Genomic DNA, 52,804 nt, shown 5'->3' on the forward strand with positions numbered 1-52,804 from the left:
AACGGGAAATCAACCACCACCATGCTGACTTGGCACATCTTAAAGCAAGGCGGGCTCAATGTCGGGTTAGCTGGTAATATCGGGCGGAGCTTCGCGTGGCAGGTAGCACGCGAGCAGTTTGATTATTATGTGTTGGAACTGAGTAGCTTTATGCTGGATGATATGTACCATTTCCGTTCCGATGTGGCAGTGCTGCTCAATATTACTCCGGACCACCTGGATCGGTATGAACATCAGTTGGAAAATTATGTGGAGTCGAAATTCCGTATCGTTAGAAACCAACAACCCGACGACATTTTTATTTACTGTGCCGATGACCCCATTACGATGGCCGCCTTGGCAAAGCATCCCACTGCAGCACTAGCGCTGCCATTCAGCCTCAGTATAAAGACAGAGCCGGGAGCTTACCGGAACAGCAACAATGAACTTGTAATTAACGTACCAAATCAAGATAGATTTACGATGGATATTAATGAACTTTCCCTTCAGGGTAAACACAATGTGTACAATAATATGGCTTCAGGATTAGTAGCCAAGGCCCAGGAACTACGCAACGCTTCAATGAAGGAAAGCATGGGCTCGTTCAAAAACATTCCGCATCGCCTTGAATTTGTGGCGTGTATCGCCGGTGTCAATTATATCAATGATTCCAAGGCAACCAATGTAAATGCCGTTTGGTATGCCCTCGAGAGCTTTGCCCCACAAGTGGTGTTGATTATGGGCGGCGTGGACAAAGGCAATGATTATGAGATGCTGCGCGATTTGGTGAAGGCTAAAGTGCGGGCAATTGTCTGTATCGGCAAAGATAATTCTCGGATATACGATTCGTTGGAGGATGATGCGAAGATGATCGTCAACAGCTCCAGCATGCGGGATGCCGTTGAGATGGCGTCACATTTGGCCCAAAAAGGCGATACCGTATTGCTTTCGCCGGCTTGTGCGAGTTTTGACTGGTTCCGGAATTTCGAAGACCGGGGCAACCAATTTAAAGAGGCTGTGATGGATTTATGATTTGGTTTGAAGATAGAGCGATTTGAAGTCGAATTGCTGCATTTTTAAATTTTCAAATGGAAGAAAAAATGGAACAAGCATTTTCAAAATTGAAAGGAGACCGATGGTTGTGGATCATCATCATCGTCCTATCGGTATGGTCGCTGCTTGCGGTCTATAGTTCCGTCGGTACGTTAGCTTACAAAGAAGGGAAAGGCACCGAAGTATACCTTATCAAGCACACCCTGCTCATATTCGGCGGTTTTGCCTTGATGTATTTTTCGCATTTGCTCGACTATCGTTGGTATGCCGGTATCTCCAAAATCTTGATGATCATCACCATTCCACTGTTGCTTTACACATTGTTGTTCGGAAACACCGTAAACGAGGCAAGTCGATGGGTAACGATCCCCGTGATTAACCAGACATTCCAGACTTCTGATTTAGCAAAGCTGGCATTGATTACGTTCCTTGCACGGACACTGACCCGAAAGCAGGAGAATATCAAGGACGTCAAAAAGGCATTCCTGCCAATCATGGGTTCGGTTTGTGTGATATTCGTCCTGATTGCACCGGCCAACCTTTCCACGGCGCTCATGTTGTTTGGGGTGAGTGTGTTGCTACTGATTATTGGGCGTATCAGTATCAAGCAAATTGCCTATGTGTGCCTGGGGGTATTCGTGCTATTGGTATTGGTTGTGGCGCTGGGGCCGAGGCGGGCAACCTACATGTCGCGTGTAGAAACCTATCTCAGCGGCGAAAAAGCGGATAATGATAGATCATATCAAGCGGACCATGCCAAGATTGCCATCGCATCCGGCGGGTTATTTGGCAAAGGTCCCGGAAATAGTACGCAACGGAATGTGTTGCCCCATCCGTATTCCGACTTCATCTTTGCAATCATCGTCGAAGAATACGGCACCATCGGAGGTGTAATATTGGTGTCGTTGTATGTAGCGTTGATGTTCCGGTGTATACGGATTGTAACCTTAAGCCCCAAAGCCTTCGGGGCATTGTTAGCCGCCGGCCTGGGGTTCAGCCTTACCTTGCAGGCGTTGGGTAATATGGCGGTGGCTGTCGGCTTGGGGCCCGTGACCGGTGTTCCGCTACCCCTCGTGAGTATGGGGGGAACATCCATATTATTTACCAGCCTGGCCTTTGGTATTATCTTAAGTGTAAGCCGTAATATCGACGAGATGAAGACGGTTGGCAAGACAGGCGACCAAAACAAGAAGGTGATTGTGGGAGAAATTCCGGCAATGAGTTGATAACGTATCGATAACGTAGGTGGAGTTAAGGACAATGGCAAAACGGATCATTATAAGTGGTGGGGGTACAGGAGGTCATATCTTCCCGGCCATCGCCATTGCCAATGCCTTGAAACGCTTGGCACCCGACACCGTCTTGTTGTTTGTCGGGGCGAATGGGAAAATGGAAATGGAAAAAGTGCCGGCAGCGGGATATGAAATTGTGGGCCTCGATATCCAAGGAATCAACAGGGCGTCGCTTTGGAAGAACTTGGCCCTACCGTTTAAATTATACATGAGTATCCGCAAGGCACGACGTATTATCCGTGATTTCAAGCCCGATGTAGCTGTAGGGGTAGGTGGATATGCGTCAGGGCCATTACTCCACGCTGCGGAGCGGATGGACGTGCCGTGTTTGATTCAGGAACAGAACTCGTATGCCGGTATCACCAATAAGCGGCTGGCACATAAAGCAGACAAGGTGTGTGTTGCATTTGAAGGTATGGACAGGTTTTTCCCGAAGGAGAAGGTTTTGTTTACCGGCAATCCCATCCGCCGTGATGCCGTGGCAATAGAACATAAACGCGCCGAAGCGATGGCTTCAATGGAATTGTCGCCCGATAAGAAGACCATCCTTCTCACCGGCGGGAGCCTTGGCGCACGCACATTGAATGAGAGCATGAGGGATGGGTTGGAACGCCTACTTGCCGCCGATGTGCAAGTAATTTGGCAATGTGGCGCCTATTATTATGATGCACTACGGAAAGCCATGGGTACGAAATACGACGGTGCAGTGAAACTGACAGCTTTCCTCCAGCGCATGGACTTTGCCTACGCCGCTGCGGATATCATCATCGCCAGGGCCGGTGCAGGCACCATTGCTGAACTTTGCGTTGTTGGCAAGCCAACAATATTGGTCCCATCGCCGAATGTGGCCGAAGATCACCAAACAAAAAATGCACAGGCATTGGTGGAGAAGACCGCTGCGCTGATGGTGAAAGATTCGGAAGCACCGCAACAATTGATTGACACCGCCTTGGATTTACTGATCAATCAGCAAGCGGCTGAAACGTTGCGCTCAAATCTAAAGAAATTGGCGGTATTGGATGCCGACGAAGTAATTGCACAGGAAGTGTTAAAGCTGGCGGGGAAAAATGGGGATGTAAGGCAACAAGCAAATAGCAAAAAGGAACGACAATGAATATAAATAACATCAGGCAAGTGTATCTCATCGGAATCGGCGGCATCGGTATGAGTGCCCTCGCTCGCTATTTCCGCCATTTGGGCTGTCTGGTGGGGGGATATGACAAAACAGAAACCGATTTGACCCGCCGGCTGGTGTCCGAAGGCATAACCATAAATTACATCGACGATTTCGATCTGGTCAACGATGCGTTTAAATCGGCCGATGAACACACCCTGATTATTTATACACCTGCCGTGCCAAGCGAACTGGGGATCCTCAACCAATTTCAGGAATTGGGCCATACCCTGTTTAAACGGTCGCAGGTGCTGGGGCTGATTAGCCAAAATAAGTTTACCATTGCTGTTGCCGGTACCCATGGAAAAACCACCACCACGGCATTGATCGCACATATCCTAACGGACAGCGGTTTTGGCTGTTCCGCCTTTTTAGGCGGGTTAAGTACGAATTACGGTACGAATGTGCTCTTTGCGGATAACAACATCATGGTGGTGGAGGCGGACGAATTTGATCGATCGTTCCTCACCTTGTATCCTGATATCGCGGTGGTGACGTCGGCCGATGCCGACCATTTGGATATTTATGGCGACAAAAATCAACTCCATGAATCATTTAGGCTGTTCCTGGGGCAATTACATTCGCAAGGGAAGCGCATCATAAAAGCAGGCCTACCATTCGAAGCAGACATCAATTATTCGGCAACAACGGCGGCCGACGCCTATGCGGATAATGTCCGAGTGAAGCGCGGGGAGTTTTATTTTGATTACGTCTATAACGGCGGTAAGGTAGCGGATGTAAAGCTTGGCGTGCCCGGACAGCACAATGTCGAGAACGCCGTAGCGGCAACCGCTGTTGCGCAGCTGCTGAAGATCCCAATGGCCAAAATAACCGATGCCCTATCGTCGTTTGCTGGAGTGAAGCGCAGGTTTGAGTATATTGTAAAAACAGCGGATACGATCTATATCGATGATTATGCCCATCATCCCGAAGAGCTAAAGGCCTTTTTTGCGGCAGTGAGGAAGCTGTATCCCAAAAAGAAGCTTACAGCTATCTTCCAGCCCCATTTGTATAGCCGGACGCGTGATTTTGCCGCTGGTTTTGCCGAAGCATTGAGCACCGTGGATACGCTGCTCTTGATGGAAATCTATCCGGCCCGGGAGATGCCGATAAAAGGCGTCGATTCGCGGATGCTGCTCGAGAAAGTAGCTATCGATGACAAGCATGTTTTAAGCCCCGAAAACATAAAAATGTATGTGCGCAACATGCACCCCGAATTGCTCGTTACGGTCGGTGCAGGAGATATTGATTTATTGGTAAAACCATTGAAGGCCATATTGGAACATGGGTAGCATCCTAACATACCGCTTGAATTGGCGCAACGTAATGTACGGGGTAACAGGAGCCGTGTTGCTTGCCGGTACCGTCATGCTTATGGGTTTTATTGGTGTCAAAAGCAGGGAACAAGCCTGTACCGCGGTGCGGGTGATCCTGTTGGGTAACGAATCGTTCATCGAACAGAAGGACATCGCCGCGCTTTTAGTAGAGAAATTCGGCGAGTTGGAAGGCCGCACCTTGGAAAGTATTCCTGTTCATCAAATCGAAAACGACCTGCGGCAGATCCCTTATGTGTTTTCGGCGATTGTAACAACCGATATGGATGGGTTATTGACCGTTCGGGTGAAGCAAAGGGAAGCAGTGGTCAGGGTTATCAATCGCGGCGGTCCCGATTTTTATATCGACCGGCAAGGCCACAAGATGCCCGTTTCGCCCAAATATGTGCCCCGTGTGCCTATCGTGAATGGTTTTATTTCGGAATCCTACGACGGCAAACTCGACAGCACGAAGAGCCAGCTGGTGGGAGATGTTTTCGAAATAGCGCAATACATCAGCGCAGACAGTCTATGGAGCAGCCAAGTGGTACAACTTTATGTCAATGAACACCACGATATTGAACTGGTGCCCCGGGTTGGTGGGCAACAGATTATCCTGGGCAATGCCGATTCGCTGGATCGAAAATTCGAAAAGCTGCTGTTGTTTTACCGCAGGATTGTTCCCAAAACGGGCATCAATGCTTATAAGTCGGTGAACCTCAAATACGCGGGACAGATTATCTGCGAGCGGAGTGCCCACTTCGACCCCGATGACATCATTATTTTACCGGATTCAACTCATCAAATTCAATAAATAGCAACAATACACAATAATTATGAAAGCAAAAGTAACAACGGAAAAGGACTCGCCAATCATCGTGGGGCTTGACATTGGTACGACGAAAATATGCGTCACCGTGGGCCGGCGTAGTGGCACGAACAAAATTGAGATTCTTGGGGTAGGAAAAGCGGAATCATCCGGTGTAAGCCGCGGGGTGGTCGCCAATATCCAAAAGACCGTAAACAGTATCAAGTTAGCCGTCGAAGAAGCAGCAGGCCAGTCTAATGTAGACATCAAAGTCGTCAATGTCGGTATTGCGGGCCAGCACATCAAAAGTATCCAGCACCGTGGAATACTTACGCGCAAAGATGACAGTGAGATTAACCGATTGGACATTGAACGGCTCATCGAAGACATGTATAAACTGGTGCTCCCTCCGGGGGAGGAGATCATCCATGTATTGCCGCAAGAGTTTACCATCGATAATGAGCCAGGGATAAAAGATCCCATTGGTATGGCAGGGCGTCGAATGGAAGCCAATTTCCACATCATTTCCGGGCTTGTAAGTGCCGTTAAAAATATCAAGAAATGCATCGACAACGCGTCGTTGGAGGTGCAAGATTTGATTCTCGAGCCCTTGGCTTCTTCGGAAGCTGTGCTCGACGAAGCAGATAAAGATGCGGGCGTAGTGCTGGTCGATATCGGCGGTGGCACCACCGATGTCGCTATATTCCACGAAGGCATCATTCGCCATACCGCCGTGATTCCGTTAGGCGGAAACATCGTTACCGAAGATATCAAGCAAGGGTGCTCCGTATTGCGCAACCAAGCTGAACTGCTGAAAATCCGTTTCGGATCGGCACTTGCCGACGAAAACAAGGAAAACGAAGTAATCAGTGTGCCCGGATTGCGCGGCAGGGAAGCGAAAGAGATTTCTGTAAAGAACCTCGCTTATATCATCCAAGCGCGAATGGAAGAAATCATCGAGCACGTTTATTATGAAATTAAATCGTCGGGCTATGAGAACAAGCTGATCGGAGGTATCGTCATTACCGGTGGCGGAGCCCAGTTGAAGCATCTTGTCCAACTGGTTGAATACATTACCGGTATTGATTGCCGTGTCGGGTTCCCGAATGAACACCTAGCGAAAAATGAAGTGCTTCCCAAAACCAGCTATGATGAACTGAAAAGCCCGTTGTATGCTACAGGTATCGGTTTACTGATCAAAGGAATACAAGCGGAAGAAGAGCAGGAGGAGTTGGATGAGGATAAAGCCGACCGCATGTCTATCAAGGACATAGCCCAACGCGAGAGCAAAAAAACAGGATTGCTCGGATGGTTTAAGGATATCATCAAAGACGGCAACGAAATTGATGACGCATCGTACCTGGGCAAGCGATAGTTTTCAACAACCGCTATTTTTTCCACATTGTTAACAATTGTGGAAAACCATTGTGTAAAAAGTGCTATTATTACACTACGAATATTGAATCGAAATGAGTTTTGTATCACGCTCTGTTGGAGCAAAATACGATTGAAATATGTCTTTTAAGTTTGAAATGTTAAAGGAGCAATCGGCAATTATCAAGGTAATTGGCGTAGGTGGAGGTGGCGGAAACGCGGTGAACCACATGTATAAACAGGGAATCAGCGGTGTGGATTTCATCGTTTGCAACACGGATGCACAGGCATTGGAGTTGAGTTCCATACCGAACAAGGTGCAGCTGGGCGCCAGCCTTACGGAAGGGATGGGCGCGGGGGCGGATCCCAGTGTCGGTGAAAATTCGGCCATTGAGAGCATCGAAGATATCAAGCGCATGTTGGGGTCCAATACCAAAATGCTATTTATTACTGCGGGCATGGGAGGCGGTACGGGCACAGGTGCCAGCCCTGTACTCGCAAAAGCGGCCAAAGAGCTTGGTATCCTTACCGTGGCCATCGTTACTACCCCCTTTGCTTTTGAAGGCAAGAGACGCCGTATGCAGGCGGAAGACGGTTTGGGTGAGCTCACGAAATACGTCGATTCGTACCTGGTTATTTCAAACGACCGGTTACGCGATATTTTCGGTAACCTTACCATGACCGCCGCGTTCGCGAAAGCCGATGACATCTTGACCACAGCGGCGAAGGGCATTGCTGAGATTATCACCATCCCAGGATATGTAAATGTAGACTTCAAGGATGTACGGACCGTCATGAATGATAGTGGCGTGGCCATAATGGGTAATGCGGTCGCCGAAGGCGAAGACCGGGCATTGCGTGCAGTCGAAGGAGCATTGGCGTCGCCATTGCTTAAAGATAACGAGATTGAAGGCGCGCGTTACATTTTGCTCAATATTACTTCTGGAAAACAGGAAGTAACCATGGATGAGGTGACAATCATTACCGATTATATCCAAGACAAGGCCGGTTTATCGGCCGATTTGATTTGGGGCAACTGTATAAACGAAGGATTCGAAAATGAATTGTCGGTAACCATCATCGCAACCGGATTCCAAACCTCAGAGGAACGGATAAAAGAAAAAGAAAACGAACGCGTTGAAATCCCCCTGACTCCGGAAGAACCCAAGACGCCATATATTAAACCCATTAATCAGTTTGTATTAAGGGATAATGATCCTGCCGAAGCAGCCACACCTGTCGTCAGGCCCGTTATTGAGCGGAGTGATGTCCATTCTACCGCACAACAGGCTGACCTGTTCAGTACATCATCGTCAAAACCGCAATTGCGCAATAATACGCCAGATCGAGATGGCATTATCCGTCACACACTAGCCCCTGAAACCGAAGAGCCTAAAGAAACGGAGAGTGATCATACACCCAACGATGGCTATGAGGTGAAAACAACATCGTCTGCTTTCCATTTTGAATTGCCTACCACCTTTGGCGAGGAGATAACCCACGACGATGTGGAAGCCGCTACTCCGGAGGATAAAGGAGAGGCTGGTCGAGGGATCGATGAACATAAAACGCCTGAACATGTGGAGAAGGAATTGCTGAAAACCAAGGAACGTATCCTGCGGTTGAAAGAATTGAGTATGAAACTGAAATCCGCCAATGGTTTGCAGGAACTGGAAACGGAACCCGCGTACCGGCGCAAGCAAATGGCACTGGATGACGTGCCGCACTCGTCCGAATCGCAAGTGTCGAGGTTTACGCTGTCTACCGAAGAGGGCATTACGGAAATCAGGCCCAATAATTCGTTTTTGCACGATAACGTGGATTAGCACCTCTCGAGTGTTCGGTTTTCATATCACAACGAACGAACTGCTTGGTGGGGATGCCTAATCAAGCAGTTTTTGTGTGTTTAGGGGAGCTATAATGTAAATTTTGTGTCAATTAGGGCCGCGTTTCCGGATCGCCCCTACCTATACATATTGGTAGCTTTTGATTTAAAGTTTATCTTTGCAACGATTTTTGTCTTACTTAATAACGCAACATCGATATTGGACTTATTTGATAAAATAGCGAAAAATCTAGGGCCAATAGGCCAACATTACGAGTGGTCACATGGTTATTTTTCGTTTCCGAAACTGGAAGGTGAAATCGCACCCCGGATGTTATTCAACGGAAAGGAACATTTGGTGTGGAGCCTGAACAATTATTTAGGACTGGCCAATCATCCCGAAATTAGGGCTGTGGACGCCCAAGCGGCTGCCGACTTCGGTATGGCATATCCCATGGGTGCCCGGATGATGTCGGGCAATAGTATTCACCATGAGGAACTAGAGCAAGAGCTGGCTGGTTATGTTGGCAAGGAAGATGCGTTCCTACTCAATTATGGTTACCAAGGGATGGTATCCATTATAGACGCGCTCGTGGATCGCAACGATATTATCGTGTACGATGCTGAATCGCACGCGTGCATCGTAGACGGGGTGCGCCTGCACATGGGAAAACGTTTTGTGTACCAACATAATGATCTCGAAAGCTGTGAGCGGCAGCTGATACGAGCGTCTAAGTTGGCCCGTGTGAGCGGTGGTTCGATATTGTTGATTACCGAAGGGGTATTCGGCATGTCGGGTGCCCAAGGTAAACTGAAAGAGATTGCGGCCCTGAAAGAAAAGTATGCATTCCGCATGCTGGTTGACGACGCACATGGTTTCGGGACGATGGGACCTACGGGTGCCGGCACACATGAAGCCCAAGATTGCATAGCGGATATCGACATCTATTTCGGTACATTCGCCAAATCAATGGCCGGTATCGGGGCATTCGTGGCGTCTACCAAAGATGTGATCACTTACTTGCGATACAATATGCGATCGCAGACATTTGCGAAATCACTTCCCATGCCGATGGTGATCGGATTGAAAAAGCGATTTGAGTTATTGAAGAACAGCCCCGACCTCAGGGAGCGGCTCTGGATTATTGCCCGGACTTTGCAATATGGACTGAAAGAGCGGGGATTCGATATCGGCGCTACCGATACAATGGTAACCCCGGTGTTTTTAAAAGGTGATTTGCACGAGGCCACTGCCCTTACCCGCGATCTGCGCGAAACGCACGGCATATTTTGTTCAATAGTGGTTTATCCGGTTATCCCCAAAGGCCTGATAGAATTGCGGCTTATCCCCACAGCGGTTCATACCCCAGAGGACGTCGAATATACATTGGATGCATTTACGGCGGTTAGTGGAAAATTGCAGGCTGGCGATTATAAACAGGTTGTTTCTTTACAACCCGAGTGATTTCTGTACAAAAATGAACAAAAATAATAGGCTGGATTCACTTGGAAAATAGTAAGATCCTACGGCTATGTTTTTCGGTTATTTGTCTGTGTGTCAGTTATATGTGTTATTTGTTCGCGGCCTAGTCGTTGTTGTAGAACAGACGATGTGGAAAAAAAAGTGCATTTAAAGCCTGTTTTGGGTGTTTTAAAGTTTTTTTTTCCGAAAAAAGATTCTACTTTTAACGCACTGTAGATTATTAACTTATTTAATTTAAAAACTAAAAGGAGTATTTATTATGGCAAGTATCCAAAAATTCAATGAGCTTAAGAGTTTGATCGAAGGATTAGATGGGGACGCAGACAAATTCTTCAACAAAGGCAACAACGCGGCCGGTACCCGGGTAAGAAAGGGCCTGCAAGACGTTAAGAACCTGGCTCAAGCAATCCGCTTGGAGATTCAAGATGCAAAGAATGCAAAATAAGCATACTGTTTGACCCCGTCAAATAGCTAAAAAGCCCTGAATTTCAGGGCTTTTTTTTTGGTTAATTTCTTATATTCGTACCTCCAATTAATAAAGGCGGTGGTAAATTATGGAAAAATGCTCTTGTTGTTTTTGGCCTGCCTGCCCATCGCAGGGGCAGCCCAGCAACAGCCGCATTATACCATGTATATGGCGAATAACTTCGTGCTTAATCCCGCTGTGGCTGGGCTTGAGGAATATGCTGACCTGAAGCTGTCAGCCCGGTCACAGTGGACGGGTATTGCGGATGCGCCCAGAACCTTATATGCTACTTTGCATGCGCCCATCCCCAAGCGGGACGGGCGGAAAAGCAATATGGGGATGGGAGCCAAGATCCTTGTCGACCAGACCGGCCCCCTTTCTTTGTCGACTGCTGAGTTGAACGGCGCCTACCACCTACGACTTAACGAAACTTACCGACTGTCATTCGGAATGGGGGCCGGCATGAAATACCAGCGTGTCGATTTTTCAAAGGTACAACTCGTGGATTCCGGCGATCCCCGTTATGGGAATGATGATTTCCGGCGATTGACCCCCGCGCTTAGCGCCGGCCTATGGTTCTATTCAACAGATGTGTATATAGGTATGTCGGTCCAGAACCTATTGGGAAACAACCTGGGCTCCTCCGCTGGCGATCGGCTGGCCCTGGCAATGGAGCGACATTATTTTGCGACGGCAGGTTATCGTTTCCAGTTCGGCCAATTTTACCTTACCCCATCCACGATGTTGAAGTTTGTTCGGCCTGCGCCGATAGCGTACGACATCAATCTGAAAGGGCAGGTGGCTGATGCTTTTTGGGCCGGACTTAGCTGGCGGCACCAAGACGGTGTCGCAGCCATGGCTGGTTTTTTCATTAGCGCTACCCTAAATGTCGCCTATGCGTATGATTTCATCGACTCCGACCTGAGGCAGCATTCCTTAGGTTCACATGAAATCGTACTGGGCATCAATCTCAATAACCAAAAGGGGCCGAAGTGTCCGACGATCGCATGGTAAATAGGCAAATATACTACCTCAAGGGAATGACGGTACTGTTCCTTACCGTATTTTTTGCTACCAGGGGGCATGCGCAATGCGGCTCGTCGGGCGATCCGATTGTCAATATTACCTTTGGTACCGTTGATGACCCCGATATCGGAAGAGGGACGACCACATATGATGCCATCCCACCGGGCCAATCTCCGCAAGGAGAGGGATGGTACAAATTGGTGTCTAATGTAAATGAAGGGCTTGCCTCTTGGCACAACCTTCGTGACCACACGGGTGACGCAGGTGGACTGATGATGATTTTTAACGCCGATGACTATCCAGGCGAATTCTATCGCATCCGGGTCTCGGGCTTATGTGAAAACACCCGCTTCCGTTTCAGCGCTTGGATTGCGAACGCCAACCGTGTAGAAGAGTGCGGCGGGAACCCGATACCACCCAACGTGCGTTTTGTCATTGAGGATATAGATGGAAACCAAGTGAATTCACTAGGAGATATTACCAGCAATATACATGCTACATCCTCGCCGCGATGGCAGGAATATGGATTTGAGTTTGACACAGGTAGTCAAACCGAGTTTGACTTGGTTCTCATCAACGACAACCCAGGTGGCTGCGGCAATGATCTGGCTATCGATGATGTCCAATTCACGCCCTGTGGCCCGCCGATTTCGCTCGCGATGGACGAAACGTTGAAACAGGTGGATACCCTGTTTTTTTGCGATAGGGATACCGAGCACATCGTAGTTACGGGAAGCATCGCCGCTGACGATAGCTACTCCGGGGAACCGGTATTCCAGTGGCAAACCCGCCAAGGGGAGGATACCGCTTGGCGGGACATGGACGGTGAACGCGATAACGCGTTGCGCATCATGCCCACGCATAACCAATGGTACCGCCTTACGGCAGCGGCCAGTACCGCTAATCTTGATAAACCCTTATGCCGGATTTCCTCCGAGCCTATCCGTATCGCGAGGCTTGCCCAGCAGGCCGGCGCCACGGACGTGGATGAACGGGGGGCGATATGTAGCGATGAGTCAATGTTATTGAACCCCGCCGAATACATCAGTACGGGTGCAGGTCCCCTTACCTACCAGTGGCAGCTCGGTACCGCCACCGACGAACCCGTTGATATACCGGGAGCAACATCGCTTACCTATCAATTCAACCCCCCGCGGACCGGTGTTTTCCGTTTGCGCCGACAGGCGATCAATGGTTGCGGCGACCGTTTTATTACCCATATTTTCGAAATCGAGGTGCCGGAGACGATACGGACGACATTGTCTTTGGTCCAACCCGAGGTATGTGCGGACGACGGGCCTTTACAATTGTCAGGCGGCGAGATAATCAATGACGGTAGGGTGGGGGTCTATAGCGGGACCGGAGTGGTCGACGGTATCTTCTACCCAGCTGTCGCTGGTGTTGGGCAACATACCATCACCTTTTCACCACCGTCGGATGTATTGTGCCAACTACCATCACAGGCTACCATCACCGTCCATGACACGGTACATCTCCAACCCATGCTGAATGTCGTCATGCTTCGTGGCCAAACTATCTTACTCCGTCCACAAACGGATGCAACGCAATTCCGTTGGAGCAATGAACCCGGTTTGGATAACTACGATGCGCAATATCCCGTCGCATCGCCCGTTGAAACAACGACATACACGCTCACAGCCCGTAATGCTTTCGGTTGTGAAAAAATTGAGAGCGTTACCGTAACCGTGCTAAATGATCTCATGGTACCCAACAGTTTTACCCCCAATGGCGACGGCTTCAATGATGACTGGGAAATCAAAGGGCTCGCCAACTATCCGAATGCCGTCTTACAGGTGTTCAACCGCTGGGGCACGCTAGTCTTTTCGTCAAGGGGGTATACAGTGCCTTGGAGTGGCCGGCACAACGGTACGCCATTGCCGAGTGGCACTTACTACTATACATTATCTTCGGATATATTGGTACAGTCGCTAACCGGATCGGTGGCGATTTTAAGATAGGAAGCACTTTACCATATCTATTATTTTTTGTATAATCGCTCCAGACAAACGTACGAGATGACCAACAAACGAAATAGCGCCATATGGGTGATGAGTTCCGCATTCGACAAATTAACATTGCCCGACCTCGTGGACACTACCTTGCAGATCGGTGCACAAGGTATCGATTTATGCGTTTTTAGGCGCGATGGAAGCAGGCAGGACCATACCGCTACCCATTTGGACTACGATAATTTTACGCCAGATACCGCAAAAATACTTATTGATCGCTTCAATATGGCCAATTTACGTTTGTCATTGGGGGCTTTTGAAAATATGATAGGCGGTGACCCGGGAGAACGCGTAAGAAACCAAAACCACTTGCTTAAGTTAATCAGGATAGCTTATCTGCTCGGCGGTGATGGCAATGACGTTAAGGTAGGAACCTTTGTGGGTTACAACCATGAACTCGGTAACCAAGCGGATGGCTTTCAAAAGAACCTCGATGAATATCGTCGGGTGTTCGCTCCAATCATCCGGTATGCGGAAGACTTGGGCGTAACCATACTATATGAGAATTGCCCGATGGAAGGCTGGCGATCCGCTTCCTATACCACCACATATAATAACCTGCCCGGAGTACTTGCGGCACGCAAACTGATGTATGAGGTGATACCAAGTCGGGCACATGGGGAGATATACGATCCATCCCACGATGTGTGGCAACATAATGACCCGGTAGACGTGGTCACGCAGACTGACATCTCGCGCGTTCACCGTGTCCATGTAAAAGCGACGCGGAACCTTAAGACCGAAGCGCGTGTTGACTGGGGTGGTATGTATCCCATGCAGCTTGTTGACGCTGGGTTGGCGAAACGGGCGGGGGTCGCTATCCCGACCAATGATTGGGACAGACACCATTACGAGGCCATGTTACCCGGCTTCGGTGGTTCGGATAGCATGGATTGGCGGGCATTCGTTGATAAGCTATTCGAAAAGGGATTTCATGGGCCGTTTGAGATAGAGAATGAAGCCAGAAACTCAAAAGATACGGGTAACCTTGCAGCAACGGTACAAGGTTATGAGGCTGCCGTAAAGTTCCTAGCGCCCATGGTTTGGGGTCTTCAAGAAGATCTGGGTTATAGCTACCTGCATGGTTCTCCGCTGAGAACGCCAGCGGCGGCAAATATTGCCGTGACTACGATTGACCGGTTATAAATCTCAGGCGCCCGAATGTAACCGGAATTTTTCAATCAGTTCGGCGATATTCTCAACCTGCAACTTCTCAAAAATCCTTGTCTTATAGGTGCTTACCGTAGACGTGCTAAGGTTGAGTGCCTTGGATACATCCATGATACCCAATCCTTGTACGAGGTACTTGGCCACATCGACTTCCCGATTGGAAAGATGGTTTAGCGGGTTGTCTGCCTTCAGTACGGATTTTCCCATGGTGAGGGTGTTGTAATATAATTCACGTACCTCCGGACTCATGTATTTACCCCGTTGGAGGACGGAAAGGATGGCTTCTTTCAAGTCTGCTTTCGATGTGTTCTTGTTGAGGTAACCCGCTGCGCCAGCCTGGAGGTAACGGAGCGCATAAAGCGTCTCATCATATGAAGAAAATACCAATATTTTGATGGTTGGCTGAATGAGTAATACTTTTTCAACCATTTTGATATTATTTCCCCCCGGCATATTGATGTCGAGGAGAACGAGGTCGTAGGGTTTTTCCGACAACAACTTGATCATTTCATCAAAATCCTCAGCTTGCGTAACGCGTGCAAGCGGCAGTGCCTCTTTCACTACGATTGACGTACCCAGCCTAACGATTCCATGATCATCTGCTATCAATATTTCTGCCATCTGTTAAATGTTTATCATAGATGCCCCCTATCCAGGCAGTTGGTTATTTCATAAGTAAGTCACGCAATTAATGCAAATATAAGTTAAAATATAATTGCAATGGTGTTTTAGATTAAATTTAATAAGAAATGGTAGAAAGGTGTGTGGGCCGTTCAGGGACAGATAAAGAAAAATGATTAGATGAAAAAAAAATTTGTTTAGCCGGCGAAAATGTCCAATTTAGACGTTGGAAAATATTTTATTAACAAATTAACCTTATTGTTTTATGGGAGTTATGAAAGAGTTCAAGGAATTCGCCATGCGTGGCAGCGTGGTAGACCTTGCTGTTGGTGTGGTCATTGGCGGGGCTTTTGGCAAAATCGTTACCTCTTTGGTCAATGATATCATTATGCCCCCCATCGGTTATCTTACGGGAGGCATCGATTTCGCTGAAATGAAATACGTCATCGAACCCGCCGACGAAGCCAACGGGATAGCCGAAGTGGCTATAATGTACGGCAATTTCATCAATGTGATCATTCAATTCCTTATCATTGCTTTCTGTATTTTTCTCGTCATCAAAGGGATTAACTCCCTGAAACGAAAGGAAGAAGAAGTTCCTGCGGCTCCGCCTGAACCGTCAAAGGAAGAGGTACTGCTCACCGAGATCAGGGATTTGCTGAAGTCAAAATGATAAAATAACGAATATAGGGAAAAGGGACGCGTAAGCGTCCCTAAAAAGTTTTGGGCGCTGCTGGATTCGTAAGGATGATAAAATCCCCAAGATGCGCGAATGTATCCCAGTCAGGCCGACTGAAACTTGCATCGGGGAAACAGGAGATATTGGCTACAGCCGTCCGTCGCGGTATATAATTGTCCAGTTGGGCAATCGTGCCCAGGTGTTCGTCGCTGTGGAAGCGGCCATTGAGGTGAAGAATCTTGCGAACGTTTTTCCCCTTGAAGAATTTACTGATGCGGTACGCCATCGTCGCATCCCACAGGTTTTGGCTTTGGTAAATTTTCATATTGCCCATACCTCCATGACCACCCATTAGTCCGGTGAATTTTTCGTAGTAACGGCCGGTGAGTGTGTCTATCGGAAGCGGCGCAAGTAAGTGTTTCGCCGATTTATCCAGTACACGAAGACTTTCCAATCCCGACCGGCTTACCCGATTCGTGTATCGGCCGGGGGCGTTAGCCGCCAATAGGGGAAGTCCTTTATCTTTCGCATATTCCACCATGGGACGGTAATCCTCGTAATTGCCCCACAACACCGCATCTTTGTCGAGATTCCGTTCTGTGATCATACCGGCAAGGTATTCGTTGAGGACCAATTGGTCATCACTCACAAACATTTCCATCGAAAGCGCTACGCGGTCATAACGCTCATCCATTGCCTTCAGTAGTTCAAATTGTAAAACATGGGCTATCGAGTCGTTATGTTCCTCCCCGAAAAATACGATGTCTATGGGCGCAAGCGATGTCACCAACTCCTGCAAGGTGATTTCCTTTTTTTTATGGGTATCGTAAATGGTATATAATGAGTGGGCTATCTGGGCATGCGACGCGGCAATGTGGGTAACCCATAAAGAACAAATTAGTGCGGCTCTTATGATGTTCATACGACAAACTTAGATAAATTTATCGTCTCTCCGCTGCCGATGGGTGCTTTTCCTTACGGAAATATAAATCCGTCGTAAGGTCTGGGTTCGCAAATTGCTTTAATACTTCTGCAAAAAGATTAAGTTTGCGGTATGCTGATGATTGGGACTCAGCCGGGAAGAGGTTTTGTCCGATTGTGTGATTATGGCCGGTTATGAATCATTGTCAACGGTAGAAGATTTTGAGCGATGCTACAAAGCATACTATGGTATGCTATGCATGATTGCTTATGAATACACGCGCGATGAGATGCAGGCAGAGGAAATGGTGGGCAATACCTTCCTCGCGCTATGGGAAAAACGCGAGTCGCTCCATGTCACCACGTCCGTAAAAAGCTATTTGATCAAATCCACCCAAAATACGTGCCTGCAGCACCTGCGCAAGCGGAAATTGGAGACGCAGCGCTTGGGCGATGATTTTGTGCTCACGCACATTCCTTGGAGCAATGATTATCCTTTGGGGCGACTTTTCGAAAAGGAATTATCTGACATCATCGAAAAAGCCGTTGAATCTCTACCGCCACAATGCCGAAGAGCATTTCTGCTGAGCCGGGTTGAACAGCTGAGTTATGTCCAAATTGCTGAAACGATGCAAATTTCTGAAAACACTGTTAAAACCCAATTGAAGAAAGCGTTGTCCCGACTGCGCTACGCATTGAAAGAATATCTTCCAGTTATGGTCGTTTTCACAACGTTTCCATATTTTTTTTAATTGAGCATCACCCGTTAGCCTATTTTTCGCATCTATTTATTAGGTAAGATATATTATGGATATACCCCATCACATCGAATTGCTTGCTGTCAAATACCTGAACGGCACGATTTCCCGTGTCGAATATCAGGAGCTAACGGACTGGGTTAATTTGTCTGCGGCCAATCGGCTTGAATTTGACCGATTGCGTGAAATATGGCTCGCAGCAAATGTTGATAAGGGTGCCCGGTTTGACAGTGGCCTGGCATTTGAGCGTTTCGAAAGAGAGATCGTGAAGCCTAAATCAATTACCTCATCCTACCAATGGGCAGCGGCAGTCGCCGTTTTTATATTATTGTCGGGTATGCTTCTATATTATTTCTGGCCAGAGCACGATCATACGGAAGCAGCGATGTCCTACCAGGAAATTATCGTGCCCAACGGGTCCCGTTCAAAAATCCGACTGCCGGACAGTTCGTATATAACCGTAAACGCTGGCACGACCGTACGCTATAATACGGACTTTGGAAAAATCAGTCGCGATATATGGCTCGATGGTGAAGCCTACTTTGTCGTTAGGAAATCCGCGACGCCCTTTATCGTTCACTCTGGTTCGGTGCAGATAAAAGCGGTGGGTACAGAGTTCAACGTGCGGGCCTATTCCTCGGAAGACCAGATCGAAACCACGCTGATTTCGGGCAAGGTGCTTGTAAAAGACACCAGTGGCTTGTCAGATCTGCCAGAAGAGGTAGCACTCTTACCTAACCAAAAATTGATTGTTGCCAAACGCAATGTTTCACCGGATGATGAGGAGGCTTTTGCAGCGTCGACCGTTGGCGGGATAAGCCAGGTATCCAAGCCAGCACGGAACATTATTAAGCAAGAACATATCGACCCTGCGCCTAATGTCTCGTGGAAAGATGAAGAATGGGTGATTTACCGGGAAAGCCTAGGTGATTTGTCTGTTAGGCTTGAGCGCAGATATAATGTACGTATCATTTTTGTAGACGATCATTTGAAGTCGTTCCGATACAACGGTACATTGCCCGATGAGCCATTGGAACAGGTGTTGAAAATGATGAGTATGGTATCTCCGATACGCTATACCGTAACGGGAAAAACGGTGGTTTTTTCGGAGAAATAACAATGTGAATTTAATGTGTATGCTGCTAACCAAAAAAAGGAGTGCCTATGGAAAAAAGATGAAACAATTATAACAAAAAAAAGCATCGGGATGCGCCACATCCCGGATGCTCCATGTCCTGTTTAGACATTTATTAATTCGTGAAAATTAACATGTTAAACTTATGCATAATAATTATGATATCAAACTCTCCATATTATGGAGAACCAAACTTTTCCTTATTATGAGATTAGCGTTATTTCTAGTTTTAGTTGGACTATTGTCGGCAAACGCCAGCGTCTATTCCCAAAACGCGAAATTGAGCATTGACGTTAAGGGTCTGCCCATGCGCGACGCATTGAGACAGGTGGAAAAGGCAAGCGGAAAGCGGTTTTTTATGAGCGACGACCTCGCCGTCATGGACAGTCGGATTTCGGTAAAGGTGCGCAATAAAAGCTTCGAACAGGTTATGCGCGAAGTATTGAAAGGCCACGATCTGTCGTATAAACTCGCCGACAACGGTATGGTCATCATTACGGAAGACGTTACCGTGGCACAAGAAATCCGTATTACCGGTATGGTCACTGACGAACGGGGTGAGCCCTTGCCGGGGGTGAGTGTGCAGGTAAAAGGTATGGCTGGTGGTGTGGTCACTGACTTGTCGGGCGAATATACCCTTACCGTACCTAACAACGACGCTACCCTGATTTTTTCCTATATGGGTTACCTAACGGCTGAACGGGCCGTCGGCAACGATACGAAGATCAATATGCCCCTCCATGTCGATAATCAAAGCCTCGAAGAAGTGGTTGTGGTGGGGTACGGAACGCAGCGCAAAGTAAACTTAACCGGTGCGGTCGAATCCGTGGGTAGTGAAGTATTCGAAAACCGGTCAACATCCAATACGACACAAGCACTGCAGGGTGCCGTACCCAACCTGAATATTTCATTGGAGGACGGCAAGCCCACACGATCGGCATCGTTCAATGTACGCGGGCGGACATCCATCGGTCAGGGGGGAAGTGCCCTTATCCTTATCGATGGGGTAGAAGGCGACCCCTCGTTCCTGAATCCGAACGACATTGAAAGCGTCAGTGTATTGAAAGACGCTGCATCGGCGGCAATTTATGGCGCACGGGGGTCTTTCGGCGTGGTGCTGATTACCACCAAGCGCCCGCAGAAAGGCCGCACCACAATCAATTATACCGGCAACACCTCCGTTCAATCGCAGGCCCGCAAGCCTGAGTTCGTCACTGACGCCGTTACCTGGGTGGAACATTTCAGGGAATCCTATTACAACCGGCAAGGAACGGTGCCAACCTCCATCAATAACAACACACAGTATTACAGTGATGAGTGGCTGGAACGGTTGAGGGAATGGAAAGCATCGGGCGAAGGCCCGAAAACCGAAGTCCTTTCCAATGGCAACTACGAATATTATTCGAATACCGACTGGCTGGGCCTCCTGTTTAAGGACCGTACGTTTACGCAAGACCACAACCTGACCCTCTCCGGTGGAAACGACAAGGCCGATTTCTACGTGTCGGGGCGCTTCTACGATTTCGATGGTATCTACAATTTCGATCCCGATACCTATCGTTCCTATAACCTTCGGGCCAAGGGATCGCTGCAAGCCTACCAGTGGTTGAAAATCACCAACAACATGGAGTTTTCTACCAACAGTTACCATATGCCGTTTTCTGCACAGGGCCGGAGCGCCAATATCCAGCGATATATCGAGGTCAATGCCTTTCCCAGCCTGCCCATGTATAATCCCGACGGCACATATACGCGCGGCGGTGCGGCCACACTCGGTGCTTTTGTCGATGGCAATAACTACCAAAACAACCAGCGGAACCTGTTCAGGAATACCGTGGGTTTCACCACCAATTTTTTCGACAACACCTTCCGGATCAACGGCGATTACACCTTTCGTTACGACGACCGCGAATTTCTTTGGAAGCGGGTGAAAGTACCGTACTACCAGAAAGCGGACGCAGCAGCGCCCTCTTACATGGGCGATCGTAATGGTGTCATCTACGAATGGCTTGGGCACACCATGTATACGGCCTCTAACCTGTATGCCGAGTATGAAAACACCTTCGCCGAAAAGCATTACTTGAAAGCGATGGCCGGGTGGAATTACGAAACCTCCGCTTATAAGGCCAATAGCATCCAGCGTAATGGTTTGCTGCTGGAGGATGCCGAGAGCGTTGATCTGGCGACAGGAGAGTCGATCACCCCAGGTGCCAGCGCGAGCAGATGGAAAACCGCGGGCATGTTCTTCCGGTTGAATTACGGCTTCCAGGACCGTTACCTGGTCGAAATAAACGGTCGTTACGATGGTTCATCGCGGTTCCCGGTCGACCAGCAGTGGGGTTTTTTCCCGTCCATCTCGGCGGGATGGCGGTTGTCGGAAGAGCCGTTCTGGAACGTCAGCGAGGACATCTTTTCCGATATTAAGCTTCGGGGATCCTACGGTTCATTGGGCAATGGCAATATATCGCCCTATCAATTCCTCGAACTGTTGAGCATCAGTACCTCCGGGCGCTTGCTCGACGGGGTGCGAAATATGAGGACCGGTGCACCCGAACCCATTCCCGACGGGCTTACCTGGGAACGCGCCACGACCACCGATGTGGGGCTCGATTTCGGGATGGTGCAGGGGAAGCTGCGCTTCAGCGGCGACTATTACATCCGGAAAACAACCGATATGTATGTGTTCGGCCCTACATTGCCCAATATTTTCGGTGCTCCTTCGCCGAAGGGCAACTACGCAGACATGACCACCAAAGGGTTTGAGGCCACGCTGACTTGGCAAGATCAGTTTGCACTGGCCGGTAAGCCGTTCAACTATCAAATCCGGGGGTCGCTATTTGACTATGTGTCAACGATCGACAAATTCAATAATCCGACCAAAAGGTTTACTGAACACTATGATGGACAGGTTATCGGCGAGCTGTGGGGTTTCGAAACCGACGGGCTGTTCCAAGAAGACCCCGACCCTAGCGAATACATCAATACCATTTTCAATGCCTCGGCCGATGCGGTATGGCGTGCAGGTGATCTTAAAATACGCAACCGCGACGGAAGCGCGGATAACATGATCACCAAAGGCGAACAAACAGTCGCCAATCCCGGCGATATGACCATCATCGGCAATACGGAGCCACGCTACCAATACAGCTTTACGCTGGGTGCCGATTGGAACGGTATTTTCTTCTCCGCGTTCTTCCAAGGCGTCGGTCAACAAGACTGGTACCCCGGTAGGGAAACCGCCTTCTGGGGGCAGTATAACCGCGGATATAACCAAATGCCCGCATGGCACCTGGGCAATTACTGGACGCCCGAAAATCCCGATGCCTACCTGCCGCGGTATGCGCAGTATAACGGTACGCTGGGTTACTCCAACCACGTGCCGAATGATCGTTACTTGCAGCGGGTGTCGTATCTCCGGATGAAAAACCTGCAGGTTGGTTATAACCTGCCCAATAAATGGGTTTCGAAGATTGGTATGCGTAATGCCCGTGTTTATTTCAGTGGTGAGAACCTCGCTAGTTGGTCGCCTCTTTACAAACGGGCCAAGAATTTTATGGATGTGTCATCGGCCATCGGCGATTCCGATTCGGATTTGAACAGTAGCTATAACCAAGGAGCGGGGAATAGTTACCCCCTATTGAAAACCGTGTCATTTGGTCTTTCGTTCACCTACTAACGTTTAAAAAGAAAAGAGATGAAACAATACATCATATATTTGTCAGCGGTGGTTTTCCTATTGTCCGGCTGTGAGATGGACGAACCACCGATAACCGATGCAGATAAAAATGCCGTCTTCAGCTCCGAAGAAGGGCTCGCGGCTTATTCAATCTCCTTTTACGACCTGCTTCCCAGCGCGAATGACCAAGCCATTGTTGAACAGTCACTGGTCGACTACGGGGCCACCAATACGCTCAGTGGCTTTACGCTTCGCAACTCGTACAGCGAGAATAACGCTTCGGGCTGGCGCTGGCAAGATTGGGAGAAACTACGCAACGTCAACTATTTTATAGCCAACTGCACCGATCCGGCCATTCCTGAAACCGTGAGGAACAACTACATCGGCCTCGCCCGTTTTTTCCGGGCCTGGTTCTATTACGAAAAGGTGCGTCGGTTTGGTGACGTGCCGTGGGTAGACCATCCGTTGGATCCCAGCGAAGAGGAGATCCTTTACGGTACGCGCGATTCGCGCGAACTGGTTATGGAAAAGGTCTACGAAGACCTGATGTTTGCCGCAGCGCACATTACGCGTACCGCTGATGCTAAACAAGCAACGATGGTTACCAATTGGGTGGCCTATGCGTTTGCTTCTCGGGTCGCCTTGTTTGAAGGAACATTCCGTAAATACCATAACCTGGATTTGGCCACCTCCGCCGATACCTGGTTAAAGCGGGCGGAAGATGCCGCCTATGTAGTGATGCAACAGTCGGGGAAATCCCTGCACAGCAGCTACCGCGCCCTGTTTACCAGCGATGACCCACCATTGTCTGAAACGATGCTGGCCATCGCTTCAAGTGCAGAATTGGGCATCAAGCACAATGCCAACTGGCGGTGGACATCCGAAACCTATGGTACCGGCCTAAACTTTATCCGGCCATTTGTCTGCACCTACCTGCAAAAAGACGGGACGCCTTACACCGACCGCCCGGGGTGGCAATATGAAGACTTCTACGAAGAATTCCAGAACCGCGACGAACGATTGAATGCGACGCTGCGTCACCCCGGCTACGAGCGGGAGGGCACATTGGCGCTGCCCGTGTTCAGTGGTTATGCCCGTTTGGGGTACCAGCCGATGAAACTGACCGTCGATGCGACCGTTGGTGACAGCCAGTCCGAAAGTACCCACGCCATCCAGTTGGTACGCTTCGGTGAGGTACTGCTCAACTATGCGGAGGCTAAGGCTGAACAAGGCACCCTCACCGATGGCGATTGGGCAGCAACAATCGGTGCGCTGCGCGAACGGGCAGGCATTACGGGCGGTACCGACAGTAAACCTACGGTTGTAGACGATTACCTGAAGAATTACTATTTCCCCGATATCAGCGACCCCGTGATCCTCGAAATCCGCCGTGAGCGTGCCGTCGAATTGGCGCTCGAAGGATTCCGTTTTGACGACCTTCGGCGATGGAGGCGTGGCGATCTGTTCAAGAAAAGCTGGACAGGGATGTATATCGCCGGTATCAATCAGCCGTTAGACGTTGATCACAATGGTTCGGACGATGTAATTTATTACACCGACGACGCCGGGTTGGCAGCGGCGGAAGCCCTCGCTAATAATACCAACCTGTACCGGGTACGGGTAAGCACCGACCCCGACGCGGAGATTATCCAGGTACACGCGGCTGGCGACGGCACAGGTTACCACCTCGCTTGGTTTACGAACAACGACGACAAGAAAGTGTGGGGCCCCAAACAGTACCTTTATCCCGTTCCGGTTGATGCGCTCAATCAAAATCCCCAGTTGGAACAAAATCCGGGCTGGGAAAACGGCGCCACCAACGATGGTAATTGATCAGTTGGTAACGTGAAATTTTAACCAAGGAAAACCTCTTTAAACCGGAGGTTTTCCTTTTCTTTGCCATATTTAATTAAAAAGTTTATTGCTCATGAGAATAACTCCAATCGTTTTCCTCTGCCTACTGCTTACCGTAAGCTGCTCGTCATACGCGCAACTCGAGACGGAACGCGACCAGCAATCATCCGTTCAGTTAAAGGTCCTTTCCTATAATTTACGCTTCGGCGAGCTTGCATCGCTGGAAGAACTGGCTGCTTTCATTGCGGCGGAAAAGCCCGATATCGTAGCCTTGCAGGAGGTCGATTGCCGTACCTACCGCGACCGGGCGCCGGCGCAGAACGGCAAAGATTTCGCCACCGAGCTTGCCTTTCGGACAGGGATGATTCCGGCGTACGGAAAAACCATTCCCTATGCGGGAGGGTACTACGGGATTGCCATCTTGTCAAAATACCCATTGGCGAAAGTAGAACGCATTTATTTGCCTAAGACCGCAAACGGCAAGGAACAACGGGCCGTATTGGTTGCCGATGTCGAATACCAGGAGGGCAAATACATCACGTTTGCCAGCACCCACCTGGATTATACCAATACCGAAGAACGGCAGGGACAGGTAAAAAAGCTGAATGAGGTGTTGTTGGACAGCAGCTATCCGGTTATTGTAGCTGGTGATTTCAATGCACAGCCCGATGCCGTCGAAATCAGTGCCGGGATGGGGGATTGGAAAATCGTGTCAAACCTGGAACCAACCGTGCCAGCAACCGATCCACGCAACACCATCGATTATATTTTTTGTTACCCAAAAACAAGGTGGGATGTGGTATCTTCAGCTACCGTTAGGGTGGAACTTTCCGACCACTTGCCGATCAGTGCGGTCGTTGAATTGAAACCGGGATATCAATAATATCGACACACAGGATGATTACTATTTGTCTCGAGCTCTCATCGGCCAATAAAGGAAAAGTAAGGGTGATGAAACCTGTCATGTCAGCTTCTGGCACAAAAGGCGATGACAATGCGGGTTCCATGAGGCCATTGAAGAGTAAGCTATTTTCGAATGAAATAATTAACCACATATATTTGATAATTATCTGTTTTACCCGTACATTTGCGCTTTCATTTTGAGACAACAATAAAAAAAGATATCAAGCGTCATGAAGAGAACATTTCAGCCATCGCAACGGAAGAGAAGGAATAAACATGGGTTTAGGGAGCGCATGAGCTCCGCCAATGGCCGTCGCGTATTGGCCGCTAGGCGGGCGAAAGGACGGCAACGTCTTTCGGTATCGGACGAAGGCCGCCATAAAGCCTAAGCGTCGACATTGCCGGTGACCGCTCACACCCGGGGCTTTCAGCCGGATACGGGGTAGGTCATCGATAATGAAGAGAAAGACATTTTCAAAAGAAGAACGATTGTGTAGCAAAAGACTGATTGACAGTCTTTTCCACAAGGGTTCTTCTTTTCTTATTTATCCCTACCGGGTTGTGTTTATGCGCGTGGAAGACGCCCAAACGGTACAGGTGTTGCTGTCTGTGTCTAAACGCCGCTTCCGACACGCCGTACACCGTAATCTATTAAAGCGCCGCATGCGCGAAAGCTATCGCTTGCAGAAAGGCGAACGCTTATACCCCGCGATGGAAGGTAAGTCATATGGCTTGGCTATCGCTATTCAATACGTGGGCAAAGAGCTGTTGGACTTTTCCTTTATGCGCGACCGGATGGCTGATGTGTTGGAAAAGCTCCACAACGAGGCATGATGAAGGTGGTGCGTTACATCTGGAATAACGTGATTAAGGCAGCAATAGCGGGTGTTTTTCTCCTATTGGTACGTGCATATCAGTTGCTGCTCTCACCAATGTTGGGTGCCTCCTGCCGCTACACGCCCACCTGTTCGCAATATGCCATTGAAGCCATACGTAAATATGGTCCGTTCAAAGGTGGCTGGTTAGCCATTAGGCGGATTGCCCGTTGCCATCCTTGGGGTGGTCACGGTCACGACCCCGTGCCCTAACAACATGCCGTTAACCACATAAAAATCGCTAACTTTGCCGTCCAATATGTCCACCCATTACATTTTACAATTGGAAACCGCCACGCAGGTATGTTCTGTGGCCATATCGGCTCATGGCGAGACATTGGCGAGCATCGATGTAGATGAGCCGAATGTCCACGCCTCAAGGCTCACGCTGTTGGTGGAAGAGCTTCTGCACAAAACAGGGCTTACATTCAGTGATCTATCGGCCGTGGCCGTCAGCAAAGGGCCGGGGTCTTATACGGGATTGCGGATTGGTGTATCAACCGCTAAGGGTTTATGTTATGCTACCGATTTACCACTGATGGGCATCGACACGCTGGCTGCCATGGCAGCAGGTTTTTCCGCCAGCCACGGCAGTGTAATCGGTGCAAATGTGCGGTTATGTCCGATGGTCGATGCCCGACGCATGGAAGTGTACACCGCGGTCTTTGACGGGGGGCTGCGACCCATCACCCCAGCCACTGCTGTAATCGTGGATCAACAGTCGTTTGCATACCTTGGCGACACGGATCGCATCATTCTCTTTGGAAACGGCGCGGATAAGTTGGTGGAGTTGTTTGGGGGAAATGCACAGATTGAAGTAATAACCGGTTTCCGAAACTCGGCCAGCCACCTGAGTTCTATCGCCGATCGTGCATACCGCGAACAGCAGTTTGCCGACGTGGCTTATTTCGAACCCTATTACCTTAAGGATTTCGTGGCTACCACACCGAAACAACGATCCTGATCATATCATAGCCACCCCTTACGTTTAAACCAGAAGTAGATCCCCGTTGAGATGCCGACCATCACCAGTAAGACGGCAGGGTACCCGTAGGGCCAGGTCAACTCGGGCATAAACTTGAAATTCATCCCGTAAATGCCGGCAATAAACGTTAACGGCATAAAGAATACCGAAAATACCGTCAATACCCGCATGGTCTCATTGGTCCGTTGCGAGGAAATGGAGAAGTAGATGGAAAGCAACTGGGCTGTGTTTTCCGAGAGGTTATCGAAAAGTGTCTGCGTACGGATATACAGGTCGCGCAAGTCGCGTGTATATACATCGCTACGCTCTTTGGAATCGATGTTTTCGATAATCTCATACGATAGGAGCATCAGTCTTCGGATGACATCGATCTTACGCTTCACGAAATACAATCCGCGGAGGATCGGTGACTTGCGTTGCCGTAAAAACACACGTTCTTCGTAATAGTCCAACGATTCGGATAGCTTGATTCCCGGTTGCTCAAACGTTAATATCGATTCCCGAATCAATGAATTGAGTAGGTGGAACGTCGAATCGCATCTACCCGTATCGATTCGTTTGGTTTTAACCAAATCGATCAAGTCACTTTCAGCGCGATGTACGGTGATCAAATAGTTTTTAGTGAAGAAGATGGAAATCTTGTTGGTTAATTCTTGGATGGTGTCGGCCTCATGGGGATGATTGGCCGCCAGTACCCGCAAAATCGCAAACGTATAATTGTCAAACAGTTCGTATTTCGGTAGATGGTCGGGCTGCATGCAGTCTTTGATCGAAGCCTCATGCAGTGTATACCGCTGGGCTACCTGCTTGATTTCATCATTGTTCGGGGCGGAAAGGTCCACCCAATCGAATCCATTCTGTTTTTTGGAGGCCAGCAACTGAATCATGGTTGGTCATTGAGTAAACGATAGCATGGATCGAATGTCTGAAAAAAAAACGGCAAAAAAAAAGCCGCCAGTAGGCAGCTTTTGCTTTCGCATTGTTTCTCACTATTTTTTCTCCTTCGCATACTCCGCATTCAGTGCCGTCAACACCTCACCGGTGATTTCGAGGCTTTCATCGGCATACAATACACCCGGGCTTGCCGCGGAATAGGTGAGCACGAACTTATATCCGTTTTCTTTCGCGTGCTTTTTCAGGTAATCGGTAATCCGCCCGTACAGCTTTTCATTTTCCGAAGCTTCTTCTTGTGCAAAAGAAGCGCTTGCATTCTGGTTGTGGCGGGCGAGTTCGTCCTGTTTACGGGCAAGGCGCTCTTCCGTGCTCTGCCGGTCGGATGCGCTCATGGTTGCTGCCTTCTGTTGGTAATCTGCCACTTCACGCTGGAAAGCATTACTGCGCGATTGGAGGTCGGCTTGCGCCTTCTTCGCTTTTTCCTCCAATTTGATCCTGATGTCCTTGAAATATTCATACTTCTCAAGAAGGGTATCCACGTTGACGTAGACAATTTTCTCGGTGCTTGCCTGTGTGGAATCGCCGGTAGCCGATACGGAAGCAGGAGCTTTACCCTGTTGATTGCACGATACCGCCGCAATCACTAATACGCCTATCCCAGCTTTTGCAATCCACGCGAATGCTTTGTTCATAGTCTTTCTAATTTTCTTTTCAATCAAAGCGCAAACCTAAGATAAAAAATCGATATTTCCCTGCTCCGACCCCGCTTAATATGGTACTTTTTTCGTATCTTTGGGCGACGAATTTAAAAACGATAATGAGCGAAGAAAACAAGAAAAATTCAACGTATTCCGCAGATAACATCCAAGTATTGGAAGGATTGGAGGCCGTTCGTAAGCGGCCTTCGATGTATATCGGCGACACTGGCGTCAAAGGACTTCACCACTTGGTATATGAAGTGGTGGATAACTCCATCGACGAAGCCGTGGCTGGTTTTTGTGATGATATCCAAGTCATTATCCATAAAGATAACTCCATCACGGTAGCCGACAACGGTCGGGGGATTCCAACGGGTATCAATAAAAAGGAAAATAAATCGGCGCTTGAGTTGGTCATGACCGTACTGCACGCCGGTGGTAAATTCGATAAAGATACCTATAAGGTATCGGGCGGTCTCCATGGGGTGGGGGTTTCCTGCGTGAACGCACTCTCTACCCTCTTGATTGCTGAGGTTCACCGGGAGGGAAAAGTATTTACCCAAGAGTATCGGCAAGGGAAGCCGCAATTCGATGTGAAGGTCGTTGGCGATAGCGAACGTACAGGCACGACGGTGACGTTCCATCCCGATCCCGAGATTTTTACAACCACTACGGTATATAATTACGATACCCTGGCGAGCCGGCTGCGCGAGTTGGCGTTCCTGAACAAAGAGATACGGCTCACGTTATTGGATGAACGTGAAGATTCGGAAGATGGCGCTTTGCGGCAGGAAACTTTTTTTTCCGAAGGTGGTTTGAAAGAGTTCGTGCGGTTCCTTGATGGTACGCGCCAGCCGCTCATTCCAGAGCCCATCCATGTGGAAGGTATCAAACAGGGTATCCCGGTTGAGCTTGCCCTGCAGTATAACGAGACGTATTCCGAGAACGTCCATTCCTACGTCAATAATATCAATACGATAGAAGGGGGTACCCATGTGGCTGGTTTCCGCCGCGGGCTTACCCGTACCCTGAAAGCCTATGCGGACAAGTCGGGCCTGCTCAAAAATATGAAAGTGGAGATCACGGGTGACGACTTCCGCGAGGGCCTCACGGCTGTTATCTCGGTCAAGGTGGCCGAGCCGCAGTTTGAAGGACAAACCAAAACCAAGCTTGGAAATAGTGAAGTGATGGGCGCGGTAGACGTGGCTGTAGGTGAAATTCTGAACAATTACCTCGAAGAAAACCCCAAAGAAGCCAAAACCATTGTGCAGAAAGTCATCCTCGCTGCACAAGCACGTGCGGCTGCCCGCAAAGCCCGGGATCTCGTACAGCGGAAAAACGTAATGGGTGGCAGCGGGCTGCCTGGTAAATTGGCTGACTGCTCCAATAACGACCCTACCAAATGTGAGATTTACCTAGTGGAAGGGGACTCTGCGGGGGGAACGGCCAAACAGGGACGTGACCGTGAATTCCAGGCGATATTGCCACTGCGCGGTAAAATCCTCAATGTGGAAAAAGCCATGGAGCACAAAATCTACGAGAACGAGGAAATCAAGAATATGTTCACCGCTCTGGGCGTGAGTGTAGGTACCGAAGACGACGCCAAGGCGCTCAATCTCGATAAATTACGTTACCATCGGGTAATCATCATGACGGATGCCGACGTTGACGGATCCCACATCACCACACTGATCCTTACGTTTTATTTCCGCTATATGAAAGAGCTGATTGAAAACGGATACGTCTATATAGCCACACCGCCGCTCTACCTTGTGAAAAAAGGGAAGGAACAAGAATATGCATGGAATGAAGACCAGCGCGATGCGGCCATACAACGCCTCAAGGGAGCGGGCAAGGAAGATAGCGTGCATGTGCAGCGATACAAAGGCCTGGGTGAAATGAACGCTGAGCAATTATGGGATACCACCATGAATCCGGAAACACGGACGTTGCGGCAGGTAACCATTGAGAACGCGGCGGAATGTGACCGCATTTTTTCGATGCTCATGGGCGATGAGGTAGCACCGCGCCGCGAATTCATCGAACGCAATGCGAAGTATGCTAAGATCGATACATAGCAGCTAAAAGCCAACGGCTACCTTGCTATACAAGTATTTCTTTTTATATTCAAGGGGTGTCATATCGGTTACTTTCTTGAAGTGGCGGTAGAAGTTGGAAACGTTATTGAATCCGCATTCGAAACAGATCACTTCGGTGGGGAGTATATCCTCCACGAGTAATCGGCATGCATGGCTGATGCGTATCTCAATCAGGAAATCATAGAATGTTTTTTTGGTCATTAGTTTGAAATAGCGGCAAAATGAGGTAACGCTGAGATTTGCAATGGCCGCTATCTCTTCCAGATTGATTTCCTTTTTATAGTTGCTTAGCGTATAGGTGCACACTTTATTGATGCGTACGGCATCCATTTCATTTGATTTATAGAATGCATGGGCCGAGGCTATCGATTGGTACTCGTCCGTCTCAGCCATGGTTTTGAGGATAGACAACAAGATAATCAACCGCTCCATCTCAGTGGCCTGTGTTGCCTTATACATCAACTCAACGATCCGTGCACGGGTTCTTCCGGTGAACTTCATCCCCTTACGGGCGTTTTCAAACAGCTTTGGCAACAAATATACCTCAGGTAAATTGATGAAATCGCGGCCCAGGCAATCGGGAAGAAACTGGATGACAATCGCTTCCACTTTCCGCGTGGGATGGTTTTGGTAATATTCTTCATTGCACTGCCACATGTGGGGGAGGTTACCACCCAAGAGGATGACTTCTCCGGCCGAAAAGTTGCCGATATTATCACCGATAAGACGGACACCCTTGCCCCGGATAACATGGTGGAGTTCCAATTCCGGATGGTAATGCCAGAGCGATCCGAAATTGGGTTGGACATCGTGCCGCGCACTGAACGATGCCTGGATTTGGGTAGGTACTTTGTGGAAAAGTGGTTTCATAATGCATAATCATTGTTTTTTCCCTTGTATCGGGGAAAAACGGGTTTATAATCTGCTAATGAAAGGGGAGTCAACCATTCCCGTTCATATCCTGAGTACTAAAGTAGGTAATAGCATTTCGATTTCCAAGCGAATGCTAACATCGTACAATAAGTAGACAATAACCACCAACAAACCTCCAGCCGTTACCCGCAACTTTGCCCTGTACCCTTTGGTAAAACCTGATATGGATGAAATGAAACATCAAGACATTTGGTTGGTTGCGAGTGGCGACTTGAGGCTCGAGGCAAACCGGCGTTGTTGGCAGGCGCAGGAAACGATGGAAAAGCAACTGGTTGCGGCTATCGGTAGGCAAGGGAAGACCGTAAAACGGGCGCATGCCTACGATCCGGAAAAACAACATGGATTTATTGACTCACAGCGTATGGGTATGGAGGTGTTCAAAACGATACCGGCCGATGCGCCATTGATCGTTGCCGAAAGTGTGTGGCAATACACCCATCATGTGCTGGCCGGGCTCCTTACCCACCGTGGGCCCATCCTCACGGTGGCCAACTGGAGCGGCCAATGGCCCGGTTTGGTGGGCATGCTTAACCTCAATGGGTCGCTTACCAAGGCCGGGGTTTTTTACAGTACGCTGTGGAGTGTGGATTTCAATGACGATTTTTTTAACAACGGCCTTAAGGAATGGATGGAAGAAGGCCGTATAAAACATGATACCAGCCACGTGACACCTTTTGATTTGGTGAAAATCCCTGTTGCTGAACACCAAACAGGCCGGTCATTTGCCCGTAGGATGCGCGAGGCAAAGGCAATCATGGGGGTTTTTGATGAAGGCTGCATGGGTATGTACAATGCTATTGTACCGGATGACCTGCTCCATGCCACGGGCATATTCAAGGAGCGGCTTAGCCAATCCGCATTGTATGCACGCATGGGTTCTGTGGATGATGGCGAAGCGGAAGCAGTACTGACCTGGTTACTGGAACGGGGCATGACGTTCAAGTGGGGCCATGATGAACAAACCGAGCTGACCCGTCGGCAGACGTTGGAACAATGCAAAATGTATATTGCTGCCGTGCGCATCGCGGCCGAATTCGGATGCGATACCATCGGCATCCAATACCAACAAGGACTGAAAGACCTTACGGGAGCCAGCGACTTGGTGGAAGGTTTGCTCAATAACACGGAACGGCCACCGGTGTATTCCGAGACGGGAGCGGAGCTGTTTGCTGGGAAAGCCATTCCGCATTTTAACGAAGTCGACGAATGTGCCGGTATCGACGCGTTGGTTACCTACCACCTTTGGGGGGAGCTGGGTATGGGCGGAGAGAACACGTTGCATGATATCCGATGGGGTGAACATTACATCGGCGAGGGTATCGACGATTTTGTATGGGTGTTCCTTATTTCGGGGGCCGTCCCGGCAGCGCATTTCGACGGCGTCTACGCCTCCGCCAGCAGCTGGCGGCAGTCGCCGATGTATTTCAGGCTGGGCGGCGGAACCCTGCGCGGGGTAAGTAAACCCGGGCCGATAGTATGGAGCCGTATCTACGTCAAAGGTGGCCGGCTGCATGCCGATCTGGGTGTGGGAAGGGCTGTACGCTTACCCGAGGCGGAAACGCAACGGCGGTGGCGGTCCACCTCGCCCGAATGGCCCATCATGCATGCCGTATTGGATGGGGTAGGGCGCGACCAGTTGATGGCCCGCCATCAAGCCAACCACATCCATGTGGTGTATACGGATAGCGAATCGAAGGCACACCAAGCCTGCCGTATCAAGGCGGCCGCATTGGACGAACTGGGCATTACCGTACATTTCTGCGGCAACGTAAACACCTTCGGCGGATGAAGGAAGCGGTGAACGATTATGTGATTGGCCTCGATTTCGGAACAGATTCCGTGCGAGCCCTATTATTGGAAGCGAGGAGCGGCCTGGAAATCAATAGCGCCATAAGCCATTATCGCCGATGGGCCGAAGGATTATACTGCGATAGCAGAAGATCTCAGTTCCGCCAGCATCCGTTGGACCATATTGAGGCCATGGAGACCGTCATCCGGAACGTGCTTGCCGGTGTTTCTGAGGAGGTAGTTGCATGTATCCGCGCGCTCTCGGTTGATACAACGGGCTCCACACCCGTGGCTGTGGATCGCCACGGTACCCCGTTGGCCTTATTGCCTGAATTCGATGACAACCCGAATGCCATGTTCGTGCTATGGAAAGACCACACGGCTATCGCCGAAGCGGAGGAAATCAACCAACTGGCCCGTCGTTGGGAAGTGGACTATACACAGTATTCCGGTGGCAGCTATTCATCCGAGTGGTTTTGGGCAAAGTTACTCCATGCCATCCGCAACGACCGAGCCATAGCGGAAGGAGCGTATTCCTGGTTAGAGCATTGCGATTGGATACCGGCATTGTTATGTGGCACTACCGATGTGTTGGCTGTCAGGCGCAGCCGATGCGCCGCGGGCCACAAGGCGATGTGGCATGATGAATTCGGAGGATTCCCATCGACGGACTTCCTTACCGCCCTTGATCCTCGTCTGGACAGCATCCGTGACCGCCTCTTCCATCAAACCTTTACCGCCGATGAAGCGGCCGGTACCATTGCGCCCGAATGGGCCGACCGGACCGGTTTGCCCCGCAATACCAAAATCGGTGTGGGTGTGCTTGATGCGCATATGGGGGCCGTGGGGGCCATGATCAAGCCCTACACGTTGGTGAAAGTCATCGGCACCTCTACTTGCGATATGCTTATAGCACCGATGGAACGGCATAGCAGCCAATTGGTAAAAGGGATTTGTGGGCAGGTAGACGGATCCATCATACCCGGCATGCTGGGTATGGAGGCGGGGCAATCGGCGTTTGGCGATCTCTACCAATGGTTCGCACGCCTATTGACCTATCCGCTTACCATTTTGTTGGATGAATCCTCCGACCAGCGAGCACGGTATCAACTTACAGGCCGCTTATTGTCCATCTTAGATGAGCAGGCGGCTGCGCTCCCCCTGGCACCATCGGACGAAGTGGCATTGGATTGGGTAAACGGCAGGCGGACACCCGACGTTGACCCCACATGCTCAGGTTGGATGACCGGTATCCGGTTGGGTACCGATGCACCACGGCTGTTTAAGGCCTTGGTCGAAGCCACCGCCTTCGGTTCCCGGGCAATTGTCGACCGTTTCGAAGCCGAGGGCATCCCCGTGGAGGAAATCATCGCCACCGGTGGGATCAGTAAAAAATCGCCCTACGTGATGCAAGTATTGGCAGATGTGCTGGAACGGCCCATCAAGACCGTAAAAACGGAGCAAGCCTGTGCGTTGGGCGCCGCCATGTGTGCTGCGGTCGTAGCCGGTATACATCCGGATATCGACCACGCCCAGCGCGCCATGTCTCCCGGGTTTGAGGGCGAGTACCACCCTGATCCAAGGCGGGTAGCGATCTACCGCCAGTTGTATCGCCGTTATCGGCAGCTTGGTGAGTTGCAGGCCGCGTCAATATCGTACAATGAGCAGCCAAAATAGTAGAGCGGGTAATGGGCCCAAGCGGTTATCTTTGTATTTTGATCGCAGTAACCAGAATAAAACCCGATGAACAATCTTCCCTTTATTGATATTTCCGTCATCGTCGTCTACCTATTGGCCATGTTATCAGCGGGCGTATGGTTTTCGAGGAAAAATAAAAGTTCCGAGCAATTCACCAAAGCCTCTGGAATGATACCCGGTTGGGCAGTGGGCATTTCCCTGTACGCCACCTTCCTAAGCAGCAACACGTTTCTTGGCGTACCGGGGAAGGCGTTCGGTTCCAACTGGAATTCATTCGTGTTTAGTTTGTCCATGCCGCTAGCCGCGTGGGCGGCCGTAAAGTATTTTGTGCCTTTTTATCGTACAATCGGCGGCGTTTCTGCCTATACCCATCTGGAGCATCGGTTTGGAGCGTGGGCCCGTACGTACGCTGTTGTATGCTTCTTGCTTACCCAATTGGCACGGATGGGGTCTATTTTTTTCGGCATCGCGCTCAGCCTACAGGCACTTACGGGATTCGATATGACCACTATTATGGTCGTTACGGGTATCTGTATTGTAATCTACACCGTTATGGGCGGCATGGAGGCCGTGATTTGGACCGAAGTCGTTCAGGGTGTTCTACTCACGTTCGGCGGTTTGTTGGTTCTTTATCTCGTGCTAACCCACATCGATGGTGGTGTTTCGAGCATGGTCGATATCGGTATGGCCGACGGGAAATTCAGTCTAGGTAGTTTCCATGCCGACTTTCTAGGGCCATCGTTCTGGGTTATCCTGCTGTATGGCTTTTTTATCAACCTCAACAACTTCGGCATGGACCAGAACTATGTGCAGCGTTACCATACCGCTACATCGGCTAAGGAGGCGGCAAAATCGGTATGGTTGTGTGTAAAGATATACATTCCCATTTCTTTGTTGTTTTTTATCATTGGGTCGGCGTTGTATGCTTACTATGCGCAGCACCCGGAATTGACAGGGACCATACGGCTGCAAACCGCCGCTGAACGATTGCCTGTCGGTGCCGCGCAAAGTGAAATCGATGCCCTTGCCGCCACTTTGCAAGCCGAAGATTACGGCGATAAGGTGATGCCCCATTTTATGGTCAATAAGGTACCCGTGGGACTGTTGGGTTTGGTCATATCCGCAATCTTGGCCGCGGCGATGAGCACCATCAGCTCGGGCATGAACGCGTCTGCCACTGTATTTACCGAAGATGTGTATAAACGGTATATCCGCCCGCACAGCACCAACAAGCAGTCGCTACGGATGTTGTTTATCGCTACGGGTGTATTCGGGGTGCTGGGCATGGTTGCTGGCGTGGGGATGATCGGGGTCCAGAGTATCCTGGATGTATGGTGGGAGCTGTCGGGTATTTTCGCGGGGGGCATGCTCGGTCTCTTTCTGTTGGGGCTCATCAGCAAAAAAGCCAACAACAGCGATGCGGTCATCGCCGTGATTGCCGGGGTGCTGGCCATCCTTTGGATGACCTTCTCTTATCTCATTCCCGATGCGTATAGCTACCTACGGTACCCACTCCACGCGAACATGATTATCGTTGTGGGGACGTTGGTGATTTCGTTAGTCGGATCGGGATTAGCGAGGCTACGCGCCTCACGGTAGCTTAATTTTATTTTTGTTTGTCCGCCATTTTCTGTCTGAAACGGGCAATGTCTTTAAGGATGCTGTTGGTGTTGTTGCCAAATTCGGCTATGGTACTGGTAGCACGGGCGAAGCCCTGATTTCTTGCCAGGGAGGCCATCTCCTCGGTTACGTGGTATGCATCCAATATCACGGTAGGGTAGAATGCCTTGTCCGTGGTCTGTACCTGCCGGCCTACCCAGTTAGTCGATAGATAGCGTAGCGAGAATGTAACAACCACGATGGCCCCAGCAGGTAACAGCTTGCTGCTCGACCAGTCGATCTGAACCTGCTGGTTGATGTTTTTAAAGTCGAACGATGCCTTGTCGATGATTCGTGCATATTCTTCGCGGAAGTGAAAAGCAGTGACTGCAATTAGGAAGCTGGGATCATAACGTACGCGGTCCTGCGGGTAGCGGATGTCTTCCACCACGTTGAAGGGCGGCAGGCTGAATTCAAACCGTCCATTGGGGAGAACCCCGAAAATAGGCCTTACGGTAAGGAGTTTTTCGAATGGCGCATGGGTGTTAAACTCAAACCCTTTCAGTAAACTCAGATCGACATCGTGAAGATTCCGGTCGCCGATTTCTCTTTCTGAGGTACGAATGCAGGCTGCCACGGTAGCTGTTAACCTAGCAGCCATTTTGCCATCAGCTTCCTCATAAACATGCCGGAATACATTGCGGAATACTTTGGCCTGTGCGCTAGCTAGTCCGAATTCCATGGCACTCAGCTTCGTCGCATACGTTTGTCGTACACGGGCGGGAGCGATTTTCATGACCTGTTTATCACCCAATTCGCGGTATACAATGTTGTTGATTTTGCCTTTGATTTTCCCGTTCTTTTCTTGGATAGCCATAATAGTAGATCGTTTTGGTTTTTTATTTGAAAATGTTTAAGTTAGCTGAATCGGTCAATCTGATATCCAATTTTCCCCTTGCTTCGCCCCGTGTCCGTAATTGGACTATACTTAATGGGTACTTACTCCGCTATATACCCATATTGGGTCTTTAGTAAATCCGTGATGAGTCCGACTTTCTACAAGAAAACATGGACTCACCTTGGACTCATGTCAGACTTACCTTGGACTCACTCCGAACAAGGTATTAAACAGGTACCTGTTTGGTATATGATTGTCGTCATCATGAAGCGGAAAATTTAATTGTGTCAATAATAATCGGTATAATCAAAGATAGAGCTTTTTAGTTAAAAGTAAAAAGCTAAAGTCCAATATTTCGCTAACATCCTACAATAGCCAGCCAATTTGGTATAAAGGCCGGATGGCTTAATGGGGTACTTTTGGGTGTGTCAATTACAGGTTCAACGTTTACTTTCGTATCAAATGAGTGTTAAAAACAAACAACGTATCGTTAACCTTCTGTTGCTTGTAGCTGCTTGCAATTTGTCATCGGCCGCTGGTCAGGAATTGTCGGATTCGATACCACGGCGTATTCTCTTGAACGTGACGGAGGATCTGGCGTCCTCGGTCGCGATTAACTGGCAAACGGCAGGTCAAGTGAAAGAGAGTTTTGCCGAACTCGCTATCGCCGACGCAGATCCCCGATTTGTGTATAAAGCCATTAGGAAAAAAGCAGCGACCGAACCGGTGGGCGTGGGGGATACCGTCTTATCCCATTATCATTCATTGATTTTTGACGACCTTATTCCCAATACAAAATATGCCTACCGGGTCGGTGGCGGAAACCATTGGAGCGAATGGTTCCACTTCGTTACAGCAAGCGATAAGTCGACAGATCCGTTCCAGTTTATCTATTTCGGCGACGTGCAGGTAAATATCCGCTCCCTTTGGTCGCGCGTCGTACGGGAAGCCTTTGCGAAAGCACCGAACGCCCGATTACAGCTATATGCCGGTGATCTCATCAATCGGGCTAATAAGGATGCGGAATGGGCCGATTGGTTTGCGGCGGGAGGATTCATTCACAGCATGATACCTGGACTTCCCTCGCCCGGCAACCACGACCATTTTGACCTGCCGAATGGGGAGAGGGCGGCATCGGTATTTTGGAGGCCCCAGTTTAACCTACCACTGAACGGGCCCGAAGGATTGGAGGAAACCTGTTATTTTGTCGATGTGCAGGGGGTGCGGTTCATATCCCTTAACTCGGACCAAGCCGAAGAATCGGACCGCTACCTGGAGGCCCAACGTGTATGGCTGGAGCATATTTTGGAGCAGAACCCCAATACCTGGACGGTCGTGACCTTCCATCATCCGATCTATTCGCCCAAAGGAACACGGGATAATAAGCGGATGCGGGAGACATTCAAACCGCTTTTCGATCGTTACGGGGTCGACCTCGTGTTGCAGGGCCACGACCATACCTATGCACGTGGCATGGGCAAAATCCCGATGGACAGCAAGGGCAGAGTGTCCGGGACAATGTATGTTGTTTCGGTAAGCGGCCCGAAGATGACGGGTAGCCACGTGGAGAAAAAATCTTGGATGGACCGGTCGGCGGTCTACACCCAATTATTTCAAATCATTGATGTATCGCCCTGGAAATTATCTTTTAAGGCTTATTTGGCCACAGGAGAACTTTATGACGCATTTGATTTGATCAAGCAGGAAGGAACCCGTAATAAATTGGTTGACAGGGTACCGATAGATATGCCAGAGCGCCAATAAAAATGTGCATCTTTATCTTCCGAAATAGACTTGCCGTATGATGAACCGATCGCATAGCCGTTTAGCTTCCTTGGATATCCTTCGGGGATTTGATTTATTTTGTTTGGTCTTTTTCCAACCGGTACTGGCTTCATTGGCCAGGGCAGCCGACCACGAGGCGCTGGATACACTGATGGTACAGTTTAGGCATGTACATTGGGAAGGATTTGTTTTTTGGGACCTGATTATGCCCTTATTTATGTTTATGGCGGGGGTTTCCATGCCGTTTGCATTTCATAAGTACCTCAAGGAAGGCAACAGGAAAAGTTTGTATAAACGGATCCTCAAACGGGTATTGCTGCTGTGGATATTGGGGATGATGTGCCAAGGAAACCTACTTGCATTCGATTTCAGTCGAATTTACTTTTATTCGAATACGTTGCAAGCCATCGCAGCGGGATATCTCATTGCGGCGATCTTGTTGATTAATCTGGGTATCCGCGGCCAATTGCTCGCCACGGTGGCACTGCTATTGGGATATTGGGGGGTTATGACATTCGTCGGTACTGATGGGTATGGAAACGGCGATTTTACACCCGATGGGAATTTTGCGGAATACTTGGACCGGACGATATTGGGTCGGTTCAGGGATGGTGCAGAGGTTACCGAAGCCGGGTTGGATTTTGGAAACTACCGATACACTTGGCTACTAAGTAGCCTGAATTTCGGCGTTACCGTCATGACCGGCGTTTTCGCTGGTCACGTGTTAAAGAGCAGCAAGATTACGAACCTCAACAAAACGGTATGGCTCTTGGGCCTGGGTGCGCTACAGATTGCACTCGGCGTGTTCTGGGGTTTCCAGATGCCCATTATCAAAAAAATATGGACGAGCTCAATGACGCTATACAGCAGTGGCATCTGTTTTGTTTTAATGGCGTTATTCTATTACATGATCGATTACCGCGGGAAAGGGAAATATTTCTCTTGGCTCCGTATCTATGGAATGAACTCGATTTTGGCTTATGTCATGTTTTCAATTATTGATTTCAGTTCGATCATCCATTCGCTGTTTTTTGGTGTCGAACAGTTCCTAGGGGATTATTACCAACCGTTCGTCCGTTTGTGCGGAGTCAGCATCATTTTCATGGTATTGTATTTTTTTGATAAAAAGAAAATGTACCTCAAAGTATAATTTGTATGCAGGCATTTAATTACGAAGACCAAAGCGATTAAAAGATGAAGCAAGAAAACACGAGACAGTCCCTGTGGAACATCATCATACGGATTTTATATTAATGAAGGTTATGAGGCCCATTGTTCAGATTTCATTGGATCTTACGGATATCGAAGAGGCCGTGGGTACTGCCTATCTTGCTTTGGAAGCAGGGGTCGACTGGTTGGAAGTAGGTACCCCGCTCGTCTTGGCGGAAGGCTTGCACGGTGTGCGCCGGTTGCGGAGCGAATTCCCGGGCACGCCGTTGGTGGTCGACCTGAAAACCATGGATGGTGGCTATCTGGAAGCGGAGATGATGGCCAAGGCGGGGGCAACGCACGTCGTGGTGATGGGGAGGGCCCATGCGGAAACCATTAAATGTGTGGTGCAAGCTGGGCATGATTTCGGTATTAAGGTGATGGGGGATAACCTTGCCTGTGATTCCATGGTAGATGGCGCAAAGTTTCTAGAAGATTTAGGATGCGACTACGTCATCCACCATATCGGTTACGACGAGCGGCGGGGGCTGGTTGCGCAAGGCTTGTCGTGCCCGAGTCCATTGACCCAGCTTGCCGAAGTGGTGGAAGCGGTAAATATACCTGTCCAAGCGGTTGGGGGGCTATCCATTGACCAAGCCATTTCATGCCCTTCGCTTGGTGCACCGCTGGTTGTACTTGGAGCTCCCCTCACCATCGATGCCGATGCATTCAAAACGTCAAGCGCCACCGATCTCTCAAGTATATTACGGACCATATGCGAAAATATCCATTCGCAACAAATCAAGAAGAAATATAAACAGCCATGGCTTTTTTATCAGTCGTAAATTTTGATAGCCGGAAGGGCTCCGTAGAACTGCGGAACGTACCTAAGCCTTTGCCGCAGCGGGGCGAGGTTATTCTGGAAGTGAAAGCGGTAGGGGTGTGTGGTAGTGATCTGCACCAATGGACGTCAAGCCATAGCTGGCCCGTGAATTATCCGGTTATCCTTGGCCATGAATTCGCAGGGATAATCCATGAAACCGGCAAGGATGTGGCAAACTGGGAAATCGGCGACCGGGTGGTCAGTGAAACGGCTGCCGTAATCAATCCGGAAAACCCGCTGTCGAAAATAGGCTTGTATAACCTCGATCCTACACGGAGGGGATTCGGTTACGGAGTCAATGGCGCGATGACCAAATATGTTGCGGTGCCGGCCCGTTGCCTACACCGCATACCGGATACGCTCGGGTTCGAGAAAGCCTGCCTGACCGAGCCATGCAGTGTAGCCTATAATGCGGCGGTAAACAATGCCGATATCAAACCGGGGGATCGCGTACTGGTCATCGGCCCGGGCACCATCGGGATGCTCTGCGCGTTGATGGCCCAGCTCAGAGGCGCCGAAGTGGCTATTGTGGGATTGGAAACCGACCGGGTACGGTTGGCGGTTGCGGCGAGCTACGGCATCCAGCCCCTCACGGGTGATGCCGGTGCATGGGCTAGGGAGTTGGATGGGATGGGAGCCGACTGCGTAATCGATTCTGCGGGGATCAGCCATACCCTGCAGCATGCAATCGACTGGGTCCGGCCCAATGGACAGGTCGTCAAAGTAGGGTGGGGGCCGCAGCCCATCGGCTTCTCACTGGACCCTATCGTGCAAAAAAACGTACGTATCCAGGGCAGCTTCAGCCACAACTGGCCCGTATGGGAAAAGGTAATCCGCCTATTGGCTACCGGACGTCTGGACATCAGCAAAATCGTTGGAGGGATGTGGCCATTGGAAGACTGGGAGGTGGCTTTCCGGAAGATGAAGGACGGGGAAGTCATTAAAAGTGTACTGATACCGAAATAAATGACCAAAGGGCGAAATACCATGCAGAACGATTTATTGAGAAACAAGGTAATTGTCATCACGGGCGCCTTTGGCGGAATTGGGCTCGCGATTGCTAAAGCTTGCTTGGATGCCGGAGCACAGGTGCTCCTCCACGGACGTCATGAACGGGACTTAACCAGTGCGTTGGGCTATCTCGATGGCGGCGAGCGGGTGGCACCATACGTGGGTGACGTAACGCGCGATAACTTTGCGGTGGATTTGGTGGAGATGGCCACACGCTATTTCGGCAAAATCAATGGCATCGTAAACAACGCGGCCTACGTTGTTTCATCCCATGTGAACGATACGACACTCCCTTTGTTCCGGGAGGTATTGGAAGTGAATACGTTGGCGCCATTCGCCATCATCCAGGCGGCGTTGCCCCATCTGGCAGAGACCAAGGGCGCGGTGGTTAATATCGGATCGGTCAACGCCTATGCCGGGGAACCAGGTTTACTAGCATACAGCGTTTCAAAAGGTGCGCTAATGACACTTACCCGCAATTTGGGGGATAGCCTGCATAGGGATTTCGGAATACGGGTAAACCAGTTGAACGTGGGTTGGGTGCTGACGGAAAAAGAGCAGGAACGTAAGGTGGGCCATGGTTTGCCACCCGATTGGTATAAACTCATTTCGCCGATGTATGCACCTGCACGAAGGTTGCTGGATCCGATGGAAGTGGCGAATTCCGCCGTATTGTGGCTTTCTGATTCGCTGGGCCCCGTCAGCGGCCAGGCTATCGAACTGGAGCAGCATCCCATCATCGGAAGGAATCCAGAAAAAAATTTAGACGTGCTAGATACCGATTAGCCATTGATTGTATGCCCAAATTAGCTGTATTCCCGAAAGCATTCATGAAAGCGCTTTGCGTCACGGGCGAAATGACGCTCGACGAATGGATCAACTTGGCGTCGATCTTGGAAATCGATGGACTGGAATGGTATGCCGGCTTCCGGGAAATGGAGAATCCCGACAACTGGACCCGTTACCGGGACCGGGTCCGTGATGCCGGACTGGAGATACCGATGATGTGCTGTTCGCCGGATTTTACCCACCCCGACCCAGCATTCCGGAACGAACAGATCGGGCGACAGAAGAAATGGATTGATATGACCCATGCACTAGGTGGCCGCTACTGCCGTGTGCTGTCGGGCCAGCGCTGGCCGGAGCTTTCGGTGCGAGAAGGCGTCAAACGGGCAGTAGATTCGATCCACGAATGTCTCGAATATGCCAGGAAGCTCGATATCACCCTGATCCTGGAAAACCATTATAAAGATGATTTCTGGAAATTTCCGGAGTTCGCACAGAAAGCTGAGGTGTTCTGTCAGATCGTCGATGCAATCGACGATCCCCATTTCGGCGTGAACTATGATCCCAGTAATACTTTCCTTGCCGGTGAGGATCCGTTGGAACTATTGGAGAAGGTGAAATACTGCATCAAAACCATGCATGCCAGCGACCGTTACCTGGTAGGTGGAACTGTTGAGGATCTGCGGAAGATGGAAGATGACAGCGAAGGATATGCCTCGGTGCTGAGACATGGCGAAATCGGCAAGGGCCTTAATGATTACGACGCCATCTTCGCTACCTTGAGCGCTGTCCATTTCGATGGCTGGATCAGTATTGAAGATGGTGTGGATGGCATGGACCAACTGGCAAGGAGTGTGGATTTTGTAAACCGGAAAGTCAGACAATATTGGTAACATCCTATAACATCCCGTTAATTTGATATAGAACGGCAGTATGACCATCATCTATCTTTGTTCCTTGTCAATTCAGGGATTTACAAAGATATCAATGAGTAAAAAACGTAAAGGTTATATTCCCGTCATGTTAACGCCCTTCACGGAAAGCGGAGCGGTTGATTATGATGGGCTCACGAAGCTCACAGCGCTTTATCTCCGGGCGGGTGCCGCAGGTTTGTTTGCCAACTGCCAATCGAGCGAGATGTTTAGTTTGTCGGGCGAAGAACAGCTCGCTGTCGCTAGCCATGTGGTGCGCATAGCGGACGGTGCCGTTCCGGTGGTAGCTACCGGTACGTTCGGTGGGCCGGTGGAAAAACAGACTGATTTTGTGAAACGGTTATATGAAACCGGGGTGGAAGCGGTGATTGTGATTACCAATATGTTGGCCGGCGAATCGGAAAGTACAGCAGCGTTTGATGAGCGATTTGAACAATTGCTGGATGCCACGCCGGGTATTCCGCTCGGGTTCTACGAATGCCCGGAACCCTTTAAGCGTGTATTGACCGCGGAGCAGCTGCAGCGGTTCGTTGGCACGGGCCGGGTAATTTACCACAAAGACACCTGTTTGGATATCCAACAGATCAGGGCAAAGCTGGAGGCGACAAAAGAAGTAGCCGATTTTGGCCTTTATGATGCATATATGGTCCATGCCGTGGAGTCATTGAAAGCCGGTTCCGCTGGCCTTTCGTGCATCCAAGGAAATTACTATCCCGAGTTGGTCGTTTGGTTATGTAACCATTACGACGATGGAAGGTTGGCCGATCAGGTGGAAATGGTACAGCGGTTCTTTATCGACCATATGGATATCATGCATGATGTCTATCCGACCGTAGCTAAATATTTTCTCCAAAAAAGAGGGTTACCTATTTCGACATTCACGCGGAAGGATGCCGGTGTATTCGATGAGACCGTCAGAAAGCGCATGGATTTGTTCTATTTGCAGTTTCGGGAGCTGTTGGAACGGATAGAGTTAGTTCCCAGCGGCGTTACGCTGTAGTATATTTCTTATGAGGCACACCTAAAGGTAAACAAAACAGACGACTATGACGAAGCAAGCAACGATATTGATAACCATTCTCCCAGCCTTTTGTATCAAATGCTCCAGCCCACCCAATAACATTACGGGGCACTTTTACCTACCTCCCAAGGCAGATACCACAAGTGCGGCCTACGTGCGTGGAGAACTCCTTTACCCGTTGGACCACAAACCTACCCCTGAATGCCATGCATCGACGCTGGTCGAAACACCCGACGGTTTGGTCGCCGCTTTTTTTGCGGGTACTTACGAAGGCCATCCCGATGTGGGAATCTGGGTATCGCGCATGGTAGACGGTCAATGGGCTTGGCCGGAAGAAGTGGTAAATGGGGTGCAGAACGATACGTTGCGGTATCCCTGTTGGAACCCTGTTTTGTTTCAACCCGAAGGCGGTGACCTGATGCTATTTTACAAAGTGGGGCCCAGCCCGCAAACGTGGTGGGGCATGGTGATCACATCAAAAGATCATGGCAAAACGTGGTCGGAGCCCCGTAAATTGGGTGAAGATCCGAAGGTAGGTCATCTCCTTGGCCCCATCAAAAATAAGCCGGTCCAGTTGGCGGATGGTTCGGTCATCAATCCAACGAGTATCGAATATCCGAAGAATGACGATGAGGACCAGGATTGGCGTGTTTATTTCGAAATCAGCGAAGATCTTGGGCAGACATGGAAAGTGGTCGGCCCCATCAACGACGGCGTGGCATTTGATGCTATCCAACCCAGCATCCTGACCTACCCAGACGGTAAATTGCAGGTCATCTGCCGCACACGGCAAGATGTCCTTGCCGAAAGCTGGTCGGAAGACGGGGGGCAGACGTGGAGTGAAATGACGGCGATGGCACTGCCTAATCCCAATTCGGGAACCGATGCCGTGACATTGAGCGATGGCCGTCAATTACTGGTGTACAACCACTCCACGAAGCAAGGCGACGAACCCAAGGGAAGGAATATCCTGAACGTAGCCTTATCAGCCGATGGAAAGACGTGGGAACCCGTAATGACATTGGAAAACGAACCCATTGAAGACGGTTATGCTTATCCGGCCGTTATCCAGTCGTCGGATGGATTGGTGCATATTACGTATACCTACAATAGAAGATCGGTTAAGCATGTCGTCATCGATCCAACAGCGCTTTAATGCAACATGCATAAAATAATCGTACCGAATTAAACAAGGGTTAACAAGGGATGGCTTATTTAGCATCCGATGGTAAGGATAGTATATGAAATCAACAATGACTTTGCTTAGAATGATTAGCGGCAAGATACGCTATGGAGGATTATGTTTGGTTGCTTGGTCGGCTGTCTCATTTCCAATGGCCGCTTTTGGCCAAGGAAATTCCCAAGTGACGCCAGCAACGGCATTACAAAACTATCTCGGGAACGGAGACACGTCCTACAAATGGGAAATCAGGGATAGTTTGGTGTCTGATGACGGAACGATTTTCCAGGTATTGCTTACTTCCCAACGGTGGCGTGAACATACATGGGCACATCAACTCAATGTAATTATACCTAAAGACGTGGACTACGACGGGGGATTGTTGTTTGTCAGTAGCGGCCGTATGCAGAAGGGGAATCCTGCCATGCCCGAATGGCACGACCTCGCCACGGATGGCCTTATCCAAGACATGGCCAAAATCGCCGTGGCCAACCGGGCCGTTGCGGCCGTGCTTCGGCAAGTGCCTAATCAGCCGTTTTACAACGGCTTGGTTGAAGATGAGTTGATATCGTACACCTTGCATCAGTTCCAGCAGGATGGCGATTATACCTGGCCTTTGCTCTTTCCGATGGTAAAAAGCGCCGTGCGGGCGATGGATGCCATGCAAGAGATCGCCGCGGGCCGTTCTTCAAGACCTATAGCAAGATTTGTTGTGTCCGGTTTATCGAAACGTGGCTGGACGACCTGGTTGACAGCGTCGCAAGATGAACGGGTGGAAGCATTCGCACCTATGGTCATCGATATCCTGAATATGCCGGTCAACCTCAATTACCAAGTCGAAGTGTGGAAAGAGTATAGCCCGCAAATACAGGATTATGTAGCCCTCGGCCTTGTACAAGACATAGAAAGCGACCGTGGCCGTACACTAGCCCAAATGATTGACCCCTATGCGTACAGGCGGCTACTCAATAAGCCAAAAATGCTTTTCATGGGTACGAATGACCAATATTGGGTAATCGACGCCGTGAAACACTATATCGATAGCATCCCTGGACCGGATTATATTCATTACGTACCCAACGAAGGACACGACCTTGGCGACAAGAAGCAAGCCTTTCAAGCACTTTCGTCCTTCTGGGGTTTTACCTTGCAGGAGAAACCCTATCCAGCTACCGACTACAAAGCAATTGAGCGCAATGGCAAATTGAAATTGAACATTCAGGCTACAAAACCGAGATTGGAAGGTGCGGTTGTTTGGAGCGCTGTTTCGGAAGACCAGGACTTCAGAGATGAGACTTGGGTGAAAGAGGATTTACGAATTGCACACAAACGGAAGTTCAAGGTCACAGCCACCTTACCCAAATCGGGCTACAAAGCGTTTTATGTAGACCTGAAATACCGCGATGCCAATGGAGCGCTTTATACCCAAAGTACGCGGGTTTTTGTCAGCGATAATGAGTCGTTTTTTGTTCATTAACATCAACGCCTCCCGGGGTCGGGGGCGCGCAAGGGGTAAGTTGCTGTCAATTGAAAATTAAATAATTAAAAGATGAAACCGAAAATCGGATTATTCACGTATCTCTTGTTACCCGTTACCGTGGCTTCCTGCACCATGCAGCGAGCCCGGGTAGACAATATCTGGAAGCGCTACCACCATGAGCCGCAAGCGGTATTGGTGGCCGCACACCGGGGGGCGCATGTATCCGTTCCCGAAAATTCGTTGGCATCGATTGACCGGGCGGTGGAAGCGGGTGCACATATCGTCGAATTGGATGTCAGGCAAACCAAGGACGGCATATTCGTGTTGATGCACGATAAGTCCATCGACCGCACCACCACAGGAACGGGTAAAATTAAGGAAAAAACCTACGAGGAGCTGAGCCAAATCAGGTTGGTTCATGAAGGTGAACCTACTGCTTACCGTATACCCACGCTCAAAGAAGCGCTGTTGCGGGCAAAGGACAGGATACTTGTGGATATCGATTTCAAAGCAGAGGGTATGCAGGCACGATTCGATGCCTATCGACAGATTGCCGATCTGGGCGTAACGGACCACATTATTTTTTTCCTTTATGATTATACGGAAATGGCCGCATTGCACGCCTACGATCCGCGTATCAAAATCATGCCCCGTGCCTACAATGCCAACCAATTGGATTCGATCATAAAATCCGACCTTACCGACATCGTCCATATCGACGATTCTTATTACGACGATGGTTTATTCCGCGATATCACCGGGCGTAGCCCGATACGCATTTGGGCAAACGCTTTGGGTGTACCGGATAAAGCGGAGGCAGCTGGTGAAGATGGCTATACCAAGCTATTCGAGCAGATGCCCTATATCAATGTCGTGCAAACTGATTTTCCGGAAAAAATGGTTGAATTTGTACGGCGAAAAGCCGGATCGGAATCAACACTTACCAAATAAACCGACCATGATCGCAAAATGCCGTTTCTTCTGGTTGTTTACTGCATGGGTAACCGCCGGTATGTGGGGGTGTACCCCGGTTCCGGACACACATCGGGATTCCGTGGCGGGCGTGATGGGCGACGTGGTCAGCCGGTTGTATGAGCAGTTGTCGCCAACGCAACTTGATACCATCAGCAATGCCTTCATGCTTGACTTTATCTCGCCGAAGGAGAAGACAATCCTCGCAACAGCCTATTGGAAGTTCGAGGTGAATGTGCCCGCTGTGGTGTCCGTGATGCGGGATACCGCACAACAAGATATTCCTTTTTGGTTGACTGACCAAGGGTTCCGGAAAACCGGACTACAAGTATATAATGAGCTGTATACCTATGAAGTGTGGCAAAAGGAATTTGCGGCGGGTGAGGTGGGACTCGGTATCAACGGATTCGATAAACATCGCCCGGTCTATTTCGTCAGTGTCGCTCCGGTGAACCCGAGGGACACCTTGGAAATCGAGGCGATTTTCCCGCGCAAACAACCCGTCCACATACTGGACAAGGGTGCGTTTACTTACCTGGATTGGGACGGCCTGGTATTGACATCGGTTCCCAGTGAATTGCGAGGCCAACAGCTGTTGCCCACCATACGTGGCCGTGCACGGGAAGCCCATGTAGTGGGAGGCTTTCGGCATACCGATTTTCCTTCGGGAACAGCACCCGATCAGATTACGTTGACACTGCCCGAAGACCCGGCGACCGGAGTGGTCGTACAGTGGCGTTGTGATCGTACCGTAGCCGACTCGTGGATAAAATATTGGCCGGCAAACGCAGCCGATACTATCCGTATCGAAGCGGAGCGCCAATTATTGGAAGACCGGCAATTACAAAATGATCGGTACACCAGCCGCTTTACCGTAACATTAGCGGATCTGACGCCGGGCATGGCCTACCATTACATGGTGGGGCATAGCGATGCGATATCGGATACGTTGCACTTCAGCACCGCGGATGTGGACAATCAGTTTGCATTTACATGGTTTGGGGATGTGCATAACGATGCAAAATGGGGTACGCTGTTGCAGCATGCCCATGGGCGATATCCCGATGCTGCCTTCTACCTCCTGGCAGGCGATCTGGTCAATACAGGCCTGCACGGTGACGACTGGGATGCTTTTTTCGGATATTCGAATGGTGTATTTGGTCGAACGCCACTGATGGCGGTACCCGGTAATCACGACAGCCAGGACGGGCTGGGCGCGTTGCGTTACCAAAGCCTGTTGGCCTACCCCAAAAATGGTCCGGCAGGTCTGCCATCCGGGCTCACGTACGCTTTCCGCTATGAGCATGCCTTATTCCTCATGATCGATGTGGTCAGCTTCTCCGTTGCGGAGCAGACCGATTGGATCGCCCGCCAGTTGGAGGGTACGGATGCCGTCTGGAAATTTGTCGTATTCCACTTCCCGCCTTATACATCCGAGGAACCCTATCCCGATATTATTACGAGCTGGGTGCCGCTTTTTGATAAATATCAGGTGGATATGGTAATGAATGGACACTTCCACTATTACTTAAGGACAAATCCCCTGAAAGGGGGGCATCCCGAGCAAGAGAAAACCGACGGCACAACTTATATCATGTCTGTCGGCACAAAGGGCAAAAACGAATCGGGCCGTATCGAGCCTTACGCAGCAAAACGTATCAATGAAGGATACCTGTATCAGCACATCCGGATTGACGACCGCAAGCTGGATTACGTGTGCCTCGATTCCGCCGGCAACGTACGGGATACCTTTAGCGTGCAAAAATAACGGGTCGTAAAGTTGATTTTATTAGTTAAGGATGAGAAAACTTGCATCGATATTTTTTTGCCTGATGGCCGGTTTGGCACCGGTTGCAGGCCAGGGAGCTAAGGAAGGAATAACGGTTGCTGATTCGGTACTGGTGTTTCCCTTACAGGCGCAGCATGTACATGGAAGCAGTATAGTGGAATTACCGAATGGCGACCTGTTGTTGGCATGGTTCCAAGGAAGCGGAGAACGTATGGCCGACGACGTGCGGATTATGGGGGCACGCAAAAAGGGGAAGGAATTACATTGGAGTGCACCTTTTGAGCTCGCAGATACACGCCATCTGCCCGATTGCAACCCCGTGCTCTTTATGGTGGGTGATAAGCTGTTTTTGGTATGGATTGCCGTACAGGCTAATAAATGGGAGCAATCCTTGCTGCGTCTGCGGTCGACCACTCAATATAGTGGGGAAGGGGCACCAGCATGGGAATGGCAAGATAATATACTCCTTAAGCCCGGCGAGGAATTCGCCGGGGCTGTTGCGGGGGGACTTAAGGAACTTCCACCTACGCATCATGGCTGGTCTGAATACGCTCCGCGGTACGACGAGATGATCATCGAGGCCAGCATGGATATAACGAAGCGGAGTACGGGTTGGATGACCCGTATCAAACCGCTTATTACGGCTGATGGTCGGATTTTGCTGCCGCTTTATTCCGATGGGTTCAACTTCTCCATGGTCGCCATTTCCGATGACGGGGGGATGTCTTGGTTACCAAGCCTACCCATCGTGGGGAGGGGCCCTATCCAACCTGCATTGGCACAACGCAAGGATGGCAGCATGGTGGCTTACATGCGGGACAGTGGCGATGCACCCACACGCGTGCAGGTGAGCGAATCATACGATGGCGGGAGGAGCTGGACCGCCGCTCGCAAAACCGAAATCCCCAATGGTGCCAGTGTAGACGTCGTGGTGCTGGCAGACGGCAGATGGGCGATGCTGGGTAACGATGTTGACGATGGACGGTATCGATTGAGTCTATTCTTATCAACCGATGAAGGAAAGACCTGGCCTGTGAAACATCCCATCGAATACGATGCGTCCAAATCAGATAGGTATTCCTATCCATCCCTTATCCAAGGGCGAGACGGGTTGCTCCATATGACCTACTCCTTCCATCTGGACGATAGCCGGAAAGCGATAAAATATGTTGTGTTGAAGCCCTAAGGAATTACCGCGACGAGAACTGGATTTCATCATTTCAATTGATAAACATGATACGTATTATACCATTTCTACTGTTACTCGCGCTCGGGGTTTCCGCGTGTGATAAATCGACGCAGCGTAAAGATGCCGCTTACGCCGACGATGGTTTTATTCAGGATTACAGTGTGAAATATCTTTTTAGCGCAGATGGTGTGCAACTATGGCGGGCTCGGGCGGACCGGGACGGAAAAATACAATTGCTGGCTTCAGATGGGCTAAAACACTTGCGTGACGGACGTTTCCTGCATCCGGGCAGCGTGGTGACCGATAATACCTACCGGTTTATGTCGGCGAAGTCAATCGTGGATATGGTACTTTGCCAAGGGGAGTTCGTTTATCTCGATAAGCGGGTTGTTTTCAGCAATGCCTGGTCCGGCCGGTTGTTTGTAGAACATCAATTGAATGATCCCACTGTCTTTGCGGGCAACGCTGCACAGGATTTTCTGGTGAGTGACGGGCGTGCAGTACATTTTATCAGGCGTGGTGCCGTGGTATGGAAAGGCCAGATTTCTGGAAATGACATCATAGAAATGGTAGCGCATCCAAAAGATAGTTCACGGTTCTTTTTACTGGCTAAGGACGCC

General features: G+C 49.8%; 45 protein-coding genes. 39 read left to right on the forward strand and 6 right to left on the reverse strand.

The features are described 5' to 3' along the window. The 12 genes from murD to ACO1NT_RS07235 form a co-directional block, all read left to right on the forward strand. The coding region (gene murD / locus ACO1NT_RS07180; RefSeq protein WP_449047812.1) for a UDP-N-acetylmuramoyl-L-alanine--D-glutamate ligase at positions 1-1,011 on the forward strand (1,011 nt) is incomplete at its 5' end. Positions 1,012-1,079: 68 nt separating this feature from the next. After that, positions 1,080-2,258, forward strand: a complete 1,179-nt coding sequence (locus tag ACO1NT_RS07185; protein ID WP_449047814.1) for an FtsW/RodA/SpoVE family cell cycle protein — start codon at positions 1,080-1,082, stop codon at positions 2,256-2,258. A gap of 34 nt (positions 2,259-2,292) precedes the next feature. Further along, positions 2,293-3,438, forward strand: coding sequence for an undecaprenyldiphospho-muramoylpentapeptide beta-N-acetylglucosaminyltransferase (gene murG / locus ACO1NT_RS07190; RefSeq protein WP_449047815.1), 1,146 nt, complete (start codon positions 2,293-2,295; stop codon positions 3,436-3,438). After that, positions 3,435-4,790: a UDP-N-acetylmuramate--L-alanine ligase gene (murC, locus tag ACO1NT_RS07195; RefSeq protein ID WP_449047817.1), complete on the forward strand. Its 1,356-nt coding sequence runs from the start codon at positions 3,435-3,437 to the stop codon at positions 4,788-4,790. Before murG ends, murC begins: the two co-directional genes overlap by 4 nt. Then, complete coding sequence (locus tag ACO1NT_RS07200; RefSeq protein ID WP_449047818.1) at positions 4,783-5,625, forward strand: cell division protein FtsQ/DivIB; 843 nt, start codon at positions 4,783-4,785, stop codon at positions 5,623-5,625. Before murC ends, ACO1NT_RS07200 begins: the two co-directional genes overlap by 8 nt. A 22-nt stretch (positions 5,626-5,647) precedes the next feature. Continuing rightward, positions 5,648-6,994, forward strand: a complete 1,347-nt coding sequence (gene ftsA, locus ACO1NT_RS07205) for a cell division protein FtsA (protein ID WP_449047820.1) — start codon at positions 5,648-5,650, stop codon at positions 6,992-6,994. 139 nt (positions 6,995-7,133) lie between these two features. Beyond that, entirely contained in the window at positions 7,134-8,819 is a 1,686-nt protein-coding gene (gene ftsZ, locus ACO1NT_RS07210) for a cell division protein FtsZ (RefSeq protein WP_449047821.1), read from the forward strand. A gap of 219 nt (positions 8,820-9,038) precedes the next feature. After that, positions 9,039-10,283 carry an aminotransferase class I/II-fold pyridoxal phosphate-dependent enzyme gene (locus tag ACO1NT_RS07215; RefSeq protein ID WP_449047822.1) on the forward strand — a complete coding sequence of 415 codons (1,245 nt, stop codon included), beginning with the start codon at positions 9,039-9,041 and terminating at the stop codon, positions 10,281-10,283. Positions 10,284-10,560: 277 nt separating this feature from the next. Next, on the forward strand, positions 10,561-10,746 hold the full coding sequence (locus tag ACO1NT_RS07220; protein ID WP_090629460.1) for a histone H1: 186 nt from the start codon (positions 10,561-10,563) through the stop codon (positions 10,744-10,746). A gap of 117 nt (positions 10,747-10,863) precedes the next feature. Further along, positions 10,864-11,781: a PorP/SprF family type IX secretion system membrane protein gene (locus ACO1NT_RS07225; RefSeq protein WP_449047824.1), complete on the forward strand. Its 918-nt coding sequence runs from the start codon at positions 10,864-10,866 to the stop codon at positions 11,779-11,781. Positions 11,782-11,807: 26 nt separating this feature from the next. Further along, the gene (locus tag ACO1NT_RS07230) at positions 11,808-13,772 is read left to right on the forward strand and encodes a gliding motility-associated C-terminal domain-containing protein (RefSeq protein ID WP_449047825.1); all 1,965 of its coding nucleotides are present in this window, start codon (positions 11,808-11,810) and stop codon (positions 13,770-13,772) included. Positions 13,773-13,829: 57 nt separating this feature from the next. Beyond that, positions 13,830-14,969, forward strand: coding sequence for a sugar phosphate isomerase/epimerase family protein (locus ACO1NT_RS07235; RefSeq protein ID WP_449047827.1), 1,140 nt, complete (start codon positions 13,830-13,832; stop codon positions 14,967-14,969). 3 nt (positions 14,970-14,972) lie between these two features. Here the strand turns inward: ACO1NT_RS07235 and ACO1NT_RS07240 are convergent, their stop codons facing one another. Next, a complete protein-coding gene (locus tag ACO1NT_RS07240; protein WP_449047828.1) occupies positions 14,973-15,614 on the reverse strand; it encodes a response regulator transcription factor in 642 nt (213 codons plus the stop codon). A 265-nt stretch (positions 15,615-15,879) separates the two neighbouring features. Here ACO1NT_RS07240 and mscL point away from each other — a divergent pair, with 265 nt between their 5' ends. Continuing rightward, entirely contained in the window at positions 15,880-16,287 is a 408-nt protein-coding gene (gene mscL, locus ACO1NT_RS07245) for a large-conductance mechanosensitive channel protein MscL (RefSeq protein WP_449047829.1), read from the forward strand. A 40-nt stretch (positions 16,288-16,327) separates the two neighbouring features. On the opposite strand, the gene ACO1NT_RS07250 is transcribed toward mscL, so the two are convergent. Next, positions 16,328-17,215: a ChaN family lipoprotein gene (locus ACO1NT_RS07250; protein ID WP_449047830.1), complete on the reverse strand. Its 888-nt coding sequence runs from the start codon at positions 17,213-17,215 to the stop codon at positions 16,328-16,330. A 184-nt stretch (positions 17,216-17,399) separates the two neighbouring features. Between ACO1NT_RS07250 and ACO1NT_RS07255 the strand changes: the two genes are divergently transcribed. The 9 genes from ACO1NT_RS07255 to tsaB all read left to right on the forward strand — a co-directional run bounded on the left by ACO1NT_RS07255 (position 17,400) and on the right by tsaB (position 27,379). Then, complete coding sequence (locus ACO1NT_RS07255; protein WP_449047831.1) at positions 17,400-17,966, forward strand: RNA polymerase sigma-70 factor; 567 nt, start codon at positions 17,400-17,402, stop codon at positions 17,964-17,966. Between the two features lie 55 nt (positions 17,967-18,021). Further along, complete coding sequence (locus tag ACO1NT_RS07260; RefSeq protein WP_449047833.1) at positions 18,022-19,089, forward strand: FecR family protein; 1,068 nt, start codon at positions 18,022-18,024, stop codon at positions 19,087-19,089. 223 nt (positions 19,090-19,312) lie between these two features. Continuing rightward, on the forward strand, positions 19,313-22,783 hold the full coding sequence (locus tag ACO1NT_RS07265; protein ID WP_449047834.1) for a TonB-dependent receptor: 3,471 nt from the start codon (positions 19,313-19,315) through the stop codon (positions 22,781-22,783). An 18-nt stretch (positions 22,784-22,801) separates the two neighbouring features. Next, complete coding sequence (locus tag ACO1NT_RS07270) at positions 22,802-24,616, forward strand: RagB/SusD family nutrient uptake outer membrane protein (RefSeq protein WP_449047836.1); 1,815 nt, start codon at positions 22,802-22,804, stop codon at positions 24,614-24,616. A gap of 94 nt (positions 24,617-24,710) precedes the next feature. Further along, positions 24,711-25,520, forward strand: a complete 810-nt coding sequence (locus ACO1NT_RS07275) for an endonuclease/exonuclease/phosphatase family protein (RefSeq protein ID WP_449047838.1) — start codon at positions 24,711-24,713, stop codon at positions 25,518-25,520. Positions 25,521-25,770: 250 nt separating this feature from the next. Next, entirely contained in the window at positions 25,771-25,929 is a 159-nt protein-coding gene (gene rpmH, locus ACO1NT_RS07280; RefSeq protein ID WP_449047840.1) for a 50S ribosomal protein L34, read from the forward strand. A 67-nt stretch (positions 25,930-25,996) separates the two neighbouring features. Beyond that, on the forward strand, positions 25,997-26,374 hold the full coding sequence (gene rnpA, locus ACO1NT_RS07285; RefSeq protein WP_449047841.1) for a ribonuclease P protein component: 378 nt from the start codon (positions 25,997-25,999) through the stop codon (positions 26,372-26,374). Further along, complete coding sequence (yidD, locus tag ACO1NT_RS07290) at positions 26,374-26,628, forward strand: membrane protein insertion efficiency factor YidD (protein WP_449047870.1); 255 nt, start codon at positions 26,374-26,376, stop codon at positions 26,626-26,628. The genes rnpA and yidD overlap by 1 nt, the downstream gene beginning before the upstream one ends. 46 nt (positions 26,629-26,674) lie before the next feature. Further along, the gene (gene tsaB, locus ACO1NT_RS07295; RefSeq protein WP_449047842.1) at positions 26,675-27,379 is read left to right on the forward strand and encodes a tRNA (adenosine(37)-N6)-threonylcarbamoyltransferase complex dimerization subunit type 1 TsaB; all 705 of its coding nucleotides are present in this window, start codon (positions 26,675-26,677) and stop codon (positions 27,377-27,379) included. Between the two features lie 5 nt (positions 27,380-27,384). Here the strand turns inward: tsaB and ACO1NT_RS07300 are convergent, their stop codons facing one another. Together ACO1NT_RS07300 and ACO1NT_RS07305 are read right to left on the reverse strand one after the other, a co-directional pair. Continuing rightward, a complete protein-coding gene (locus ACO1NT_RS07300; RefSeq protein WP_449047844.1) occupies positions 27,385-28,287 on the reverse strand; it encodes a magnesium transporter CorA family protein in 903 nt (300 codons plus the stop codon). A gap of 102 nt (positions 28,288-28,389) precedes the next feature. Then, on the reverse strand, positions 28,390-28,986 hold the full coding sequence (locus tag ACO1NT_RS07305) for an OmpH family outer membrane protein (protein ID WP_449047846.1): 597 nt from the start codon (positions 28,984-28,986) through the stop codon (positions 28,390-28,392). Positions 28,987-29,111: 125 nt separating this feature from the next. On the opposite strand from ACO1NT_RS07305, the gene gyrB reads away from it, so the two are divergent. After that, positions 29,112-31,070, forward strand: a complete 1,959-nt coding sequence (gyrB, locus tag ACO1NT_RS07310) for a DNA topoisomerase (ATP-hydrolyzing) subunit B (RefSeq protein ID WP_449047847.1) — start codon at positions 29,112-29,114, stop codon at positions 31,068-31,070. A 3-nt stretch (positions 31,071-31,073) separates the two neighbouring features. Here the strand turns inward: gyrB and ACO1NT_RS07315 are convergent, their stop codons facing one another. Beyond that, positions 31,074-31,961: an AraC family transcriptional regulator gene (locus ACO1NT_RS07315; protein WP_449047848.1), complete on the reverse strand. Its 888-nt coding sequence runs from the start codon at positions 31,959-31,961 to the stop codon at positions 31,074-31,076. Between the two features lie 235 nt (positions 31,962-32,196). Between ACO1NT_RS07315 and ACO1NT_RS07320 the strand changes: the two genes are divergently transcribed. From ACO1NT_RS07320 to ACO1NT_RS07330, 3 genes are all read left to right on the forward strand, one after another. Continuing rightward, the gene (locus tag ACO1NT_RS07320) at positions 32,197-33,813 is read left to right on the forward strand and encodes a fucose isomerase (protein WP_449047850.1); all 1,617 of its coding nucleotides are present in this window, start codon (positions 32,197-32,199) and stop codon (positions 33,811-33,813) included. Then, positions 33,810-35,489 carry a ribulokinase gene (locus tag ACO1NT_RS07325; RefSeq protein ID WP_449047853.1) on the forward strand — a complete coding sequence of 560 codons (1,680 nt, stop codon included), beginning with the start codon at positions 33,810-33,812 and terminating at the stop codon, positions 35,487-35,489. The genes ACO1NT_RS07320 and ACO1NT_RS07325 overlap by 4 nt, the downstream gene beginning before the upstream one ends. A gap of 66 nt (positions 35,490-35,555) precedes the next feature. Next, on the forward strand, positions 35,556-37,109 hold the full coding sequence (locus tag ACO1NT_RS07330) for a sodium:solute symporter (protein ID WP_449047854.1): 1,554 nt from the start codon (positions 35,556-35,558) through the stop codon (positions 37,107-37,109). A 7-nt stretch (positions 37,110-37,116) separates the two neighbouring features. Here the strand turns inward: ACO1NT_RS07330 and ACO1NT_RS07335 are convergent, their stop codons facing one another. Further along, positions 37,117-37,986 (reverse strand): hypothetical protein, encoded by an 870-nt coding sequence (locus tag ACO1NT_RS07335; protein ID WP_449047855.1) that lies wholly within the window; start codon positions 37,984-37,986, stop codon positions 37,117-37,119. Between the two features lie 483 nt (positions 37,987-38,469). Between ACO1NT_RS07335 and ACO1NT_RS07340 the strand changes: the two genes are divergently transcribed. The 13 genes from ACO1NT_RS07340 to ACO1NT_RS07400 form a co-directional block, all read left to right on the forward strand. Further along, positions 38,470-39,771, forward strand: coding sequence for a metallophosphoesterase (locus tag ACO1NT_RS07340; protein WP_449047856.1), 1,302 nt, complete (start codon positions 38,470-38,472; stop codon positions 39,769-39,771). Positions 39,772-39,808: 37 nt separating this feature from the next. Next, positions 39,809-40,942, forward strand: a complete 1,134-nt coding sequence (locus ACO1NT_RS07345; RefSeq protein ID WP_449047857.1) for an acyltransferase family protein — start codon at positions 39,809-39,811, stop codon at positions 40,940-40,942. Between the two features lie 112 nt (positions 40,943-41,054). Continuing rightward, positions 41,055-41,786 carry an orotidine 5'-phosphate decarboxylase / HUMPS family protein gene (locus ACO1NT_RS07350; RefSeq protein WP_449047858.1) on the forward strand — a complete coding sequence of 244 codons (732 nt, stop codon included), beginning with the start codon at positions 41,055-41,057 and terminating at the stop codon, positions 41,784-41,786. Next, positions 41,765-42,790 carry a zinc-binding dehydrogenase gene (locus ACO1NT_RS07355; RefSeq protein ID WP_449047859.1) on the forward strand — a complete coding sequence of 342 codons (1,026 nt, stop codon included), beginning with the start codon at positions 41,765-41,767 and terminating at the stop codon, positions 42,788-42,790. The genes ACO1NT_RS07350 and ACO1NT_RS07355 overlap by 22 nt, the downstream gene beginning before the upstream one ends. A 21-nt stretch (positions 42,791-42,811) precedes the next feature. After that, a complete protein-coding gene (locus ACO1NT_RS07360; RefSeq protein ID WP_449047860.1) occupies positions 42,812-43,621 on the forward strand; it encodes an SDR family NAD(P)-dependent oxidoreductase in 810 nt (269 codons plus the stop codon). An 11-nt stretch (positions 43,622-43,632) separates the two neighbouring features. Continuing rightward, a complete protein-coding gene (locus ACO1NT_RS07365) occupies positions 43,633-44,514 on the forward strand; it encodes a sugar phosphate isomerase/epimerase family protein (protein WP_449047861.1) in 882 nt (293 codons plus the stop codon). A 94-nt stretch (positions 44,515-44,608) separates the two neighbouring features. Further along, entirely contained in the window at positions 44,609-45,553 is a 945-nt protein-coding gene (locus ACO1NT_RS07370) for a dihydrodipicolinate synthase family protein (RefSeq protein WP_449047862.1), read from the forward strand. A gap of 46 nt (positions 45,554-45,599) precedes the next feature. Beyond that, a complete protein-coding gene (locus ACO1NT_RS07375; protein ID WP_449047864.1) occupies positions 45,600-46,730 on the forward strand; it encodes a sialidase family protein in 1,131 nt (376 codons plus the stop codon). Between the two features lie 85 nt (positions 46,731-46,815). Beyond that, the gene (locus ACO1NT_RS07380) at positions 46,816-48,231 is read left to right on the forward strand and encodes a PhoPQ-activated pathogenicity-related family protein (RefSeq protein WP_449047865.1); all 1,416 of its coding nucleotides are present in this window, start codon (positions 46,816-46,818) and stop codon (positions 48,229-48,231) included. 72 nt (positions 48,232-48,303) lie between these two features. After that, on the forward strand, positions 48,304-49,185 hold the full coding sequence (locus ACO1NT_RS07385; RefSeq protein ID WP_449047866.1) for a glycerophosphodiester phosphodiesterase family protein: 882 nt from the start codon (positions 48,304-48,306) through the stop codon (positions 49,183-49,185). Positions 49,186-49,192: 7 nt separating this feature from the next. After that, positions 49,193-50,974, forward strand: a complete 1,782-nt coding sequence (locus ACO1NT_RS07390; RefSeq protein ID WP_449047867.1) for a fibronectin type III domain-containing protein — start codon at positions 49,193-49,195, stop codon at positions 50,972-50,974. Between the two features lie 31 nt (positions 50,975-51,005). Next, the gene (locus tag ACO1NT_RS07395; protein ID WP_449047868.1) at positions 51,006-52,181 is read left to right on the forward strand and encodes a sialidase family protein; all 1,176 of its coding nucleotides are present in this window, start codon (positions 51,006-51,008) and stop codon (positions 52,179-52,181) included. 47 nt (positions 52,182-52,228) lie between these two features. Beyond that, positions 52,229-52,804: hypothetical protein (locus ACO1NT_RS07400; RefSeq protein ID WP_449047869.1), on the forward strand; the 576-nt coding region annotated here is incomplete at its 3' end.

The organism is Parapedobacter sp. (assembly GCF_053550995.1).

Bases quoted from the DNA above. Each gene is read 5' to 3' on its own strand.
- ACO1NT_RS07185 (WP_449047814.1), top strand. From the start codon at position 1,080: ATGGAACAAGCATTTTCAAAATTGAAAGGAGACCGATGGTTGTGGATC.
- murG (WP_449047815.1), top strand. From the start codon at position 2,293: ATGGCAAAACGGATCATTATAAGTGGTGGGGGTACAGGAGGTCATATC.
- murC (WP_449047817.1), top strand. From the start codon at position 3,435: ATGAATATAAATAACATCAGGCAAGTGTATCTCATCGGAATCGGCGGC.
- ACO1NT_RS07200 (WP_449047818.1), top strand. From the start codon at position 4,783: ATGGGTAGCATCCTAACATACCGCTTGAATTGGCGCAACGTAATGTAC.
- ftsA (WP_449047820.1), top strand. From the start codon at position 5,648: ATGAAAGCAAAAGTAACAACGGAAAAGGACTCGCCAATCATCGTGGGG.
- ftsZ (WP_449047821.1), top strand. From the start codon at position 7,134: ATGTCTTTTAAGTTTGAAATGTTAAAGGAGCAATCGGCAATTATCAAG.
- ACO1NT_RS07220 (WP_090629460.1), top strand. From the start codon at position 10,561: ATGGCAAGTATCCAAAAATTCAATGAGCTTAAGAGTTTGATCGAAGGA.
- ACO1NT_RS07225 (WP_449047824.1), top strand. From the start codon at position 10,864: ATGCTCTTGTTGTTTTTGGCCTGCCTGCCCATCGCAGGGGCAGCCCAG.
- ACO1NT_RS07230 (WP_449047825.1), top strand. From the start codon at position 11,808: ATGACGGTACTGTTCCTTACCGTATTTTTTGCTACCAGGGGGCATGCG.
- ACO1NT_RS07235 (WP_449047827.1), top strand. From the start codon at position 13,830: ATGACCAACAAACGAAATAGCGCCATATGGGTGATGAGTTCCGCATTC.
- ACO1NT_RS07240 (WP_449047828.1), bottom strand. From the start codon at position 15,614: ATGGCAGAAATATTGATAGCAGATGATCATGGAATCGTTAGGCTGGGT.
- mscL (WP_449047829.1), top strand. From the start codon at position 15,880: ATGGGAGTTATGAAAGAGTTCAAGGAATTCGCCATGCGTGGCAGCGTG.
- ACO1NT_RS07250 (WP_449047830.1), bottom strand. From the start codon at position 17,215: ATGAACATCATAAGAGCCGCACTAATTTGTTCTTTATGGGTTACCCAC.
- ACO1NT_RS07255 (WP_449047831.1), top strand. From the start codon at position 17,400: ATGGCCGGTTATGAATCATTGTCAACGGTAGAAGATTTTGAGCGATGC.
- ACO1NT_RS07260 (WP_449047833.1), top strand. From the start codon at position 18,022: ATGGATATACCCCATCACATCGAATTGCTTGCTGTCAAATACCTGAAC.
- ACO1NT_RS07265 (WP_449047834.1), top strand. From the start codon at position 19,313: ATGAGATTAGCGTTATTTCTAGTTTTAGTTGGACTATTGTCGGCAAAC.
- ACO1NT_RS07270 (WP_449047836.1), top strand. From the start codon at position 22,802: ATGAAACAATACATCATATATTTGTCAGCGGTGGTTTTCCTATTGTCC.
- ACO1NT_RS07275 (WP_449047838.1), top strand. From the start codon at position 24,711: ATGAGAATAACTCCAATCGTTTTCCTCTGCCTACTGCTTACCGTAAGC.
- rpmH (WP_449047840.1), top strand. From the start codon at position 25,771: ATGAAGAGAACATTTCAGCCATCGCAACGGAAGAGAAGGAATAAACAT.
- rnpA (WP_449047841.1), top strand. From the start codon at position 25,997: ATGAAGAGAAAGACATTTTCAAAAGAAGAACGATTGTGTAGCAAAAGA.
- yidD (WP_449047870.1), top strand. From the start codon at position 26,374: ATGAAGGTGGTGCGTTACATCTGGAATAACGTGATTAAGGCAGCAATA.
- tsaB (WP_449047842.1), top strand. From the start codon at position 26,675: ATGTCCACCCATTACATTTTACAATTGGAAACCGCCACGCAGGTATGT.
- ACO1NT_RS07300 (WP_449047844.1), bottom strand. From the start codon at position 28,287: ATGATTCAGTTGCTGGCCTCCAAAAAACAGAATGGATTCGATTGGGTG.
- ACO1NT_RS07305 (WP_449047846.1), bottom strand. From the start codon at position 28,986: ATGAACAAAGCATTCGCGTGGATTGCAAAAGCTGGGATAGGCGTATTA.
- gyrB (WP_449047847.1), top strand. From the start codon at position 29,112: ATGAGCGAAGAAAACAAGAAAAATTCAACGTATTCCGCAGATAACATC.
- ACO1NT_RS07315 (WP_449047848.1), bottom strand. From the start codon at position 31,961: ATGAAACCACTTTTCCACAAAGTACCTACCCAAATCCAGGCATCGTTC.
- ACO1NT_RS07320 (WP_449047850.1), top strand. From the start codon at position 32,197: ATGAAACATCAAGACATTTGGTTGGTTGCGAGTGGCGACTTGAGGCTC.
- ACO1NT_RS07325 (WP_449047853.1), top strand. From the start codon at position 33,810: ATGAAGGAAGCGGTGAACGATTATGTGATTGGCCTCGATTTCGGAACA.
- ACO1NT_RS07330 (WP_449047854.1), top strand. From the start codon at position 35,556: ATGAACAATCTTCCCTTTATTGATATTTCCGTCATCGTCGTCTACCTA.
- ACO1NT_RS07335 (WP_449047855.1), bottom strand. From the start codon at position 37,986: ATGGCTATCCAAGAAAAGAACGGGAAAATCAAAGGCAAAATCAACAAC.
- ACO1NT_RS07340 (WP_449047856.1), top strand. From the start codon at position 38,470: ATGAGTGTTAAAAACAAACAACGTATCGTTAACCTTCTGTTGCTTGTA.
- ACO1NT_RS07345 (WP_449047857.1), top strand. From the start codon at position 39,809: ATGATGAACCGATCGCATAGCCGTTTAGCTTCCTTGGATATCCTTCGG.
- ACO1NT_RS07350 (WP_449047858.1), top strand. From the start codon at position 41,055: ATGAGGCCCATTGTTCAGATTTCATTGGATCTTACGGATATCGAAGAG.
- ACO1NT_RS07355 (WP_449047859.1), top strand. From the start codon at position 41,765: ATGGCTTTTTTATCAGTCGTAAATTTTGATAGCCGGAAGGGCTCCGTA.
- ACO1NT_RS07360 (WP_449047860.1), top strand. From the start codon at position 42,812: ATGCAGAACGATTTATTGAGAAACAAGGTAATTGTCATCACGGGCGCC.
- ACO1NT_RS07365 (WP_449047861.1), top strand. From the start codon at position 43,633: ATGCCCAAATTAGCTGTATTCCCGAAAGCATTCATGAAAGCGCTTTGC.
- ACO1NT_RS07370 (WP_449047862.1), top strand. From the start codon at position 44,609: ATGAGTAAAAAACGTAAAGGTTATATTCCCGTCATGTTAACGCCCTTC.
- ACO1NT_RS07375 (WP_449047864.1), top strand. From the start codon at position 45,600: ATGACGAAGCAAGCAACGATATTGATAACCATTCTCCCAGCCTTTTGT.
- ACO1NT_RS07380 (WP_449047865.1), top strand. From the start codon at position 46,816: ATGAAATCAACAATGACTTTGCTTAGAATGATTAGCGGCAAGATACGC.
- ACO1NT_RS07385 (WP_449047866.1), top strand. From the start codon at position 48,304: ATGAAACCGAAAATCGGATTATTCACGTATCTCTTGTTACCCGTTACC.
- ACO1NT_RS07390 (WP_449047867.1), top strand. From the start codon at position 49,193: ATGATCGCAAAATGCCGTTTCTTCTGGTTGTTTACTGCATGGGTAACC.
- ACO1NT_RS07395 (WP_449047868.1), top strand. From the start codon at position 51,006: ATGAGAAAACTTGCATCGATATTTTTTTGCCTGATGGCCGGTTTGGCA.